This window comes from Aquimarina sp. AU119 (assembly GCF_900312735.1).
GTDB classification, from domain to species: Bacteria; Bacteroidota; Bacteroidia; order Flavobacteriales; family Flavobacteriaceae; genus Aquimarina; species Aquimarina algiphila.
In genome coordinates this window covers 115,343-173,013 of sequence record NZ_OMPF01000015.1, presented here as the reverse complement: position 1 = coordinate 173,013, position 57,671 = coordinate 115,343, and the positions used below count along the sequence as shown (strand labels likewise).

40 protein-coding genes (2 of these 40 running past the window's edge) are annotated in these 57,671 nt (G+C 33.1%); 17 read left to right on the top strand and 23 right to left on the bottom strand.

Translation table 11 applies throughout. The features are described 5' to 3' along the window. Together DK442_RS14405 and DK442_RS14400 are read right to left on the bottom strand one after the other, a co-directional pair. Positions 1-141, bottom strand: the start of a protein-coding gene (locus DK442_RS14405; protein ID WP_109436600.1) for a DUF6855 family protein. 267 nt of this gene lie to the left of the window's left edge; 141 of the gene's 408 nt are visible here — the first part of the coding sequence; it begins with the start codon at positions 139-141; its stop codon lies beyond the left edge, outside the window. An 85-nt stretch (positions 142-226) separates the two neighbouring features. Further along, entirely contained in the window at positions 227-1,531 is a 1,305-nt protein-coding gene (locus tag DK442_RS14400; RefSeq protein ID WP_109436599.1) for a serine aminopeptidase domain-containing protein, read from the bottom strand. Between the two features lie 163 nt (positions 1,532-1,694). Here DK442_RS14400 and DK442_RS14395 point away from each other — a divergent pair, with 163 nt between their 5' ends. Then, a complete protein-coding gene (locus tag DK442_RS14395; RefSeq protein ID WP_143917196.1) occupies positions 1,695-2,408 on the top strand; it encodes a LytTR family DNA-binding domain-containing protein in 714 nt (237 codons plus the stop codon). 82 nt (positions 2,409-2,490) lie between these two features. Here DK442_RS14395 and DK442_RS14390 read toward each other — a convergent pair whose 3' ends face one another. After that, positions 2,491-2,913, bottom strand: a complete 423-nt coding sequence (locus DK442_RS14390; protein ID WP_109436597.1) for a hypothetical protein — start codon at positions 2,911-2,913, stop codon at positions 2,491-2,493. 141 nt (positions 2,914-3,054) lie between these two features. Then, complete coding sequence (locus tag DK442_RS14385) at positions 3,055-3,939, bottom strand: AraC family transcriptional regulator (protein ID WP_109436596.1); 885 nt, start codon at positions 3,937-3,939, stop codon at positions 3,055-3,057. A gap of 369 nt (positions 3,940-4,308) precedes the next feature. Here DK442_RS14385 and DK442_RS14380 point away from each other — a divergent pair, with 369 nt between their 5' ends. The 8 genes from DK442_RS14380 (at position 4,309) to DK442_RS14345 (ending at position 12,615) form a co-directional block, all read left to right on the top strand. After that, positions 4,309-4,815, top strand: coding sequence for a cytochrome c (locus tag DK442_RS14380; protein WP_109436595.1), 507 nt, complete (start codon positions 4,309-4,311; stop codon positions 4,813-4,815). A gap of 23 nt (positions 4,816-4,838) precedes the next feature. After that, complete coding sequence (locus DK442_RS14375; RefSeq protein WP_109436594.1) at positions 4,839-6,530, top strand: GMC oxidoreductase; 1,692 nt, start codon at positions 4,839-4,841, stop codon at positions 6,528-6,530. A gap of 11 nt (positions 6,531-6,541) precedes the next feature. Continuing rightward, positions 6,542-7,177: a gluconate 2-dehydrogenase subunit 3 family protein gene (locus tag DK442_RS14370; RefSeq protein WP_109436593.1), complete on the top strand. Its 636-nt coding sequence runs from the start codon at positions 6,542-6,544 to the stop codon at positions 7,175-7,177. A 24-nt stretch (positions 7,178-7,201) separates the two neighbouring features. Then, positions 7,202-8,200, top strand: coding sequence for a sugar phosphate isomerase/epimerase (locus DK442_RS14365; protein ID WP_109436592.1), 999 nt, complete (start codon positions 7,202-7,204; stop codon positions 8,198-8,200). Positions 8,201-8,203: 3 nt separating this feature from the next. Beyond that, entirely contained in the window at positions 8,204-9,433 is a 1,230-nt protein-coding gene (locus tag DK442_RS14360) for a sugar MFS transporter (RefSeq protein WP_109436591.1), read from the top strand. 148 nt (positions 9,434-9,581) lie between these two features. Continuing rightward, a complete protein-coding gene (locus DK442_RS14355) occupies positions 9,582-10,727 on the top strand; it encodes a Gfo/Idh/MocA family protein (protein WP_109436590.1) in 1,146 nt (381 codons plus the stop codon). 4 nt (positions 10,728-10,731) lie between these two features. After that, positions 10,732-11,784 (top strand): sugar phosphate isomerase/epimerase, encoded by a 1,053-nt coding sequence (locus tag DK442_RS14350; RefSeq protein ID WP_109436589.1) that lies wholly within the window; start codon positions 10,732-10,734, stop codon positions 11,782-11,784. A 21-nt stretch (positions 11,785-11,805) separates the two neighbouring features. Further along, positions 11,806-12,615 (top strand): DUF1080 domain-containing protein, encoded by an 810-nt coding sequence (locus DK442_RS14345; protein ID WP_109436588.1) that lies wholly within the window; start codon positions 11,806-11,808, stop codon positions 12,613-12,615. Positions 12,616-12,709: 94 nt separating this feature from the next. Here DK442_RS14345 and DK442_RS14340 read toward each other — a convergent pair whose 3' ends face one another. The 4 genes from DK442_RS14340 to DK442_RS14325 form a co-directional block, all read right to left on the bottom strand. Continuing rightward, positions 12,710-13,480 (bottom strand): T9SS type A sorting domain-containing protein, encoded by a 771-nt coding sequence (locus tag DK442_RS14340; RefSeq protein ID WP_109436587.1) that lies wholly within the window; start codon positions 13,478-13,480, stop codon positions 12,710-12,712. An 87-nt stretch (positions 13,481-13,567) separates the two neighbouring features. After that, a complete protein-coding gene (locus tag DK442_RS14335; protein ID WP_160114191.1) occupies positions 13,568-20,080 on the bottom strand; it encodes a T9SS type A sorting domain-containing protein in 6,513 nt (2,170 codons plus the stop codon). Positions 20,081-20,092: 12 nt separating this feature from the next. Further along, complete coding sequence (locus tag DK442_RS14330; protein WP_109436585.1) at positions 20,093-22,195, bottom strand: hypothetical protein; 2,103 nt, start codon at positions 22,193-22,195, stop codon at positions 20,093-20,095. Further along, complete coding sequence (locus DK442_RS14325; RefSeq protein ID WP_160114190.1) at positions 22,188-26,798, bottom strand: hypothetical protein; 4,611 nt, start codon at positions 26,796-26,798, stop codon at positions 22,188-22,190. Before DK442_RS14325 ends, DK442_RS14330 begins: the two co-directional genes overlap by 8 nt. 389 nt (positions 26,799-27,187) lie before the next feature. Between DK442_RS14325 and DK442_RS14320 the strand changes: the two genes are divergently transcribed. Then, a complete protein-coding gene (locus tag DK442_RS14320; RefSeq protein WP_109436583.1) occupies positions 27,188-27,796 on the top strand; it encodes an alpha-ketoglutarate-dependent dioxygenase AlkB in 609 nt (202 codons plus the stop codon). On the opposite strand, the gene DK442_RS14315 is transcribed toward DK442_RS14320, so the two are convergent. From DK442_RS14315 to DK442_RS14285, 7 genes are all read right to left on the bottom strand, one after another. After that, a complete protein-coding gene (locus DK442_RS14315; RefSeq protein WP_109436582.1) occupies positions 27,793-28,245 on the bottom strand; it encodes a hypothetical protein in 453 nt (150 codons plus the stop codon). The two genes, DK442_RS14320 and DK442_RS14315, sit on opposite strands and share 4 nt — an antisense overlap. A 16-nt stretch (positions 28,246-28,261) precedes the next feature. Beyond that, entirely contained in the window at positions 28,262-34,963 is a 6,702-nt protein-coding gene (locus DK442_RS14310; RefSeq protein WP_109436581.1) for a Rossmann-like fold-containing protein, read from the bottom strand. Between the two features lie 3 nt (positions 34,964-34,966). Next, complete coding sequence (locus DK442_RS14305) at positions 34,967-37,504, bottom strand: hypothetical protein (RefSeq protein WP_109436580.1); 2,538 nt, start codon at positions 37,502-37,504, stop codon at positions 34,967-34,969. A 273-nt stretch (positions 37,505-37,777) separates the two neighbouring features. Next, complete coding sequence (locus tag DK442_RS14300; protein WP_109436579.1) at positions 37,778-39,598, bottom strand: YfiR/HmsC family protein; 1,821 nt, start codon at positions 39,596-39,598, stop codon at positions 37,778-37,780. Further along, positions 39,595-42,252 (bottom strand): TonB-dependent receptor domain-containing protein, encoded by a 2,658-nt coding sequence (locus tag DK442_RS14295; protein ID WP_235010965.1) that lies wholly within the window; start codon positions 42,250-42,252, stop codon positions 39,595-39,597. The genes DK442_RS14300 and DK442_RS14295 overlap by 4 nt, the downstream gene beginning before the upstream one ends. Before the next feature lie 203 nt (positions 42,253-42,455). Then, the gene (locus tag DK442_RS14290; RefSeq protein ID WP_109436577.1) at positions 42,456-42,869 is read right to left on the bottom strand and encodes a two-component system response regulator; all 414 of its coding nucleotides are present in this window, start codon (positions 42,867-42,869) and stop codon (positions 42,456-42,458) included. Positions 42,870-43,171: 302 nt separating this feature from the next. Continuing rightward, a complete protein-coding gene (locus DK442_RS14285) occupies positions 43,172-43,582 on the bottom strand; it encodes a response regulator (protein WP_109436576.1) in 411 nt (136 codons plus the stop codon). A gap of 278 nt (positions 43,583-43,860) precedes the next feature. Between DK442_RS14285 and DK442_RS14280 the strand changes: the two genes are divergently transcribed. Both DK442_RS14280 and DK442_RS14275 read left to right on the top strand, forming a co-directional pair. Next, entirely contained in the window at positions 43,861-45,051 is a 1,191-nt protein-coding gene (locus DK442_RS14280) for a peptidogalycan biosysnthesis protein (RefSeq protein WP_109436575.1), read from the top strand. After that, positions 45,051-46,064 (top strand): metal-dependent hydrolase, encoded by a 1,014-nt coding sequence (locus DK442_RS14275; protein WP_109436574.1) that lies wholly within the window; start codon positions 45,051-45,053, stop codon positions 46,062-46,064. Before DK442_RS14280 ends, DK442_RS14275 begins: the two co-directional genes overlap by 1 nt. A 51-nt stretch (positions 46,065-46,115) precedes the next feature. Here DK442_RS14275 and DK442_RS14270 read toward each other — a convergent pair whose 3' ends face one another. After that, positions 46,116-46,616, bottom strand: coding sequence for a DUF1761 domain-containing protein (locus DK442_RS14270; protein ID WP_109436573.1), 501 nt, complete (start codon positions 46,614-46,616; stop codon positions 46,116-46,118). A 57-nt stretch (positions 46,617-46,673) separates the two neighbouring features. Further along, a complete protein-coding gene (locus tag DK442_RS14265; RefSeq protein WP_109436572.1) occupies positions 46,674-47,273 on the bottom strand; it encodes a LysE family translocator in 600 nt (199 codons plus the stop codon). A 74-nt stretch (positions 47,274-47,347) separates the two neighbouring features. On the opposite strand from DK442_RS14265, the gene DK442_RS14260 reads away from it, so the two are divergent. The 5 genes from DK442_RS14260 (at position 47,348) to DK442_RS14240 (ending at position 52,185) form a co-directional block, all read left to right on the top strand. Further along, on the top strand, positions 47,348-47,833 hold the full coding sequence (locus DK442_RS14260; RefSeq protein ID WP_109436571.1) for a biotin/lipoyl-containing protein: 486 nt from the start codon (positions 47,348-47,350) through the stop codon (positions 47,831-47,833). 49 nt (positions 47,834-47,882) lie between these two features. After that, complete coding sequence (gene accC / locus DK442_RS14255; protein WP_109436570.1) at positions 47,883-49,325, top strand: acetyl-CoA carboxylase biotin carboxylase subunit; 1,443 nt, start codon at positions 47,883-47,885, stop codon at positions 49,323-49,325. A gap of 4 nt (positions 49,326-49,329) precedes the next feature. Next, positions 49,330-50,871 (top strand): acyl-CoA carboxylase subunit beta, encoded by a 1,542-nt coding sequence (locus DK442_RS14250; protein ID WP_109436569.1) that lies wholly within the window; start codon positions 49,330-49,332, stop codon positions 50,869-50,871. A 168-nt stretch (positions 50,872-51,039) separates the two neighbouring features. After that, complete coding sequence (locus DK442_RS14245) at positions 51,040-51,762, top strand: alpha/beta hydrolase (RefSeq protein ID WP_109436568.1); 723 nt, start codon at positions 51,040-51,042, stop codon at positions 51,760-51,762. A 27-nt stretch (positions 51,763-51,789) separates the two neighbouring features. Further along, a complete protein-coding gene (locus tag DK442_RS14240; protein WP_109436567.1) occupies positions 51,790-52,185 on the top strand; it encodes a hypothetical protein in 396 nt (131 codons plus the stop codon). 136 nt (positions 52,186-52,321) lie between these two features. Here the strand turns inward: DK442_RS14240 and DK442_RS14235 are convergent, their stop codons facing one another. The 6 genes from DK442_RS14235 to DK442_RS14215 all read right to left on the bottom strand — a co-directional run. After that, complete coding sequence (locus DK442_RS14235; RefSeq protein WP_109436566.1) at positions 52,322-53,044, bottom strand: class I SAM-dependent methyltransferase; 723 nt, start codon at positions 53,042-53,044, stop codon at positions 52,322-52,324. Positions 53,045-53,350: 306 nt separating this feature from the next. Beyond that, positions 53,351-53,737, bottom strand: a complete 387-nt coding sequence (locus DK442_RS14230) for a LytTR family DNA-binding domain-containing protein (protein ID WP_109436565.1) — start codon at positions 53,735-53,737, stop codon at positions 53,351-53,353. Between the two features lie 150 nt (positions 53,738-53,887). Beyond that, complete coding sequence (locus tag DK442_RS28240) at positions 53,888-54,067, bottom strand: hypothetical protein (protein ID WP_160114189.1); 180 nt, start codon at positions 54,065-54,067, stop codon at positions 53,888-53,890. 206 nt (positions 54,068-54,273) lie between these two features. Further along, the gene (locus tag DK442_RS14225; protein WP_109436564.1) at positions 54,274-56,079 is read right to left on the bottom strand and encodes a fibronectin type III domain-containing protein; all 1,806 of its coding nucleotides are present in this window, start codon (positions 56,077-56,079) and stop codon (positions 54,274-54,276) included. A gap of 356 nt (positions 56,080-56,435) precedes the next feature. Continuing rightward, a complete protein-coding gene (locus DK442_RS14220; RefSeq protein WP_109436563.1) occupies positions 56,436-57,080 on the bottom strand; it encodes a response regulator transcription factor in 645 nt (214 codons plus the stop codon). After that, positions 57,070-57,671, bottom strand: partial view of an ATP-binding protein gene (locus DK442_RS14215; protein ID WP_109436562.1) — the 3' end only. Its footprint extends 2,107 nt past the window's final position; only the last 602 of its 2,709 coding nucleotides appear in the window; its start codon lies off the right edge, out of view — the gene reads right to left on this strand; it ends in the stop codon at positions 57,070-57,072. The genes DK442_RS14220 and DK442_RS14215 overlap by 11 nt, the downstream gene beginning before the upstream one ends.

The window sequence follows — 57,671 nt, the reverse complement described above, 5'->3', positions numbered from 1 at the left end:
GGCATCATAATGTAGTATAGTTTTCCCTACAGTACATACAATGATTTCTCTACCTTCTTTTTCATCAATATACATTTCGTATGATGATGATTGCGGAGGAGTTTTTAGTTTCCATGGGTTGTCTTTGGTTCTTTTTTGCATAGTGGTTAGCTTTTATTGGCTTTTAATAACTCAAGCCTATTAATTTATACTATAGATATCCTACTTTATAAAATGTTACACTTCACTATTGTATAATCCCCCATGCCCAATCTATAATTTGTTGACTAATTTTTTCTTCCCATTTTCCTGGTTTAAAGTGATAACTGGCATTATAATCAGGATGAATCGTCGACCAATGATCCAATTTGGGATACTTGTAAAGTTTATGGTCCTTATGCCCAGCTTTTTTGAGAACATCAATAATCATATCATTATCTTTTTCAGACATTATCCAATCATTTGTTCCCCAACGTACTCTAACTGGAACTTTTAATTTTTCCCATTGCGCTGCAAAATTGAAATCTTGCACTTGATGATAATATTGCATAGGTCTGCCATACATATGATATAACCCTTGTCTGTGATATTTTTTAAACAATGGATTAGCCGTCAAAATCTTCTCAAAACTCTTTTTTTCAATTAACATACCGTAATATAATGGAATGTATACTTCATTCATCAGTGTATAAATCTCTTCTTGAGATTTACCCTCTATTTCTAGTATTCTTCTCTCAATTTCAAGCATATGTTCAAACCATGATTTGAAGAATGTACCATCAGAAATTACCCCTGCAAGATCATATGTATTGGCCAGATATGGAGCTAATGCACTTCCCATACTATTACCATAAACAATAATCTTTGTTGTATCTACATAGGATTTGGATTTTAAAAATTTTACAGCAGATTCATACCCATTTAATTCTGTCAAAAAATCAATCTTTCCACAATCACCCTCACTATCTCCTACTCCAGGTTTCTCAACACGCAATAAAACCATATTCGATTTTTCTGCAAGATTCTTAATAAGTTTAACCCAATTATTACTTCTGCCAGAGTATTTTTCTACAGACGAGCAACTGAGTCCCTGTACTAGAAAGATTGCAGGAAACTTAGCATTACCTTTAGGTTTGGTTATAATTATTCGTTGTTTAATTCCGTAATCACTGGTAATAGTTTCATAAAAAGTATCTACTCCGGTATTATCCTCTTTTGGCAAAGCCGATAGTTTTACTTTTTTTCTTTGTATTGTATTTCCTCTTTTTGCTTCAATAACAACTTCTTCATCCGATCTTATTCCATATTGTATTGCGCTCCAGTCTTCATTATTCTCTACCAATCTATCGTTCACTTTTATCATGAGATCTCCAGGTTTAAAACCTGCTTTATCCAAAGGAGAATTTGGCGTGATTTCTTTTATTTCGGCTCCGGGAGTTTTTCTATTTGGGCCAGATATTTTGGCTTCAAAAGATGCTCTTCTTTTTAACTCTTGAGCATATATTCCATTAATTAGAAAAAAGATCCATACAATGCTTATAAAATATTTCATGATTTATATGTGGTATTAGCGTTTTATATTCACGGGGAATTTATATTTTTGGGACTAGTGAAATTATGAACTTATACCAAAACCACTGTATTTTATTTAAAAATGCGGTTTTAAATGATCCTATTGTAGCGTGTTTGAAAAACTAGATGAAAAAAAGAAAATAATGATCCAGGTTGTATTCTGGATCTTATACTACATATTATTTGGTTTTATTTGGGTTAAGGGCGTTGACTACAAATCCTCTTTTTATTTAGAGTTTATTTTACTTCCTATCAGAATTTTTGCGGTGTATTTTACTATTCTCTATTTAATTCCGCAATTCTTATTGCCTAAGAAGTTTTTAAAATTTGTAGTATCCTATATGGTTTTACTTTGTTTTGCTGGCATTGCACAACGGTTTTTTATTTATTTTTTCTTCGATGACCAAGAGGTATTTAATATTGCCCAAATATTGAGCGTAAAACTTATTGTAAGGTCAATAGTATTAATTAATAGTACAGTTTTCTTTGTTTCTTCTGTATATATATTGAATTTATATTTTATCGAAAAAGCAAAAAGTGAACCCCAGGTAACTAATACTATCGAACTAAAATCAAATCGACGTATCTATAGAGTGCAACCTAAGGACATTACTCATATTGAAGGATTGGGAAATTATGTCAATTATATCACTATTGATGGTAAAAAAATTACGGTCTATCAAAGTCTTAAAAAGAGTATGGAGCAACTCCCCAATCATTTTATGAGGATTCATAAATCATTTATCATCAATAGACATCATATGAAATCATACAGTACAGAAACAGTAGAAATGATTTCTGGTGAATTTATTCCTATTGGTAATTCTTTTGACCAAAACAAACTACAAACAGAATAAAGGAAATAAATCAGGCCTCATTCTTTTTGAGAATGAGGCCTAGCTGATACAACCCACTAACTAAAATAGTAACTAACTAAACTTACTGCATCAGTTTCTTTGACAGTTCTTGCAACTGTGTTGATTTTTCTTGCATATAATCATTTAACTTTTTAACATCATCTCCAGAAAGATTCCCCATTACATCCTGAGCTTTCTGTCCTAATTCTTGTCCTTGCTCACCAAGTGCTGCAAAAGCTGTCATATCTTTACTTTCTACTGCTTTTTTATATTCTGCAATATATGCTTCATAAGCGTTCACATATTCCTGAACTTTTTCGTCACTAAAATTCGGAACACCATCTGCTGATTCCGTAGCGGCACTATCTTCTTTTCTATCTCCAGAAGTTTCTGTAGTCTCAGTAGTTTCCTCAGAAGTTGAAGCATCAGATTTTGCTTCATTCTTACATGATACTGTTGCCAATATTGCTATTACTAGTGAAAGATTTAAAATTACTTTTTTCATGATTAATTTTTGATGTTAATGATTAGGATAAATTCTTATTTCAAATTGATAGTACAAATTTGAATTATCTTACTCCATTACCAAACACCTTTTTCCGTGAAAAAAGAATACCCTGTTTTCAGGGTATATAAAAATATTGAGTTATGCTATTTTAGGAAAAGAGACCTGTACGTGATTTATATACTTTTGTCGATAACTATTAGGAGTATCATCTATATTTCGTTTAAACAAACGATTAAAAAGAGACAAACTATTAAAACCACAATCAAAAGCAATAGTACCTATAGAAGCATCACTATTAACTAATAGATTACAAGCATTTTGAATTCTAACCTCTGTCACAGCCTGTTTAAATGTTTTACCGGTGCTTTTTACAAAAAATCTACAAAAAGAACTCTCTGTCATTCCTATTTTCTCTGCTACCTGACGAGTAGAAATATTAGTTTGATAATTATTCTGAATAATATCATATATTTCTTTCACTCTTCCGGTATTGACCACAGAAAGTGACAAATATTGTCTAGCATGTAAACTTTCATAGGAAACTTCAGCAAACTGTCGTAACACCTTAAACAACTTAAGGAGTTTTTCTAATGGAGGAAGATTTATCATTTGTTTTATTTCCTCTCCTATGATATGCTTTTCTTTATTATTAACACTCAATCCTGCTTGTGCTTTTGTTAATAGCTCTCCAATACCATTAAATTCTTTAAAAAATTTGCTGGCTTCCTTTATATCTTCTCCATTAAACTGGATCACATACTCCTCATAGTTATCGGACTCGAAACCAACATTAAAACAATTATGCGGAATATTGGGTCCTAACAAAACCAAATCTCCGTCAGTAAACTGACTAATTTTAGTACCTATAAACCTTCTTCCTTTACCTGAAGGCAAATATACAATCTCAAATTCGGGATGAAAATGCCAACGCCCACCATAAGGCATAAAAGGTGCCTTAAAATAAAATGCTTTAAAAGAAGAACCTTCAGGAGGTATTACTTTTTCAAATGATGCTTTATTCACACTCTTAATTATCTATCAAAAAACGTTTTGATGACAATTTAATGCAAAAAAATGCACAATGAGTTAAAAAGAATATAAAATCTTAACAATAGATTTGAAAAATAATTATTCAACTAGATTTTAATATAATATATATGCTCCATCTCCCAGAGATAAATTTGGATGAGTCGGGAATGTATAAATAGTATAATTATCAATAAACCATTTGGTGTAGAATTAAAGATTACTAATCCTTTTACAAAGCTAATAAATCGTTAATTATGATGTTAAAAAACAAATGATCTTTTATATTTAGTTTTTCTTTTTTAAAAAATACTAAATATAAATACCCTTTACTTAATATTACCACAATACTAATCTATTTTAAAAATGTTTAAACATATACCATCATTAATTTCCTGTATTTGTGCTCTTTTTTTCCTTTGTTTTATTAGTTGTTCAAAAGAAAAGAAATCAACTAAAGAAACAATTACTATAGGTACTAAAAAGGAAGAGAAAAAGACCGGACTTCAAAATACTTCAACTGTTCCTGTTATGCTTGACAATAAAGGAATTGGTCCAATATCATCCATAACTTTTGAAGATCAAATTAATACAGAACTCTCTGACCGAGGGGCTCAGCTTTTTAAAGCAAAATGTACAGCTTGTCACAAGGCTCGTAAAAAAATGATAGGCCCTCCTATGGCAGGAATATATGAAAAACGAAGCCCAGAATGGGTAATGAATATGATCATGAATCCTGATGAGATGATAAAGAAAGATCCAGTTGCCATAGCATTATTTAAAGCCTATAATAATACAATAATGATTAATCAAAATATACCCGAAGAAGAAGCCAGAGCAATGGCAGAATGGTTTAGGACTTTAGAAGAATAAAATTACCCACTAACTGTTAATTTATGGAAAAAGAACCACAATATGATGCAATCGTAGTAGGAACAGGAATTAGTGGCGGTTGGGCCGCCAAAGAACTCTGTGAAAAAGGGCTAAAGACCTTAGTTCTGGAACGTGGTCGTATGGTAAAACATATCGAAGATTATACTACGATGAATAATGATCCCTGGGATTCAGAATTTAAAGGCAGACCATCTAGAGAAGATGTAAAACAACAAGAGAAACAACATCGCACGGGGTATGTAACCGATAAAGAACACAGCCACTTTTTTGTAAACGATCTTAAACATCCTTATAATGAAACTAAGCGTTTTGATTGGATACGAGGATATCAAGTTGGTGGTCGATCTCTTATGTGGGGACGACAAAGTTATCGATGGAGCGACATAGATTTTGAAGCTAATAAAAAAGAAGATATTGCCGTGGATTGGCCTGTGCGATATAAAGACATCGCGCCATGGTATGATAAGGTAGAAGAATTTATTGGAGTCAGTGGTGAGAAACTAGGATTAGAACAATTACCTGATGGCCAATTTCTACCTCCAATGGAACTAAACTGCGTAGAAGATCATTTAAAATCAAATATCTCCCAAAATTACAAAGACCGATTATTAACTATTGGTAGAACAGCACACATCACCGGGACAAAGACTTTTGAAGGTCGGATGAATTGTCAATTCCGAAATCGATGTATGCGAGGTTGCCCATTTGGCGCTTATTTTAGTAGTAATTCCTCTACTCTTCCTGCGGCAGAACGAACAGGAAACATGACTTTGCGTCCAAACTCTATTGTACATCAAGTATTATATGATGATGCAACAGGAAAAGCCACTGGAGTAAAAGTAATTGATACAGAAACTAAAGAAACTATAGAGTTTACAGCAAAAATTATATTCCTATGTGCTTCTGCAATAGCATCTGCAAGTATTCTAATGCAATCAAAATCAGAACGTTTCCCTAACGGAATGGGGAATGATTCTGGAGAATTAGGCCATAATATTATGGATCACCATTTTAAAGCTGGAGCTTTTGGTGTTACTGATAATTATCAGGATAAATACTATAAAGGAAGAAGACCAAACGGAATTTATATCCCCAGGTTTAGAAATATTGGAGGTGAAACGGATCAAAAAACATTCAAACGTGGCTATGGATATCAAGGAGGAGGTAGTAGAAATGATTGGAGAGAATCAATAGCAGAATTAGGTTATGGAGCAGAACTTAAAGAGAGCGTATTAAAACCCGGGAAATGGCAAATAGGATTACAGGGATTTGGTGAATGTTTGCCATATCATGATAATAAAATGACTTTGGATTATGACAAACTGGATGAATGGGGATTACCTACAGTCACTTTTGATGCAGAATTCAAAGAAAATGAACTTGAAATGAGAAAAGATATGGTTAAACAGGCCATGGACATGCTCAAAAAAGCTGGGTTTGAAGATGTAAGACCTTGGGATGATATCGGAGGAATAGGATTAGGAATACATGAAATGGGAACCGCAAGAATGGGTAATGATCCAAAGACATCTGTCCTTAATAAACATAATCAAATTCATGCTGTGCCAAACGTGTATGTAACCGATGGATCCTTTATGACCTCAGCTAGTTGTGTAAACCCATCACTTACATATATGGCGTTTACAGCAAGGGCAGCAGAACATGCTGCAAAACAAATTCAGGAAAACGCTTAATTCTATAGATTATGAACAGAAGAGAAGCCTTAAAAAACATTGGGTTATCAGCAGGTTATATTGCTGCTACTCCTACACTGCTTAGTATATTACAAAGTTGTACCAGTGAAATAAAATTAACATGGATACCTAAATTGCTTTCTGAAGATGAAGCAAAAGTACTTGATCAAATTGTCGATCTTATTATTCCAGAAACTGATATTCCGGGAGCCAAATCATTAAATGTCCCCATGTTCATTGACAGTTATATGAATGCAGTAGCAAAAGAAAAAGATGCTCAAATATTTAAGAAAACTGCTGATTATGTAATGAAAGCGTTAGGAGTAAATGAAGATAAACCAGTAAAAAAGATTAAGATCGAAGAATATGATGCTCTTCTAACAAAATATCTTAGATCTTCTAAAGAACAACAAGAAGCATATCAAAAGGAAATGTCGCAAGTAAAAAATCCTGATGATTTAAATAACGCTTCTAAAGAAGCAATCATCTTTAATTACTTATCTGCTGTGAGATGGTTATCGATTTGGGGGTTTAAAACTACAGAAGAAATTGGCGAGAATGTACTTGCTTATGCTCCTGTACCAGGAGAACAAATTGGGTGCGACTCACTAGAAAAATTAACCAAAGGCAAAGCCTGGTCTCTTTAATCATGAGGCTTTAAACCACAATTCATGCAACACACCATCTTAAAAGGGCTTATCGTATTTATGATCCTAAGCTCATGCAAACAAAATACTTCAGAAAATACAGAAACTCAAAAAGAAGAAGAATCCACCACTATGGAAGTTTCATCACAAGAATCCAAACCCTTTTTCAAATTATCACTAGCACAATGGTCATTACATAAAGCTATCAAATCAGGAGAAATGGATCCTAAGGATTTTGCTCAAAAAGCAAGTGAATTAGGTTTTGAGGGGATAGAATATGTTAGTCAGTTATATAAAGAAGATCTTAAAAGTGACCCAAATCCAGAAAAAGCGATGCAACAACTTTTGGAAACTTTAAAATCAAAAAGTGAGGAATTTAATATTCAAAATCTAATCATTATGGTTGATGGTGAGGGAGACCTAGCAGTTCTTGATGAAAAAGAACAAAATGAAACCGTAGAAAATCACAAGAAATGGGTAGATGCAGCACAATTTTTGGGTTGTCATTCTATTCGCGTGAATCTATTTGGCACTAATGATCCAGAAAAATGGGTAAAGGTATCTGTTCATGGTCTAGTTAAACTTTCAGAATATGCTGCATCCAAAAATGTTAATGTTATTGTAGAAAATCATGGATACCTATCTTCTAACGCGGCTATGTTAGCAGAAGTAATGCAAAAAGTTAATAAACCCAATTGTGGTACATTACCTGATTTTGGTAATTTTTGTTTAGAGCGTAAAGACGGTGAACGTTGGAGTACGAGTTGTATTAAAGAATATCCTAAATATCAGGGTGTAGAAGAAATGATGCCTCATGCTAAAGCAGTAAGTGCAAAATCTTATGATTTTGATAGTGAAGGTAATGAAACTACAATCGATTATAGAAAAATGCTGGAGATTATAAAAAAAGCTGAATATACTGGTTTTATAGGAGTTGAATATGAAGGAGAACGTCTTGGTGAAATTGAAGGTATTACTGCGACTCGTGATTTATTAATCAATGCGTCCAAAAACCTTAACTAAGATATGAGTACAATTAATAAAACGCAGCTTTTTACGGCGAGTTGCATTGCTCTTGTAGTTACGGCAATGACTTTCGCAATTCGCGCAGGTATTTTGGCACAATTAGGAACAGAATTTCGTTTATCTGATACACAATTGGGATTTGTAAATAGTATGGCTTTTTGGGGGTTTCCTATTGCAACTATTTTTGGAGGTTTGGTGTACAATAGTTTAGGTCCAAGAAAATTAATGATAATTGCTTTTATCTCACACCTTGCAGGATTACTACTTACAATTTTTGCAAGTGGATTTTGGGGGCTATTGATTTCTACACTATTTATAGGTTTTGCAAATGGATCTGTTGAAGCTGCATGTAATCCCTTAATTGCAGACATGTATACCAAAAACAGAACTACAATGCTCAATAAATTTCATGTTTGGTTTCCAGGAGGTATTGTTATTGGTGCTTTAGCCTCAAAATTTATGACCGATATCAATTTAGGATGGCAATTACAAATTGCATTAATGCTAATTCCTACTTTACTATATGGAGTTATGTTTTTCAAATTGACTTTTCCTAAAAATGAAAATATTGTATCCGATACTTCAGTGAATATTAAAAACTTATTTACCCCTTTATTCGTTTTCATTGCTATATGTATGACACTTACAGCAACTACAGAATTGGGAACCCAGCAATGGGTAGAACGTATTTTGGGGAGTTCTGGTGCCAGTCCTATGCTTATTTTAGCGATGGTAACTGGATTAATGGCCGTAGGACGTTATTTTGCTGGTCCTGTAATTCATAAACTTAATCCCACGGGAGTTCTTTGGTTTTCATCTATAATAGCCACTATTGCTATTTACCTAATGTCAAATGCTACAGGATCAATGGTATATATTTCTGCTATTTTATTCGCCATTGGAGTTATGTATTTCTGGCCAACTATGATAGGATTTGTAAGTGAATATATTCCTAAATCTGGAGCTTTAGGCATGTCAATAGTAGGTGGAGCAGGAATGTTTGCCACCGGAATATGGCAACCAGTTATAGGTTCCTGGTTAGATACTGAAAGGGCAAAAGCACTTTCTTCTGGAATGTCGCCAGAATCAGCTGAACTTGTGGCAGGACAAGCGACTTTAGGCAATATAGTATTCTTTCCATTATTGTTAATACTATTATTTGCTATACTTTTTTTCACTCGTAAAAAATTAGAATCAAGAAGAGTACCTCAATTAGATCATGAAAAATAAACCAATTAAGCTATAAAATGAGACATTTAGTTCGTTTCTTTTAATACCATATTTTGTATTTTTCGTATTCAAAATCATGTAATATTAGAGTGAATATCTTATTACATAAAAAATCGGAAAATTATTTATTACACCAACAATAACGTAAATGAATAAAAAATTAAAAATGGGAATGGTCGGCGGAGGAATCGGTTCCTTTATCGGTGATGTACATAGAAAAGCTGCAGGTATCGACGGAATGATATCATTAGTTTGTGGAGCTTTTTCTAGTAGTGAAGAAAAAAGTATAACTTCTGCAGAAGCTATCGGAATATCAAAAAATAGAGCTTATGGTAGTTTTGAGCAAATGATCAAAGAAGAAGCTAAACTACCAGAAGATGAACGCATGGATTTTGTAGCGATCGTTACTCCCAATCACATGCATTTTCCTCCTGCAAAAATGGCTCTTGAGCACGGTTTTCATGTAATTTGTGATAAACCTATGACCTTAACCCTGGAGGAAGCTGTTGAACTTGAAAAAATCATAGCTGCATCTGGAAAAGTTTTTGCGTTAACTCATAACTATACAGGGTATCCTATGGTTAAACAAGCTAAAGCTATGATTGCTAAAGGTGATTTGGGAACTATTCGTAAAATCAATGTACAATATTTGCAAGGATGGCTCTCTACTGCCCTAGAAAAAACAGATCATAAACAAGCAGCCTGGCGTGTCGACCCTAAGCGATCTGGTATTGGTGGAGCTCTTGGAGATATTGGAACTCATGCAGAAAATCTGGTTGAATACATCACCGGAACACAAATTACAGAACTTGCCGCGGATCTTTCTGCTTTTGGAGAAGGTAGAACCCTTGATGATGATGGCAATGTCCTTTTACGATTTGCAAACGGAGCAAAAGGAATAATGACATTCTCTCAGATTGCTACTGGGGAAGAAAATAATCTCGGAGTAAAAATTTATGGTACCAAAGGTAGTATCGAATGGTATCAGGAAAACCCAAATGAATTGGTAGTACGTTGGTTGGATCAGCCTAAACAAGTATTCACTCCAGGAGGTAACGGTGGATATCCCGAATCTTCTGATTATGTACGTATTCCTGCAGGACACCCTGAAGGATACCTTGAAGGATTTGCTACCATCTATAGAAGTTTTGCCAAAGAACTCTTATTAACCCAAAAAAAACAACCTTCTGCACGACCTGATTTCCCTACTGCCAAAGATGGTGTAAGAGGAATGAAGTTTATTTATGCTGCTGTTGAGAGTAGTCAAAATAATGCACATTGGATAAAAATATAATCACATGAAAACAATCAAAGGCCCTGCAGTATTTCTAGCGCAATTTATGGACGATAAAGCTCCATTTAATTCTTTAGACGGATTATGTAAATGGGCATCAGATTTAGGCTATAAGGGGATCCAGATTCCTACATGGGAAACACGACTTATCGATCTAGACAAAGCCGCTGAAAGTCAAACTTATTGTGATGAGTTAAAAGGACAAATTGCCAATTACGGATTAGAAATAACCGAACTTTCTACCCATTTACAGGGACAATTGGTAGCTGTACATCCTGCTTATGATTTAATGTTTGATAATTTTGCACCTGATGATTGTAAAAACAATCCTAAGAAAAGAACTGAATGGGCAGTACAACAAGTAAAAAATGCAGCTACCGCCAGTCGAAGGCTGGGTATAAATGCTCACGCTACATTTTCGGGAGCTTTGCTTTGGCATACTATGCATCCATGGCCACAGAGACCTCCCGGTTTGGTCGAAATGGGGTTCGAAGAATTAGCTAAACGATGGCTACCTATATTAAATCATTTTGACCAAGAGGGTGTTGATGTTTGCTATGAGATTCATCCAGGTGAAGATCTTCATGATGGAATTACTTTTGAACGTTTTCTGGAAGCTACAGGAAATCACAAACGTGTAAATATCCTTTATGATCCAAGTCATTTCGTTTTACAGCAATTAGATTATATTGAATACATAGATCACTATCATGAATTTATTAAATCATTTCACGTAAAAGATTCTGAGTTTAACCCTACCGGAAAAAAAGGAGCTTTTGGAGGATATAGTGACTGGGTTGACCGTGCTGGACGATATCGTTCTTTAGGAGATGGACAAATAGATTTTAAAACCATATTCTCCAAGCTTACACAATATGGATGTGATGTTTGGGCAGTAATGGAATGGGAATGTTGTATTAAATCTCCTGAACAGGGAGCTCGAGAGGGAGCTATATTTATTCAAGATCATATTATAGAAGCTACTCAGAAAGCATTTGATGATTTTGCTGGAGCAGGTATTGATAAAGATCAACTAAAAAAGATATTAGGATTATAACCAACAAAAACCCACACCACAATGAAAAAATTAATCTACCTCCTTTTGGTACTTGTAATAACATTATCATGTAACAAAAAAGCAGATATCATTATTGTTGAAGATAAAGTAGAAAATGATAGCAAAAAAGAAGAAATCGTAGAAACACCAAAAAAGGAAATTACGGATCCTAAAGAAACCGAAGTTTGGGAACCTGAACCAAAAGTTATTTCTTTTAATGATAACAATATTCCGTCTGATGCTACTGTATTATTTGATGGTTCTAATCTTGAAGCCTGGATGTCTGCCAAAGATTCTACTGCAGCCGCATGGACCCTTAATACTGATAAAACAATGACCGTAAAACCAGGAACCGGAGATATCCAAACTAAGAAAAATTATGGTAGTATTCAGTTACACTTAGAATGGAGTGCTCCAGATGTTATTCAAGGTGAAGGTCAGGGACGCGGCAATAGTGGAGTATTTTTTCAAAACAAATACGAAGTGCAAATCTTAGATAGTTATCAGAACAGAACCTATGCTAATGGTCAGGCAACTGCTGTTTACAAACAGCATATCCCATTGGTAAATGCAACAAAAGCTCCTGATCAATGGCAAACTTATGATATTATTTTTCATGCTCCAGAATTTAATACAGAGGGTAAAAAAACAAAATCAGGTACATTTACTGTAATTCATAATGGTGTGTTGGTACAAGATCATGTAGAGATTCTTGGATCTACAGAATATATTGGTCCTCCAAAAAATGAAGCTCATAATAAAGGACCTATTAAATTACAGGATCATAGTAATTTGGTGCAGTATCGTAATATTTGGGTTAGAGAACTTTAGCTTTTTAAAGATCTATGATGTGAGTTTCAATACATAATAACCTCACAGATTTTTAAAACCCGTGAGGTTTGGAAGCTACGAATTTTAAATTATACTATTCTATAATGAGTTTTTTCAATTGTTTTTTTCCACCTGATTCAACTTGAACCAAATAAAAACCAGATTTTAGAGGATAAGAATTGAATTCGAAAACATATTCTGTATTTCCTGATTTCACCTCTTCAAATACTTTTCTCCTATCTACCAAATCGAAGATTTGAACTACTACAGGAGTTAGTTCTTTTGAAGAAATATTAATACTAAACTTACCATCCCGAGATGGGTTCGGATACATTGATGTTTCAAATAATTTTGATTCTTTATCACGTTGATTACTCAATATATTTTCATTTTTTTCAGTTAAAAGAATACTTTGATTTGATCTAATGGCATTTGTAGTTTGAACAACAGTTATTGTTGCAGAACCATTATTTATTCTACTTTCATAAATTTCATTTTTTGTAAAAACCTGGTGAAACGATGGAGAACTTACATTTACTAACTTTTCACTTGATCTAGAACTTCTACAACTCCCGAAACTACTTCTCCTTCTGGAAACAGATCTAAACTTTACTCCCACTAAACGTTTATTTTCACTATATACCTGAGAAAAAGAATATGTTCTATTTCTAAACTGACCTCCTGGCTGATTAAACAAAAAGTCTTCTGACCCATCATCGAATATGGCTTTTATCCATTTTAAACCATTATTATTAGAACCGCAAGAAGATGGTCCTGAGCCAATATATCCACTTACTATCAATTGATAATCTTGTGCAAATGTGTTACATGCGATGAATAACATCAATAATAAAAATTTTCTCATGCTTTAGGTTTTAAGAGATTTATAAAAAAATTATTTGATTTGTTCTTTGTACCGAATATTATTATTTTAAAAATGATTCTATTCTTACTATTCAATAATTAGTTTTCTAACTTGACTTGCTGAAGATGTTTCTAATAAAATGAAATATATCCCTGAGGGTAATACAGACATATCATATTCAAAAGTATATTCTTCATTTCCATCACCGGCTCTAGAATCTATAAGCGTATTATTAACTATATTAAAAATCTTTAAGTTGATTGGTTGTGATTTTGATAAATTCACATCTACTGTAAATCTTCCGGTAGTTGTAGGGTTTGGATATACTAGATAATCAATCGAGCTTTGGATATCGACACTATCCTCATCACCTTCTCCTCCTTCTCCATCGATTTCCTTTTCTACAACAATCACAGTTTTTGTCGTTGTAGATGTACACAATCCTCTATACGTCTGTAACATAATCTCATATTCTCCAGGTGTCTCAAAAATCAACTCTGCATAATTATCATCTTCATAGGTAACTTCTGCTTCCTCTGGGAATATCCAATCTAAAGTATCAGGTATAGGATCACTATTGTCCACTATAACAAATTTTTCTCCAACAAATACTTGAGTTGAAGCAATGAAATTTGCAGAGATAACTTCGGTAGTAGTATCTATAAAAATACTATCAGATGCTTCACACCCTTTAGCGTCAGTAACCAGAACATCATAAATACCTGCTTCACTAACCTCGATTGTTGGTTGATTACTGGTAAAACCATTTGTTGACGTCCATTGATAATTGGCGTTTGGATCATTTATAGTTGCATTTAATACTATGGTTTGCTCAAAACATAAAGTAATGTCTTCCCCTAGATTTACAATTAATTCATCTGGGTTGCTAAGGATAATCTCTCTTCTCATCTCACAGCCTTTGACATCGGTTACAATAACATCATATGTCCCCGCACATACTGCTGTTAAATCTTCTGTTGTACTGCCATTACTCCACAGATATGTATAAGGAGCAGCTCCTCCTTGTACACTGATATTAATTACTCCATCACATCCACTATAACACGTTGGGACTGTTAATGTTTCAGTAATTATTAATGGTTCTGGTACGTTAACAGTAACTTCTTCTGTTATACTACATCCTCTTAGATCTGTAATTTCTACACTGTATGTCCCTGCAACAATATTTTCTAAACGGTTTGTTGTATTTCCAGTACTCCATAAATAACTAAATGGACCTGTTCCTCCATTTATTTGAGGAATTATTGTCCAATCATTACCATCACCACAATTCACATAATCTGTATCAAAATTCACACTTAAAACATCTGGTTGTGTTAATCGAAATGTAGCACTGGTTACATCTGTTCCTGCCGCATCTGAAACTATTACATAATACTCCCCTGCAAGAATTCCTTCTAGTAAAAATCGATCCAGACCAATTGGAGTATTATCTTCTGCGTTGAACCACTGGTAATTATATTGTTTTGCTGCATTAAAAGGTACTCCTCCTTCTACAATAGCGCTCAAACTACCAGAGGAATCTCCGAAACAAGAAATTACATTTACGTGTTCTATATTAACTTGTAAAACCGGAGGTTCAAATAGATCTACATTATCAATAAATAAGACACACCCATTAGCATCTCTAACGGTTAAAGAATACCCTTCTACTCCAATATTACTAAGAACATTGGTTGTTGAAGATTGTAGTTCATTACTAAAATTTCTCCATTCATAAATATAAGAAGGTACTCCTCCTCCAATAGTAACCGTTATACTTCCATCTCTTGCCCCACTAGAAGAAGGGGGTATTCTCACTATAGCTCCATTCACAAATAATCTTGGTGGTTGAGTTACTTCAATTTCTCTTTGGAGTTGGCAATTATTTGCATCTGTGATTGTTACGGTATAATTCCCCGCTCTTAATGAAGATAAATCTTCTGTTACTTGTCCATTACTCCATCGATATGAGTAAGGTGCTACTCCGCCAGAAACGCTAATATCTATACTACCATTAGCATCTCCTCTACAAACTACATTATCTACATTCTCTATGATAGATAGTATTTCTGGTTCTATTACTTCATAGACATAATCATCTGTATTACCGTTTTCATCTGTTACTACAACAGTATATATACCTGCTCTGACTCTGGTTGTAACAGGAGTTGTGAAAATCACTTCAGTTGGCTCTCCTTGCTCAAACCATTCATAAGTATATGCCCCAATACCACCCTGCGTTGTTGTACTCAAAGGAATTACGGTCTCTTCTCCAAAACATTGCACTCCTTCATCTTCAGAAATTGGTATAATTTCAACGATAAGCTGATTAGGTTCTGTTATCTCTCGAGTAACCGTTGTTGTACAATCATTCTCATCTGTAACTTCTAAAGTATATATCCCAATGGATAGATTATCGATATCCTGGGTAGAAGCTGTATATGTCACATCTTCTGAATCTGTCCAGGAATATCTGTATGGCGCTGTTCCTCCTCTTACCTCGAGAGATATACTTCCGTTTCCTGTTTTGAACCCTGTTAAGTTAACCGGAATAACATCATATATTTCTAATGCTGCATCTGGTTGTCCTATTACAACAGGTTCACTAAGAGACGTTGTACACAAATTATCATCGATAACAACAACCTCATAAGTTCCTGCTGTTATATTTCTCAGATCTTCTGTTGAAGATTGAAAATCAGCATCTTCTACTTTTGTCCACCTAAATGTATAAGGAAGATATTCTCCTGTATCTTCATCAACAGGACCACCTGTAACCGTTATATCAATGGTTCCTGTGTCTTCTCCATAACAAAGTATCTGTGTTGGGGGACTTGAAAGGGTAACCACTAAATCTTCTGGTTGAGTAATTTCAATTGTTGTTTCATCACTTACTCCTGTTATATCGGTACTCACGACTCTATATATTCCTGCTGGAAGATTATCTATACTATTGAGGGACAAATCTGTATTTATTGGAGTCGCTGTAGTACCTTCTATGCGATACCATTGGTATTCGAAATCAGAAGGAACAGATACAATAGGAAAACCACCAGTAACAATTGCTCGAAGTTCTCCCAGACTATCTCCATGGCACAAAATGGGATTATCAATTTCTATACGTACTACCATTGGATCAGGTTCTATAACCCTAAATGTCCTGTTTTCTGTACAATCATTATCATCTGTTACTACAACGGTATAAGCTCCAATTGATAGGTTATCAATATCTTTTGTCGTTCTGTTAAAAGTAGCATCGTTTTCTTTTGTCCATACATAACGATAATCGCCAGTACCTCCTGTAACTTCAATAACCAAACTCCCATCAGAACCTCCAATAGTTGTTGCCGGGGATATAGTAACCGGGGTGATCACAATTTCTTCTGGTTGTGTAAGTGTTATCGATTGCGGAGTTGTTATTTCACAATTATTCGCATCTCTTAACCAGACTTCATAATCTCCTGATATCAAACTTTCTATTGTAAAATCAGTAAGATCATCTTCTGAAATATAAGTTAATCGATTATCTATAGAAAAGGAATAAGGTCTGGTTCCTCCCTGTGGATTTAGAACAATTCTTCCATTACTTCCATTATAACAAGAAATATTATCTCCTCTTGTAATTGACAAACTTAAAACATCAGGCTCTGTAAACGTAACACTCGCATTGTTAAATGTAAACCCATCCTCTACACGTACGCTATAATTTCCTTGTTGAACATTATTAAATACCCTCGATGTTTCTCCATCAATTATTGCTCCGTCTCTGAACCATTGATAAGTATACATATTTGATCCTCCGCTCACGACTGCAGATAAGGTTCCTCTTCCTTCAAAACATTGAATAGGGTTTGTTTCTTCAATAGATACTAAAAGTCTATCAGGTTGTGTAATCTCTATTTCTGTTGAACTCACTTCACAATCACTTGCATCTCCCACTATTGCTACATAATTACCCGCAATCAAAGATGAAATAGATACACCAGTATCTGCAATAGGAGTTCCATTTCTTTCCCAACGTACAGTATATCCTGGGTTTCCTCCAACAATACTAATCTCTATTTCTCCCTCATTATCTCCAAAAATATTATTTTGAACTACATTATCAGGAGTAATTCTAATCTCTGAAGGCTGACTTATAAAGCGTCTATCAGAGATCTCAGATATACAATCATTAGCAACCCTATCTCTTACTCTAAATAGGTACCCTGTTGTTGTATTTGCGTCTAAAGCAAATACATTACTATCCTGCCAGGTTGTTGTTGGACCTGTCCAAAGTGCATATTGGTATGTACCCGTTCCTCCTCCTGTAGCTGTGATAGCTACTCTAGACTGCTCTCCATAACATGTTATTGGTTCTATATCTATATTGGTAATTGATATTGGTAGTGGTACATTATCAAATTGAATATTAGTTTGCTCTGCTCTCCCTGATCTATTATCTGTAACCAAAACTTCATAAGTACCTTGGCCTGCTTCAAAAGGATTTCTTGAAACATAACTCGCATCGCCTTGTGCTCTCCATTGAATTCTGTACGGAGGGTATCCTCCTTCGATATTAACAGCTGTAAGTATTCCATCCCTTGCATCAGAACAACTTGGGTCTTCTTTTTGAACTCTAAATGTTACCGGTTGTGGATCTATTATCGTTGGTAAACTAATTACAGGATTTATAGTACATGTGGCTGCGCCAGTATATCTAATTTGATGATTTCCTGCCGGGAGATCTTCAATATCATATCCACCAGGAAAAGCTCTTCCTGTTATTGTATTAGTCGCTGAACCATTAATCAATACTTCATAATTATAATATGCAGGACCACTTCCTGTAATTGGGACTCCTCCTACAACACTTTGTATTCGAATCAACCCATCTCTTGCTCTCGGAGCACTTGGGTGGGTAATACCATTGACAGCAATAGTGTGTGTTATAGGATCCATTTCCTGTATTAGTACCGAAATACTTTCATCTCGATCAGATATATTCTCTTTATCAAGGCATCCTCTGGAATCTCTTACTTTAACATTATATGTCTGAGGAGATAAATTTTGAACCACATAAGGAGTTCTTGGTAAAGTGTTCCATGTTGCTCCATTATTCAAGCTGTACTGATACGTTCCTGAACCTCCTGATGCAGTAATTCTAATTTGACCATCATTTTCATCAAAACAAGTTTCATCCTGAGCTGGTGTTGCTGTAAACCGTACTCGCTCTGGAGCTCTAACCTCAAAAAAGTAGTGAAACAATTCACAAAAAGGAATCGGCGTACCTTCTTCTGTCCTATGACCAGAAATTTCGATAGCATATTGCCCTTGTGTAAGATTGCCACTCCATCTATATGTATTATTAGAGGTATTAAACCTGGGGTGTGCATTTGTAATCCCTGGATTATTTCCTGCATCAATTTGATATCTGGAATTTACAAGTGCTAAATATTCATTTCGTGTTAACGCTTCTTGTGCTGGTGTTTTAGGGTTTGGAAGAGGTACCTGTCCTTCCGCTAATTTCTTTAGATTAATACTTAATACTTCATTACCATATATCGTTCGATCAAGAGGTATTGTAAACCCTGCATCATTCGAATATGAACAAGTAGGTTGCACAATACTTGGAGCAGTAGATACCGAAGGAGGGCCAGGAAGATATTGTATTGTTAGTGGTATTTCTGTAGTTGCATCAAATATATTGCAACTAGGTCGAAGGCGTATTAATATATTTTTATTTACCGCAGCTATACGATCTGCTACATTTTCAGGTGTTCCTCCAGGATACAGGTCCTCTAATGACAAGGCTATATTTGATTGCCCTGTCTTATTGGTTATAGACCTCCATATCTCAACCTGTATTGTTCTTGGGCCCGTATAATTCCGTAACTCTGCTCGAGCTCGATCCCAAGCGATTTCTTCTCGAATACATCTATCTGGATCACCTGTTCGCCTTACACAAGCTATATAATTCCCTTCTCCTCTTGCTTCTGCTATAACCAAAGCTCTATAATCAGGATGATCACGAGTTTCTGTATTTACAGGGTCTAAAAACTGCCACTCATAAACTTCATTATTTGGAGTAAACCCAGATGTAGCATTTATATCTATAGTCCCACCTTCGCACCCAGAATAGACACTGGTAACTGGTGAACCATCATCAAAAGTTAAATCTATATTTGGAACTACAGAAATAGTTCCTCCTCTACCACTTATATCATCTCGATATATCTCTGTATTTAGAAAATATTGCCTAAAACAAGGTGTTCTTACAGTCACTCTTTTATATGCATGTCGAGAACTTCTACAATCTCCCGTTACACTTCTTCTTCTTCTAGATATAGTATGATATTCTACTGCTGTAATTCTTCTAGAAATATCAAATGTTCTACTGTATGAATACTCTTGATTTATATATTGGCTTGGATTATTAATTAATACTTCGGAAGATCCGTTACTAAAAAATAATGTTATTGATTTTAGCCCATTATTGTTACTTCCACAACTAGATGACCCCTGGCCTATATATCCACTTACTGTAATTGTATACGTTTGCGAATATGCATCTATTGAGGCAAACAACGTTATTAAAACAAGTAATACTCTTTTCATACCCATATCTCTTTAATACGTTACTTCAATTTGTTTAAAAGGAGACTTCGTCCCTGAATCAAATACGGCTTGTAATATGTATGTATATTTGGTGTTGACCCTTAAGTTTATATCAAAGAACCTCTTTTCCTGCTCTTTAAAAACTTTGTACAATGTTGGTTTTGTTTCTTCTTCTGATCTATACAAAAGATATTCTACCACATTATTTACTCCATATTTCCAGCTTAGTGTAATTTTTTTCTCTTCCCGATTCACCAAAGCCAAAAACTTATCGATTTCTGGTTTTGTTTTATTATCAGGTAAACTTATAGACAAAGGCGTTACGGGTTCTGACTCTAGACCAGATTCATCCATAGTAACCAATGTGTATAAATATGTTATTGTAGGTTTTGCAGTTGTATCGTTATACTTATTCTCTGGGATATTTGTTTCTGCTACGAGTACCCAAGGCGTATCGCTTCCCTTTTCTTTACGATACACCAATGTTTTTGCTGCATCTATACTACTACTTGTGATCCATTGTAATGCAATCACTCCGTTATCTGCTTTAAAAGATTTAAAAACTGGTTTTGTAGGCGGAATAATATCGGGTTTCCTAAGCATTAGTATTTCAGAAAAACCAGAAGGATTATATCGCTTATCAAACGCCTGAACCTTATAATAGACTTTTGCATTAAGCGTTTTGATATTTACTGTGTCTATAATTTTATTTTGTGGCGTCGGACGGAAAGTAATTTGTGTAAATTCCTCATTTTCTAAATTTGCTCTAAATACACGATATCCTAAAAAATCTGATTCGGTATTCGCCTGCCAGTTTAACGTTACAACACCTGTAGAATCTATTATTCCAGTTAAACCATATGGATTGTTAGGCGGTGTATCATCAACAGGTTGTACCATTTGTGGAAAAGAAACTCTCCTTGTACCATCGGCACCAACAGCCGTTATCGTAAAATAATTAATTACATTAAGATTCTTAAACTCTATGCTTCTGGTTTCTTTTGAGATATTAGATACAACAACTTTATAACCTTCTTTAATTAGATCAGATCTATTTAGCTCAAAAGAAACAATAGACTCCAAGCCTTCTTCTGGAAATTCCCAGGTTATTCTTGCGGTACTATTATCAGCCAATAACTTAGCTTCTTGTATCGCTGGGTTATGTTGTAATTTTTTTGTTCCTTTTCCAGAAACCACTGTTGAAGAAGGACCTATTTGTCCAAAAGGAGAAATGCCTTTTAATCGATACTGATATTCTTTATTGTTTTGAGGTAACGTATCGATATGAAACATTCTATCAGAAGATTCTTTCTCTCGTTCGCTTAGATTCGCTATCGGAACATCTTCCAAAGCATTAAACGTTTTTCCGTTATCCTCAGATCGTTCGATAATATAGTTTGTATATTTTCTTTTTAATAATGTAAAATTCCAACTTAACATTACGTTTTTATCTCCAAAAATTCCAACAAAATCCTGAGGTTCTGGTAAAGGGCGGTAATCATTCAGCCCAAGATATACTCCTCCAAACTTGACTTTCATTTTTTCTGAAGGGATTGCTGTATATACTCTATACAAATACCGTTCATTTGGTTTTACCTCTGTATCCACATAGGCTAATCCAGCATATTTTGCTACTTCATAATCCTGATCGGCCGCAAATAAAGTAAAAGAAAAACGTTGCTCTAATGCTTTTGCCTGGTTGATAATACTCATGATATCATTACCTCCATCTTCTAATTCTACGTCAAAGCTTTCTCCATAAATTGCTTGAGCTGCAATTGCTGCATTGTCGTTTTTATTTACAAAATCCTCCCATTCCATCATAGGTTTTGGTACTAATGGAGTTACTGTAAGTTTTTTTACAATTGGTTCTTTCAATATCTCTTCCCCTATGGCTATCGTTTTACGCTCAATTACATATCCATATTGGTTTGCTCGTTTCCATGCTAAAGGGGTATTTGCAGCCCAACGTAACATAATCGCATCTTTTGTAACTGTTCCTATAACCTTAACAGCCGGTTCCTGATCTCCAATAGGTTCTTGCGCAATTCCTAAAATCGGAAAACAAAACAATATCACCCCTATGATGTAACTGTATTTTAATTGCTTATTCATATAATGGATTATTATATTTTACAATATCATTTCCTCCATTTTTTACCTGCCCAGGTAATACATATTGAAGTTTTGTCCTATATTTTCCTTTTCTCATTATAGGAAAAGGGTCAATGATTAATGCCTTATATTTTGGCATCGTCTCCCATGGTAAATCAGAACTTATCAGTTGATATCTCAAATCTTCATAGTCCTGATAATAATAATGTGTAAGATTATAGCGGTATGGGTTATATACATTAATATCACTGGTACGGTCATTTTCTAAATATGTTAAGTACCAAGACATTGGTTCTACCCCTTCTAATGGAGGAACACTTATTTTGTCTGTATCTCTGGACACTGTTATAGTACCTTCTATAGGATAATTTTGATATAATAATGGGTAAATTTGATTTTGATAATATGAATTATCCAAAATTGCCCTTGCTACTACGAGCGGTTTGTTGCCAGAAAATCTATTTCCTACCAATTCAACCAAGTCAAAAGGTTCTAATGAATTAATTCCATTCAATAATGTTAATCCATAGGGATAAGTTACGTGCCTGTACAAATCTTTATTGGTTTTCATCGCACTCATCTTTTTATCAAATGTTGTGTATTCACTTGTTGCAAAATCAAAAGTTAGCAATTCACGTTCCTCCCCTTTTATAATTACCTCTTCTGCTTTTCTGGATTTGATTTCTACTTCATTTCCTGATTCTCCATCTAGTGCCTGAGTCGTATACGATTCTTTTACATTATTGGAATTATCATTTTCTTGAGGTACTAATTTAATCTTGACATTATACGCTGTAGTTGTAGACATCTCCTTTGGCAAATCAAATATCACTTGTCTATTAGCAGCATTATAAATGAAGTTTTTGTTCATCCCTGCTCCTGTATCCGATTTCATTACCATCGTTTTATTCCAATTTGGAACCACATCGAATAAATAGGATTGTCCTCGTTTTAAATTAATATATCCTTTATCATATTCTTTGGTAAAGAAATTCTTTTGATGAATGGTCGGATACATATAAGCAATATTGCTTAGAGGTATTGTTTCGGGAGCTTCTCCAGTAGTAAAATTAACCTCTTTGGATTCGATAGATACCTTACCATCATCCATGATAGTCTCCCATTTTCCGTTTATTTTTTCTTCAAAATGTAATTGTACATAAGCCTTTAGGCTAGTATTAGGAGGTAAAATCTCATGCGAATAGAAAACAGCAATATCATTATTATTATTCCATTCTATCTCTCCAACGATAGGTTGTCCTTCTTTAGTGACTTCGAACTTATCCATCAAAATTCGGTATTTACGATCTCCTGTATCATCAGGTAATTCAAATACTCTATTAATTTGTAAGTTGAAAGGAACTTGAGGAGCCGCAAATACATCAACTTCTGTTGCTCCTTCTTTTGGTGCCATTTCTCCTATGACTACAATCCCATCAAGAGCACTGCCTCCGACTATTTCACATTTATCTCCCAACTCCACTTTAAACCTAAAACGTCCTTTTATCAGTCCTCCCAATAAGTTATATTTTCCACCAAGATACCCTCTAAGCCAAACTGGATTTGGTAGTCTTGCTTGCATCAATACAGCACCACCGCCGGCGAATATTGTTATTTTTTTCCTCTTTCCAAATAGTTTAAATTTTAGCCCAACCTCTCCCTGTAAATATGCATATGCTTGTCCGTTGGCATACCACCCATTGAGTCCTATTTGTTCTGAAGAGCCTTTACAATGTGCATCTCCATAATCTTTTAACATAATATCAAAACCAACCCCGGCATCAAAACGTGCATAAAATATGAGGAATTTTAAATCTCCGGTAGACATACTCCAATTGGCCCCAAATGCTAATCCTTTGCCAGCTTCTAACATATTAAGGTCACGAGTATAATCGAGTTTTGAGACATCTACTCCTAATATATTAGCGACAATATCAGGAGGAGGAGGACTTCCTGGTAGCCCATCTCCCATCATAAAATAACTTTCGGTTCTCATTTTCACGATACCCAAATTCATTGCAACTCCTACCGGATCGCTTGGTGTTCCTATTAAAATATGCCATTTATCTGGGCCGACATAAAAATCCATCCACCCAGCTCTGCCATTAGGTCCTACTCCTTTCAGGATTCCGAAATTGATATAAAGTTCTGATGTCGCATGAAAAATATCATTTACAAAATCAAACTTTATAAAGACATTTGCTGCCATTGCTCCTTCTGGTTGATATGCTGGGAGTATAGGATTATTCCCCTTAGAAATTACTGCTAGCTTATCTGCGAGTTTTTCATAAAAATCTCCAGGTATACTGGTGATCATTTCGCCTTCTCCTTTAAAGTAGATTTCCTGTAATCCTCCTGAGTTTAGGAATGATATTCCGAATTCTAATGAGCCATGAAATAACTCTTCTGATCCGGTGGTTATAAGTCCGACAGAAGCTTTTAAACCAAAACCATTTTCTTTATATGGTTCATATATTACTCCAGAAGTTGATGCTCCTATTTGATTAAAAGCTGCATCTTTTTCATGCGTTACTCCTGCCATTTTCATATGGTTATAAAACCCTCCTCCGAATGAATTTATAGAAAAAGCTGTAAAAATAGGAATCCCCGTAGGTAGCGTTACTTGCGCATCGGCAAACCAATATCTAAAATCTTCTTTACGACCAAATAGTGCTTTTGCTTCTACTTCTAATTTCATTCCTACGCTGAATTTGGCTCCAACCGCACCGGCAAAGCCAGTACCATATGTTGGATCATCTTCAAAAATAAATATGGCTCCTTTGAGTTCCATTCCGGCGACTTCCATCTTAACAAAAACTCGCTCTAAGCGAATGCCATCATATTTCCATTTATCTCTTCCGTCACGATCTTCTAATTGTGCTTTGATCGCTAATTTTGCTCCACCGCCATTACCACCATCACTCTCTGAAGTCAAGTTGATATTAAAATCAAATACCAATTCTGCACGATCCCCAGATGGAGTTCGTAGTCCTATTTCATTAACAGTAATCGGAAAATTAGCTACGCTCATCTTTCCTCTATATCCAAAATAATCAACAGAAAACTTTGGTGATTCTGTTTGCAAAAGCATATTCTCAAACACAATTCCTTTAAAATCTACCGTTTTATCTCCTGATGATGATTTATTAAGCCCTGATTGGATGCTTACGGATCCATTAAGATTTGCTTTAGGTCTAAATTTGCCTTCTTTCACCTTCATTTCTACATATGAGTCTTTGGTCAAAATCACTTTAGCACTCCATACATCAAAATCAATATCATTTGTATTGGTTACTCTAAAACTATATTCATCTGGCTGGATAATAGCAGCATATTTTAATCGGTCTTCTTTTGATACGGGAAGAAGTAATTCTCCTTCAAATTCTCCTGCTTTTAACCTATTGGTTTCTATATCCAGTAAAAAACGATCTAAAGAGAATTGCCATTTTGAGGCTGAACCTTCATCTATGGTTAGAATATTTTCTCCTTCAAACTTTCCTGTAACTCCTTTACCATCAATGATTAAGTTTGATGCTCCAAAAGAAATGCGTTTATCACTATTATTTTTACGGAATGCTTTGGGTAAAACGACTTCCAGCGTATTGATATACACTCCACGCCATAATGTTGGGTTTTCATTATAATATTTAGCCAGGTAATCTTGTGGCATAGCAGCATCATTACGCAAATCACTAAAATCAAATATGGCCGTATTCAATTTAAATGTGGTTCCTTCAAGACCTTGAATTCCGAACTCTGGAAGTGAAATATTAACTACGATATCATTCCAATCACTAACTACCGTTTTAAAATTTCCTTCTACATACCCCAGTCTTTCTTTACCATTTTCATCAACTGGATATAGCAAACCATTAGAGAATTTTAAATCAGCATCTACTCCTAACTCTTTGAATCCTGAACAATCGATTAATGCATATGTACCAGGTTGTTCGAAACTACCATTAAGTGTTACCACCGCTTTACCATCATTAATATTAAAGGTAAACTGCGATATTAAGTTAAGTTTTGCGTCCCCAATAATACCTCCTTCATGCGAGAGTTTTATATTAGACCCTCCTAATATCAATACTCCTCTAGCTGTTTCTATCTTGAGAAAAGCAGTAAGTTCTGTATACGCTGGTTTAAAAACAGCTTTGGCAATCCCAACCGTATATTTTACGTTACTGATTTCCATCGGGCGTATAGCCACCGGCAATTGCCCTAGGCTACTATCAGAAAGTAAATCGACATAATTTTGAGTTTGATCAATTGTAGTAAAGACATTATTCGCCATATCCAGCCATTTCTTATTCTGTAAAGAATCGACCGTATTAAATTGAAACCCTTCTTTAACTTTTAACCGGGTAGATTTTTTTACTACTACTGGAGTATCAAATTGCTCTAACGATTTAAATTTTCGAAAAGTTTTAACTGATTTTGAAGGAGAAATTATTTTATTAGCAGTAACGCTATTGTTGTTGTGTATACTATCTTTTATTGATTCAGTTTCTTTGTTCACTGAACCATAAATGTTCTTTGCTAACAAACCTGTTGTAAACAAACAAAAGCATAAGAATAATAGAGATTGTATTGGTTTATTCATGGTTTAAGAGTACTATTAGAGGCAATACAACATAAAGCAAAAGTTATTTTATGTATTCTTGCTATCACTTACTAAACTATGGTACAAGTTTATTTATAATACAGATGAAAAAAATCACGGTTTTCAGTGAATTTGACTTTATTGTTTACTTTTTCTAATTAGAATATTTAAAAAAGAAAGTAATGGCTACTTCTTATATGATGTTCATATAAACCGATATAAAAAACATTTTTTGTTTGGAAGTATTAAGTGTACAAATAAAAATTACAGAATTTGAATGAATAAAAACAATAATATTCTCATCTATTACCATTAATTAGAGCTAACATATTTCATTAAAAATTGTATCATTATTAATCTAAAATATCCGAAACCCAATTCTCAAGCATATGAATTTATTTCAATCTTCTATTAATTCAACTAATAAAACAACGATAAGTAACATTAAAGGCCTTAACCTATTAAATGATTTCATAGACATTGAGACCGAAAAAGAATTAATTCAATATATAGACAATAGTAAATGGTCAAATGAATTAAAAAGAAGAGTACAACATTATGGCTATAAGTATGATTATAAATCTAGAAGTATAGAACCATCTATAAAAGCAGAGCCCATTCCAAAACAAATAATGAATATTTACACAAAATTAGTTGACTCTTTCGAAGGTATTATTAAACCAAATCAAGTCATCGTAAATGAATATTTACCTGGTCAAGGGATAGCTAAACACATTGATTGCAAGAAAAGTTTTGAAAGTGTAATTTTTTCTTTAAGTCTGATAAGCAGTTGTATAATGAAATTTGAAAAAAAACCAAATTCCCATGAATTAATGCTTAATCCTAGATCGTTATTAATATTACAAGAAGATGCAAGATATAATTGGGCTCATAGTATTCCTTCTAGAAAAAGTGATAAATTCAATTTTAAAAAATATCACCGAGAACGAAGAGTATCTATCACTTTTAGAAAAGCAATTATTAATCATAAGTCTTAGAAACTTTTAGAAGTTACTAACTCAAGAAAAGATGAAAAATCATTACAAAAATACTTATATCCGCTTTCTTTATCATTTATATATACATTTTTATAGATCCCTTTTTTACGTTTAAAAGATGTATCAATAGCATAACCAACACTTAAGTTTTTATTAATATTTGAATAATCTGCGATAACTAAAAAGTCATCAGGTGTTATCATTTCTCCTTCCCCTTCAATTATATGTAAGGTTATATTGTCATCAAATCCATATATACTAAAACTATCATAATCCCCAAAAAAACTATATCCTCCATATTCCTTCTGAAAACAATAATAAGATTGATCGTCCTTTAAAAACGAGTATCTTTTAAAGAAAGACTGAATTTCAGTTTCTTTACTTTGTATATCCCCAAACTGGGCATTAGGAAACAATTTCAACTTATTAATTAACTCTATTTCAATCATACTTTACACAAAATAATTATTGCTTTTCAAAAATGTATGTTATTACATTTTCTAAATTCGAAGACTGATCTGCATCCGTCATTCTATGCTGATACCCTTCAAACAAATTTTGATCAAATTCCTTATTCCCTACCAATTTAAAGCTTGTACCATCTGCAAGTATAGCTAATTTAAATCTTGTTGCCCAATATTTTTTTTGTGTTATGAATACTAGACCTCCTTTTTCCACAACTTTTTCTGCACTCTTAATAAAATCTTTCATTAACTTACTATTGACAACAGTTTGTTGCGGTCTCGGCACTGATTTAAAAGGAAAATTAAATATAATATTTCCATATTTCTGAGAAGGTACTGGTAAATTAGTTGCATCAATATTGTGTAACACCTCCACACCAGAAGATTTTATATATGATATATTACTAGAAGCATTTGCATATTTGGATGTTACTTCGTCCAAAGATTCTATAGTTGTAGCAATTACATCTTCTTTTTTTGAAGGGTTTGATGTAATTATACTTTTTGTAAATGAAAAATTTCCTTCTCCCAGTAATAAAGTTTTCGATGAATGTCCTTCAAATATATCTGCTGTACTGAAAGGTTTAGAAAGATCAATTTCCCTATTTACAACTCCTGTTGCATTGGTTCCTGATTTTTTAATCCATACTAAATGAACACTATAATACCCATCTATCTCTATATTTTTTGGTTCCCAATCCTTACCTAACACCTTTGCTTGAGGAGTAGCTAAAGCCGCATCAACTCCGTTATTCTTATTCGTATCATATACATTCATGAATGCTTTATAAGTATCTGATTCACTTAAGTACAGCCCTCCAATTGTTTCTATATCTTCTTTTAATAACTTTTCATAAATCGCTTTAGAAACACCTTTAGACTTAATTTTATCAGGAATATCAAAATTATTACTTAAATGTTTTTCGACAATACTAGATTTTCCAACTTCAATAATATCTTCTCCTTCTTTTTGTAAATAATGGGTAAATTCCTTCGCTCCATCGATCCCTTTTTCTTCTTTAAGAGTATATACATACCCTTCTTTTTCGAATTGGTATTGTCCTGATTTTGGTTTTGTTTTCCTTACCCATTCTACAGAAACTTTATAGTCTCCAATGTTTATATTCTCAGGAGTCCAATCTTTACCTAATACTTTTCCGCTTGGAGTAGACAAAACAGCCTCTACTTTATTTTGTTTTTTAGGATCAAAAGCTTTAATAAATGCGGCATAATTATCTGAATCATCAAAAAACTTCGATTCAATTCTTTGTATATCTCTTTTAAACACTTCATCATACATCCTTTTAGAAGCTCCTTTTCCTCTTAGTTTTTCGGGCACTTCAAAATTGTTAACTAAGGTCTTTGTTGATTCTACAAATCTTGAATCTCCAATCTTTTCTAGTTCACCTTCATCTCCTTTTTGCAAATAATGAAAAAACAATTTTTTATTTCCATTTTCTCTTTCTTCTATTTTTACTATATATTTATAGCCTTCTTCTTCGAATTTGTATCTTACTGGATTAGAAACTGATATAGACTTTTTTAAGTAAAATTGACTAGGGTTATTTGCGTCCGCTACGACATCTATAGTTGCCGTTTTATTGGCTCCATTTTCTAAATACCCTATTTGCCTAAATTGTCCTATCTTATTAACCTGTGTTACACTATTAGGCAACCATCTGGCATTATCCGTTAAAGTCAGTTTATTATCTACAATATCTATTTTTGATAGCGCCGGATAATTATTATCTACATTATTTATGATCAGATATCCATTTTTAACACCAAAATCAAAACCATCAGAAGCTTTTTCTAAAGAGGATAATGTTCTGATTCTAAATGTTAACAGATCTTCATACACTTTAGTTATATTAGCAATCCTATCGGCTTTACCCAATTTTATTGCTTCTATCAACTTATCTATTCCTGCAATAAAATCTAGTTTTTGAGCAGTGGTTCCATTATTAATTAATTCGTCTGCAAACTTTCTGGCTTTGCTCATATCCAAGGTAAACGATGAGATTTGTAGTTCTCCTTTTACCGTTTTTGATTCAAATTTCAAGAAATTACTCCCTCCAAGAGATCTAACTAATCCGTATACATTCCATAAAAAATATACTCCATCCCAAATGACCAGTGATTTTTGACCAAACTGTTCTATAAATTCATCTTGATTGATCGTAATAACAATATCTGTTACAGCAGCACTTACCTCTATCACCAAGAATGCTGTAGATCCTCCCGCGGTATAAGGTGCTAAAGCTATTGCTAATACATCCAATCCTACCCTTAAAGCTCTTTCATTTAATTCTGAATCTCGAGACTTATCTAACCATAAAAGGAATATTGAGGGAACCATATAATATTCTCCAGCAACCAATGAACTATTATATTTGGCATATATGTCATCATTTAAATGTATAAGGACTGGAGCAAATGGATCAAATTCTTTCTTAAAAATAGCTCCTTTCTTAACCGTATCTCCAATTGCAACTAGATCTTTAATATTGATTATCACAGAGCCATTGTTATTCTTTAAATTAGCTTCAAATGATGAAAATCGATCGACCCCACTATTTACCCAATCTGTACCATACAGTTCAAATAATTCTGTTTCATATTCCTTATAAGGAATCTCTCCATAATTTTCTTCGCTAACAACAAACTTATATTCTTCTTTAATACGATTGATTTCTGACAGGCTATTATATTTTTCTGGATTAAGTTTGATTACCCAATCAGAAATGATGGCTATGAAACGATATATATCTGAACTATTATAATCTAGCGAAGTAAGGATATAATTTAAATATTCATAATTATTAATAAATTCTAATAATACTTTTTTATCCTTATCATCAGAAGTTGTCGTAAATATTTTTAGCAAAACATGTTCAGATGAACTTGTAAGGTCATAATATCCTTTAAAAAGAAATCCATCCTCTGCAAATGTCTTTATAATTTGTTTTTTATCTTCTATATCTATTTTATCCCAGAAACAGTCCCAATTATCACTTAATGGATCATTATTTACATCTGAATCCATAAAAAGGTCAATAATCTCTTCTGCTGTAACTTCTTTCGGAAGTTCAAATTCTTTAACAGCTTTTGAAATTATAGGATAGTAATTAATATCATATTGTTTCCAATGATTTATTAAAGCTTTTAAATTATCCTTGTTAGATTTTTTTAGTCCTTCTTCATGATATGAAGAAAATGCTTGTACAGGGATTAATTCTGGTTTTGAAGAATACTTATGTCCATACACATAAGTATACTTTGTTATAAATTTTAATAATTGACCAGGAACCCCTGTTTTAAAACAATTTTTTAAAATAGCATTTTTTTGTAGTTGTGTTGCATGTATAAAAACATATGCATCATTATCATAAAATGCATTCCCATCATACCCTTCCTTATCAATATGATCATAAATAAATTGAATAACATCTTCGTCAAACTTAGGATCAAAATTGGCATAGATCTCATTGTATTTACTAATTGTGGAGAGTTCATCAACTAAAAAATCATATTCGTTTAAAACACCTTTTGCTGTATAAGCATCGATTTTTTGGACTGGAGAAACCTCAATCTGACCTATTTTATAAATAATATTTCTCCCATTGATCGCCGGAAAGCCAACAATAACCTTATCAATACTATCATTTGTATAATTATCAATAAACTTTTCATTGGAACCATTTTGAAACCCGACAAACTCGTTTTTACCACATACCGATATAGCATTGTATCTTCCTTTATCTTCTATTTCAAAACCAATTAGGGTCCCAAAAGGAAATAATTGAAACTTTTCGTCACAAGAAGTATCATCTCCCACACTAAAAGTAATAGATTTCAAATTGGAGGGTAAAGTAATAGGTTTTCCTGAGGGAGCTAAAAAAGTATATGTCCCATTTTCATTTTTAAAGTCTTCTAATCCTTCTATATTATTTATAGTTCCGCTTTCCCCATCTTCATCACCTTGAAACCAATACAACTTGAATCCGGGAGCATGAATCTTTTTCCAATCCATGTGATTAAAGACAGTACCTCCTTTATAATCCATTAAAAACTCAGTAGATTTTTCTGGAGTTTTATATTCTACAAATGGATGTTCTAAACCAAAAACCCCATGTCCTAACTCGTGTGCAATGGTGGTAGATTGATTCTTAGATTTTTGGAAAACAAATCCAAACTGCCCTTTAAGTGGCATAAAACCTTCTAATTCTTCTTTGGTATCGCTGTTAATTGCTTTCAGGTCTGTTACAAACAGATAATAGGTTTGTTCGTTATAGTTTGTTTGTGTTTTGAAATATTCATGTATTGCTTTTTCTTCTTTAGAATAATAATTCAACACTCCACTTTCTCCTGCATTAACTATTTGATCACTTTTGTCAATATCCCATACGCTTTCTGGAATTTGTAATCGATCTCCTGTAGTAATTTTAAAGTTAACTCCGGCTTTATTATAAATGGCATTAATATTCTCCCGTACTCTGGTATTGACATTTGCATTATTAACCGGTACAATCACTAAATTAATGGCATACATTTCTGGTTTTCCTAAGTGTACCAAATTGAATGCTCCTGCTATTTTATATTTTTCCGTTGAATCTTTTGGTTTTACAGTTGCGAGTATTTCCTCTATAAGATAATCTGACTTTTTCTTCAATGATAATGTTGCTATATCACCAGACCATTCTGCAGAAACCTCGATTCCTTCTTTGGTCTTAAAAACAATATCTTCTTTAGTAATGTTACTATCAGAAAATGTAGCCTTAGCTCTTATTTTATCTTCTCCTTTGATATCAGATATCACTTTATAAGGCATATGGTAGACCTCTCCATTTACCATGGTTAGCGATTTGTATTTTGATCCCAATTGTTCCTTAACATTATTGGGCATTTCATCAAAAGCATAAAATCCAGATTTTTCAAAATCTATACGAACTCCTGTAGCAGATATTTCAGAAACATCTCCATTGGTTAATCCGGCAGTACTCTCTTCTGTTACGGGTCCTCCATCGGCAACTTGCTCTTGACTTATAGTTCCATCCTCACCAATTGTCCATGCAGTTCCACTTTCATCTCTAATCACTACATCCTGTCCTCCGGGAACAATAGCTTGCTCCCCATTGGTTCCTGTTATTACCCAGGCATTGTTTTCATCTGGTTTTATGTCAGCAATAACAAAATCCACCTCTGCACTAGAGAGTTCTCCCTGATCTCCGGTTATCATCTCGACAATATCAAGATCAACATCTACCGTCATGCCTTCTCCTTCTCCAAAAGCAGGATCATATAAAGTGACAATCTCTCCTTCGGCCAATTGATTATCAGTATTGACCAAAACGTTGTCAAACTTTACTCCAAATCGAGCGAATTTAAAATAAGGTACTTTTACATATCCTCTTCCTGTTATTCTTCCACTATTGTTACTATCTAATTCAGTAATTGTCATTACAAAATCACCAGCCGTGATACGATCCCCTATCTGAAGATTAGGGTGTGGTTCTCTATTCGTTATAGCAATTGCATCAGGAACAATACCGCAGTTATAATTTGCAGTTTCATCTTGTGCAGTGGCTGTTGTTATTTCCTGAATTTCAGAAAATAGCCCATATTGATATTTACATTTCCCTTTTACTTTATATTCATATGTTGTACCGGGTTTTAAATCCCAAACAGTTGCCCAACCACTATTGGTTCGCATAGTAAACCATTCTGCATTGGGTTTATTAGCTTCTCGGTATGCTATGGTATATTCTGTATACACAGAAGGATCTTCATCCCAAAAGACATTAATTTTAGAAATTCCTTTGGGTTCTGCATAGACATTAATGGGTACAGTACACGGTGATGTTCTGGAAAACCAGAAAATTTCACTATTTCCTTCATTTCTAAAAAGACCAACTTCTTCTGCTCCCTGCAATGCTTTTGCTCTTACTCTCCATGCATATCGTTTTTCTGGTAATAATAAAGGTTGAGTCGGACCATACACAAATGAGGTAGACCTTGTTGTTGTTTCAAAAACAGGAGGTAATGATAAGAAAGCTGTTTGGGGATCAACAAAATCATCCCATATTTCTACAATACTCAACTCATACTCAACATTACTTACATTAATATGCCTTGGTGTCCATTGAAAAACAATATTATCAACTTCTTTTGGCTCAATATTAACTCCATCAAACGGAAGATTTAATATTGGAGGTTCATTCTTAAAAATATAGGTACTAGCGCAGGTTTTTGAGGATAGACGGTTCCCGGTTGTGAAATCAAAAACTTCGAAACAGAACTGATAACTACCTTCTGGAATAGTTCTACTATAAATGTTTGGATTGATTCCTTGTAAATTTTGAAACTCAAAATAAGGAGCCAGCTCTGCATTTGTCAATACCAAAGGAATACCACCATCAATAAGTAAGGTAGGAGCACCAACTACAACATCTCTACTTTCAAAAGCGATCCCATTACCCTCAAAAGATACTTTTAATCGAATTTGTTCTCTGGATATCGTAATATCGCTAAGCAAGAATTGTACTCTTAACGGGCTGTTTATTGTAGTACCGTCGGCATAATTATAAAAATTCACGGGTGCCGGAGGGTTAACTTGCGGAATTACTGTTATAGGAAATCGTTGCGCTAAGGCTTGACCAAAACTATAAAGCAGTATAAATAGTGTAAGTACTAATTTTCTCATAGGTTAGTTCTTTTCTACGTATTTCAAATCAAATTTATCTGGATCCGTATACTTAAGGGATTTTTTAAGATAAAAATCAATAATCTGTGTAATGATATACAATTCGATTTTTTGATCATCTTCTTTTTTATCCTTCATACGGAATATATTTTCTTTCTCTTGTTCCATCAGCTCTCTCAGGAACTTATCTGGATTTTCAACTTTCTTTAGAGAATTATAACTTTTAATAATCGGTAACGTCCAGCGGTGTCCTATCAATCTTGCTAAGGCAGTGTTAGAATTTTGTTGCAATTCCTTATACCGTTCTTGCAATGCTTTGGCACTATTTTGACGTTCTTCTTCTGTTCTTTTATGTAAACTATGGTTATCTACAGCTATTTTGGCTTTTACGAAAGCTTTTTCAAAAGCATAATCGAGACGTTGCATATCTCTTCTTAACTCTATCAATGTCTCGAATATCAATTGATTATACCCTGCAAGAAAATCTTCGTAACTATATAATTCTTTCAGGAAAACAAAAGCTTTCACCCTGTACTCATTTTTATTTTTCTCATCAGCAACGATCTGGCGTAACATACTAAGTTCTCCTTTTTTGTATCCAGGAATATGGTCAAAATGTGAATGGTTTTGAAGGTCTTCTAGTTGTACATTAATTTCTGCTCTTGTTCCGCGATACAGAGAATCTCTATATTTAAACTGGATAATTTCATCCGCCTTTGATTTCCTTACCCTCTTTTTCTTCTCCTTCTTTTTCTTTTCCCTTTCCGAAAGTTTAAATCTGGGGTTGAACTTATCGAGAATATAGTTATATCCAAAAGTTACCGTAAAATCATTACTAGAAGTTGTTGAGTTTCTAAATTGCGATAGTACGTTAAGGTTAAAATTGTGTTTTTTAAGATAAGTATATGAACTACCTAATCTTATATTCGTTACATCTCCCTGTTTTTCACCATTATTATTACTCTGATTATAACTTACTGACCCGGTTGTACGTAGTTTTTTATCAAAAAACTGTTTATTAGCAGATACTATAGGTCCGTATGTCACGCCTGTATCTGTACCAATAGTACTATAACTTATATTAACGGCTGTAGAAATATTTAGATTGATAATAGGATAACCAAATGTATAAGAGGCACTACCATTATAAAAATTAGAATCTCCATTTTCTACGGTTCGCCCTCCTTGTTTATTCACCGCATTCTGAAAAGATAATGCTATGTTAAGATTACGTTTTCTTGTTTCTGTATCTGTTAAAATATAATTTGTATTAAGATTTGCATTCTGCGAAATTTGTTGAAAATCCAGAGTATCCAAATTATCAATTTGTGAAACTTCATTAATAAAATCAAACTGATCCTTGATATTAGTATAGGATTGAAAATTAGAATATCCTCCTGAAAGGCTTAATTTTTCTGAAGCATTATATGTAAGATTAACAGCACTAACAACACGTTGTAGTTGAGTACTCTTTGTATTATCAAGATCATCTCTTTGCAAACCTGCGTTAAAAGCAATATTTACTTTATTTTCAAATAGATTCTGAGTAGCATTTAACGTAATATTTTCGAGATCATTATTAAAAAAATAAGCTCCCAAAGTTCTATAATCCGGATCAATATATTCATAACCAACACCAACAGTTCCTTGTCCCACAGGATAAGAAAAACTGGCATTAAAGGCTTTATAATGCTGTGTCGTAGCATTCGTTTTAACTAACGCCGATAAAACTGATGAATCTTCTGCTTCTCCTTCTGCATTTGTATCTTCGGTTATCGTAGAAGAAGCCACTTCTATATTAACCTCTCCTTTATCAAAAAGTTTTACTCTCCCCTCTATACTTGCCACTGCATTTTCTTTAGGCTGTAATTCTAATTCTATGGGGACAGGGGTATTAATAGAATTTTTATCATCAGAGGCTTTAAAGAAAATCGCTCCTATAGAAAATTTTTCAAAATCATAGCTTGTCTTAATACCGTATCCTATTCTTCGATACGCTGGTTGAGATTGTGGGTCATCAGGATTAAACTCTGATTCTTTAAGCAATCGACCATACATGGCACTTACTTTAAAACGACTTCCCGGAGTAAGATCTACTCCTAATCCTGTAAATTGATGTCCGCTTAATGTATATGGAGAAAATGTCATACTAACATCTCCAATATGAGTAGTTACCCATTTATAAGATGGATGAATACTTAATCGATTATAAGAAAAAGGATTGCTACTTCGAAATTCCTGATTAGAATATGAAAATGAGAAAGGGATATTATATACTCCACTAATATTCAAATTAATATTACCCGTTAAAAAATAGGTAAACGGTTCTCTATTAGATTGTCCATCATAAAAAATTGCGTTGGCTGCCACTCCTCCTGTTAATTTAAATAGTTTTGCTTTTCCTATTTGACCTAAATCCTGACAAAATGTTGTAACCGAGAAGCAGAAAAAAAAAGTGAAACAAAGTATTCTTGGAATCAAATAATGATATTTTCCTAATAAAAGAGGTGCTAAACGATACTTTTTTGATGAGGTCTCCAAAAACTCAAAATACTTTAATTAAAACTTCTAGATTTACTTACATTTTGAATAATACATAAACATCTAATGCATACTAATCGCTAGTTGTTTTACATATCTGAAGAAGGTACTTTTTGATCTTACCTCAACAATATACTAGGTACATAAAGATGGTTAATAACATTATTTCTGGAACCAAAATTAATTTAAAAGGTTTAGGAAATACTCACTGTTTTCAGTGATATTCTTGAAAAAAAAGATTCAAAAATTGTATTGTTAAAGTGTATAATATGCCTATAACGGAATTGTGAAGTAAAAGGTACTACCTTGGTTTTCAAAAGATTCTAACCATATTTTTCCTCCATGGGCTTCTACTATTTTCTTACAATGAGCTAAGCCAATACCAGTTCCTTCATACGTATCTCTGGAGTGTAACCGTTGAAAAATAGCAAATATACGTTCTTGGTGTTCTTTAGGAATTCCAATACCATTGTCTTTTACAGAGAATTGCCAAAAACCTTTAGTATCTTTCTTATCATCATTTTTTTTGATACAATTTATTGTGATCTCTGGTACTGTATCTGAAGCTCTAAATTTGATTCCGTTACTAATCAAATTTTGAAATAATAATCTAAGTTCAATTTCTGACCCATTCACTATTGGTAAATCAGCTATATGAAGTATTGCTCCTGTATTTTCTATTCTATTTTTTAAATCACTTTTCAATTCCTTCAATACTTCATTACAGCTCACTTTTGTATAAGCTTTACTTCTTCCCAATCTAGAATATTCTAATAATGCATCTATTAACTTCTTCATTCGAATACTGGCATCCTTAATAAAGGATAAACTTTCTTTTCCCACATCATCAAAACTTGCTTCATAATCTTCTGCAATAAGCCCTATAAAGCTAGATATCGTGTTTAATGGTTCTTGAAGGTCATGACTTGCTATATATGCAAATTGTTCTAATTCTTTATTTTTTGCCTCTAACTCAAGTGACTGTTGAGAAATCGCTTCATTTTTTATTCCCAGTTCTTTGTTTAATTTTTTCTTTTGAAGAAAACCTCGATAAATTAGCAAACTTCCTAACAAGGCTAAAAAAATGATACTCACCAATAGAATATTAATCTTTTTTTGAGCATTGATTTCTGATGTTTGTTTTTCTAAAATGGTACTTTGTTCTTCAATTTTTGAATTCTGGCGTTCTAAAAATTCATTTTGCTTTTCAATTTCCAGAGCGCTAGTCTTTATTTTCTCTTCCTGGTTTTTTATGAACACTATTTGCTCTTGAATATTTTTTTCAAGCTCTCTTTCGATAGAAATTTTTTCTTTATACTTTATTTTCTGTATCTCACTTTCGGTATACAGGTTTTCTATTTTTTCATTTCGACGAATAATCTCACCTTCTTTTGTATCAATTTCTTTTTCTTGATGATCTATTTTTTCTAGCTGGTCTGTTATTTTCTCCTTAAGAATCGCTTCTTGTTCATCTTTATCTTCTTGTACTTTTGTTAATGTTTCTTCTGTTTTTTGATACAATTGTTTCCATTTTTCAGAAGAGGAAATAGCATATTCTTTTAATGTAGGTACAATTACAAAATTTTCTTTTTTTATCCTACTTTCATTGATCTCATATTCAAATGCATCTGCAACATTAACCATGTTAATCATAGAAGCATTATAATTATAGTCTTCACTAACTAGTAATATATTTTTTTCCGAAATTTTATTCAGAATATATTTAATATCATAGTTATACTTATGATTAACATATAATAACTGGACATCTTGTACATTTTTAACTACTGTAAAACGTACAATCTCTACTGGCTTACCATGAATTTTACGTTTTTGTGCCATTGCATGGAGGTCTAAAATTGTTCGATCCGGTCCAAGAACACCGATTTTAAAACTTTTTAACTCATCAATATTTGGCCAGCCTATTTGCTGCGCAAAATTAAATACAAAAATAGGTCTATGTAGTCGTTTAACCTCTTCATTATCTGTTTCCTGAGCAGTTGTATTTAAAAAGAAAAAAGCAGTAAATAAACATAAGAATACAGGGGTTAGATATTTACGAATGGTCAATATATAAAACCTTTCCCCCATCATAATCTAAGTAGTAATCTTAAATAATAATTAGCTCCATTAACACCAAACTGCTGCACTCTTCTACTGTATGTGAAACTACCATCTTCAGTATTTGCTGCATGTTTATGTTTATCTGGGTATACATTAAAAATATTATTTCCGCCTAACGTAAATTTCATATAATCATTAAACTGATATGAAATCGCCATATCTGTAACTAATTTGGGAGAAAATGTTTGATCTCTTGTTTCTACATTTCCTGTAAAATCATTTACAACCCAATTTATAGGATTTCCGTCATTTGGATGTATAAATTTAACTTCGCCAAATAAGGTATTTACCATCTGAAACCTTAGTTTATCAAAATCATAAGATAACAAAGAATTGATTTTATAATTAGGTTGTCCATATTCTACTCTCGCAATTTCTTCTCTATTAAACAGCACTTCTTCCTGTCCGGTAAGTGCTGGTGAAACCTTTATAGCTCCTTTTACTTTAGTTCCTGTTATATTGGCTCCCAAAGAAGCATTAAACTCTCCACTACCAAGTGGGGTTTTATAAAACAAAGATATATCTGCTCCAGACGTTCTAGAGTCTATGGCATTGGTAAAGAATTGAGCTGCCCCTACATTAAATGGCTCTAATATTGTTTCATACCCCTCTGCAAATCTTCCAGAAAGTACAATTCTATCTTCTATATTGATCAAATAATAATCAAAACTAAAAGATAGATTATTGCTGAATTTTCCACTTATTCCTGCACTAAAATGGTTGGACAATTCGGGTTTTAATTTTCCGATATCAAAAGCCTCTGTGGCTACAGCACTTTCATTATTAAAAGTCCCTACTTGAACACTTTCTCCATTAATAAACTGGGTACTAATATTTTGAAAAAAGACCTGATGTAATGAAGGTGCTCTAAAGCCAGTAGAGAAACCTGCTCTAACGCTAATTTCATCTTTAATTCTATATCGACCCGATAATTTCCAAATAGCCTGCCCTCCAAAATCATTATACGCCTCGTATCGTCCAGCGCCTCGTATCAATAATTTTTCTGAAACATTCGCCTCTATATCCAAATATCCGGAACTATTTGTTCTAAAACGGTTTAATTCATTTTCTGGTTGAAAACCAGGAAAAACCTGAGCTCCAACAATTCTTGGTAACTCCATTCCTAAATCATCTATATAAGTACTTCCTCCATCTATATAAGAAGCTTCCTCTCCCGCAATAATCTGATAATTTTCTACTCTTAATTCTGCTCCAAAAGCAATATTTACTCCACTAAGCCAATCAAATGTTCTTGAAATATCCAGATTTGTAGTATTCTGTTTATACAAAAATCCTCCGGCATAAAAGGTTCTCGGCGAAGTCACTCCCAACGAAGCGTTATTAGAATTATTTACAGTATAATCTAATCTATTAATTCCAATAGAATGACTAAAATCTACATCCCAATCATTCTTTATTCCTTTTATACCTCCGGTAATTGCATCATCCTGGATATCGGTCATAATCTCAGGTGAAAAACCATTTGGAAATAATTCGAGGACCACTCTATCCTGATCTTTGGGGAAGCGATAAAAGCCTTTTGATGTGCCTTCTCTATAATTTCTTCCTCCATGCATATAAAATGTTGCATAATCAGACATTTTTATTTCCCCGTTAAATGATAATGCCAAGTTCTGTGTCTCTGCACTTCCTATTTCCATTACCCGTCTACCAGAATATCCTGTTTGTCCAAAAAAATTATTTTCTAAAATCAACCTCTGATCTTCTGTCACATCGTTAGTATAAACTGCACCTGTATACTCTCCGGACCGGTTTATTGATTCTCTATCTCTATATTCTGCAGTAACATTAATATACCCTTCTTCTCCTATTTTTAATCCAAAATTTGCAGAAGAATATATATTTACTCCATCTCCTTCAGTATTTAACCCTACTCTATTATCTATCTGAATAATCTCTATCTGTTTCTTAAGAATAATATTAATCACACCTGCTATAGCATCAGAACCATATTGTGAAGTAGCTCCGTCTCTAAGTATTTCTATTCTTTCTATAGAGGCAATAGGTATTGCATTAAAATCAGTACCTACAGACCCTCTCCCTACTGTACCATTAACGTTTAACAAAGAACTACTATGTCTACGCTTACCATTTACTAAAACCAGAACTTGATCAGGCCCCAATCCCCTAAGAGTTGCCGGATCTATATGATCTGTTCCATCTGCAATAGTTTGATTAGTAGAGTGAAAAGATGGAATTAAGTAATGTAAAATATGACTTAATTCTACCTGCGATGAATTTGTAAGGTGTTGTGGTGATACAATATCAACGGCTGCTGTATTTTTTAAAAGAGATTTGGGTTTGGCTCTGGAACCTAAAGAAATAGGCTGATCAATAGAAAACCCTGTTTTTAAAATAAAATCAAGTTTTGCTGTATCTCCAACTTTGACGTTAACTGTTTTAGAAACAGAAGTATACATAACAAATTTTGAAGTAACTATATACTCTCCTTCATCTACATCAAAACTATAAAAGCCATTAACATCTGTTGTTGTGCTTTTATCAGTGCCTTCAATAGCTACTCTTGCTCCTGGTAAATTACCAAACTGATCCGAAACATTCCCCGATATAATCGCTCTAGACTGAGAAGATACTCCCGAAATAACACCAATGAATAGGAAAAGAGTAAGGTATACTCTGTACCCTACTAATGAGATAGGGGATCTTTTTTTTATCTTCGTTTTAATATGTTTACTTATTTAAAATTAAATAAATGATTTATGGTGATATCCAAAACTATTATAAGTTAAATCAAATTACAAATATTTTTGGACAATACCTTTATATAAAATGTCAAATCATTTTGTTAGGAACATAAGGCTGGACGTACATCAGAAAAATATGTATTTACAATCTTACAAACTATTTCCTTAGATAACATTTTTTCCTGAAACTCCTTTATTTCTGGGATATTTTCTGCTTTTGTTCTTTCTTCTTCATTTAGTGTTGTACCAAGCATAAGAACAATAATAGATTTTTTTAAATTACTTTCTAGTTTTTCAAACTCTGTAAGAAACTCCCAACCATTCATCACTGGCATATTTACATCCAGAAAAAGTACTTCTGGAACAATTCCTGATTGTATATACTCTAATGCTTCTCTCCCATTTTTTGCAACCAACACTTCTTCAACACATTCTGTCTTCTGGATTATTGTTTTATTAAAAAAATTGGTTGCATCACTATCATCTACTAAAAGAAAATATTTTATTTTTTCCATATTAAATGGTTATTACTTCACCTGGTTTAATCGTTATTATTCTTTTTAATGTAAGAAACATAAATTCACTACTTTTTAGTTTATACTTTAATACCTTGGTACAAAACAATCTAAAAAAATTTAAGTCATTCTTAAAAATATAAAAAACAAAATCTATTTAACGATTAAGTACATAAATAAACGACAAAAAGATACTTGTTATTATTTTTCGGTCAAAAATAAAGTAAATTCCTAACCTACAAACTTTATCTATCGTTAAAAATGATAGGTAATAATATTATAAACAGTATTCTAAAGTGTTCTTACTTATTAAAATGATTTTCTAATACATTATCCAATAAATCTAAGGATAGTGGTTTGTTGATAAAATCATCAACAGAGTGATTTTTGGCAGAAGCTCTTACATCATCGGGGTTAGAAGATGTAGACAATAAAATCACTTTAATACCTTCTCTAATTTGTTCATCTAGTTTAGAAAATTCAATTAAAAACTCCCACCCATTCATCGCAGGCATATTGATATCCAAAAATATAAGATTGGGTTTTATAGCCGTATTTTGTGCTACATTATTAAGATATTCAAGAGCTGCCATCCCACTCTGCACAGTATTTACTTTATGAAAAGCACTGTGTTTGGCAACAACTCTTTCGTTAAAGAAATTTGTGGCTCTGTCATCATCTATTAACAGAACGCAATCAACCAATGTATTCATTTAAATTCCCAATTACACTCAAAGGAAATAAACTTTCTTGATATTACCATAAGAAAATCTAATTTTATGAAAGACTTTTCGTTCAAAAACACAAATTTAACGGTAAACCGTACTTTATACAGTTGTTTTTATAATAGTAAAACTATGAATAGCTTAAAACGCAATAATCATCTTCTTTTAAATTGGTTTTGTAGTTCTTTTAACGAAGACTCTAAAAAATAAATGTAAATTTGGATTATATCGAATTCTAATGCATTCGAGAATATTGTAAGGAATATATGCTTGATAAAATAAAAAATAAATGTAAAACATCATCTTTAAAATATGTTTATTACAATCATATCGATGATATACCTCATGTTAACTGGGATATTATAAATCCAGAAAACAACATCTTTCTTTCTTTAGATTATCTTAAAACATTAGAGAGCACTCTTTCCAGTTCTATTCGCTTTAGATATATTCTATTTTATGATAACGACATTCCCGTTGGTTTTGCCGCAGCACAGCTTATAAAATTTAATTCGGCACAGTTAAAATTACAAGAATTCCCCTGCTGTATTAGTGACACTATTAAAAATACATTGTTTAAAAATTTAGATGTTAGAGTATTGGTGTGTGGTAATTTATTTTCTTGCGGCGAACATGGTTTTGTATATAATACCGATTACATCTCCTCAAAAACAGCATTTGAAAGTTTGTCTGATGCATTACGTGAAATCCGAAAATCAGAAAACTCAGACAAGCCCTCTTTTATTTTATTAAAAGAATTTTGGCCAGAGTCTTTTGATCATAGTGATTATATCAAAGAACATGATTTTAGAGAATTTAAAATCGATGTCAATATGGTACTACATATGCATTCTAACTGGAATACTTTTGACGATTATATGGCCAGTATGAGGACAAAATTTAGAACCAGGGTTAAAAAGGTTTTAAAAAAATCTGAAAACATAATCGTTAAAAATTTTGATGCTGAAGACATAGAAATGTTTAAAAACGAAATTGACAACCTTTATTTATCTGTAATTGAAAAAGCTGATTTTAAAATTGGTAAACTTAATGCTTATACCTTTAAAAATTTAAAAGAATCATTAGATCAAACTTTTGTATTTAAAGGATATTTTATTGAAGAAAAACTAATTGGATTTACAACCTCTTTTGTTACTAATGATGTCGTAGATGCTAATCATATAGGTATAGATTATCAGTATAATAGCACTCATTCTATATATCAAAAAATGTTATATGACTATGTTGACTTAGCCATACACAAAAAGGCTCGTGAGCTTCGATTGGGAAGAACAGCAGAAATTATTAAAAGTTGTGTCGGTGCAAAACCAATTGAGATGAAACTATATGTCAGGCATGGAAACTCTATTTCGAACACCTTATTAAAACCATTAGTAGAACTAATTTCTCCAAGTGAGTACGAAATTAGAAATCCTTTTAAACTCCAATTAGATTAATGGATTCATTAACTCAAATTGTTTTGGGAGCGGCTGTTGGTGAAGCTGCTCTGGGAAGGAAAGTAGGTAATAAAGCAATGCTATGGGGTGCGATTGCAGGAACTATTCCTGATCTCGATGTACTATCAAAAATTTTTGTAGATAATGTCACTGCTAATGAATTACATCGTGGCTTTTCACATTCTATACTCTTTAGCATACTAGCAGCTCCAGTATTGGGTTGGATGATTTCTAAAATCTATCAAAATAAAGAAGCTGATTGGAAAGATTGGTCAAAGCTTATGTTTTTGGGGCTTTTTACACATCCTATTTTAGACGCATTTACTACATGGGGAACCCAGTTATTCTGGCCATTCGAATATAAAGTTTCTTTTAAAAACATATTTGTAGTAGACCCTCTCTATACTATACCTTTTTTAATTTTTGTGATTCTTGCTATGTTTTATAAACGTACTCATCCAAAAAGGAAAAAATTCAATCAACTTGGGTTGTATATTAGTAGTATATATATGATCATCACATTAGGTTTAAAATGGTATACATATGGTATATTTCAAACCAATCTTGAAAATCAACATATTTCTTATAAAGAAATTCAAACCAAACCCACTCCATTAAATAGCATTTTATGGACTGCTAACATAGAAACAGAAGATTCTTTTTTAATAGCTTATTATTCTTTATTAGAAAAAGAAGATATCATTGTTTTTTCAGAATTCCCAAAGAATCATCATCTCTTAGGTAAAATGAAAAACGATCCTCTAATCCCTAGATTAATCAAATTATCAGAAGGTTGGTATACTATCGAAAAAAACGATAACAAACTATTTTTTAATGATCTCAGGTTTGGACAATTAGGCGTAGGCACAGAAGCTAGTCGTTTTGTTTTTAGTTATGAATTATTTTATGATGACAACGGTATTCTTACAGCCAAAGAAAGAGAACGAAATATGGAAGACACTACTCCTCTACTTAAAAAACTATTCAGTCGAGTATTAGGCAATAAATCATAAAAAAAGGGACTTCATTAACTAAAAGCCCTCTGATCTATTTAGTATATATATTTATGCAAACTGGCAAATCACACCTCCCATTAAGGCAAGACAAACTATCCAGTACCCAATATTAACTGCCATATACTTAAACCCTTTTCTTTCGAACAGGGCATTTGTTCCCATCACTGGTAATACTACCATTAATCCAATCATACTACCATGTAAAGCTCCATGACCAAAAGTTCTAAAATTATTACCATACTTCGCCATATAATCTTGTGCATATTGATACGTTTCTGTACCTGTTTCTGTTAACCCAGGCTCATTCATAATACTAGAAAAAAAACCAAATTGATGAATCACAAGGGTATTAAGTATAAAAGCTAAGAAGAGACTAAAAACATAAGATAGAATAAATATCAAAGCCATATTCCCTCCTTTTAAATCTTCCTGAGTAAATCCGCAAGCATTCATCCATGCTGTACCAAAAACTTTTGGGTTATACCATATAAATCCTAATATCATAGGGATTAACGCTGCAAGTGCAATAATTAAAAAATTAAATTCCATATCAGTTAGTATTTAAAGTTGTTTCTCAAAAAAAACCAAAATCAATCTAATACGGTTTTACCACACCACATATAACAACCTGATAGAAAAGCAAATAAGAAGAAATCCTGTCACTTTAAAAAATACAGATAACCTTTTGGATGAGATAAATTTCTTTACTTTTTTTGATAAGAATACTTTAAGTAAATCTGTAGTCAATATACCTGTTAGAACAGCTACAATAAAAATAAATAATGATCCGTTTTCTGAATATTTATGTTGACCATAGTTATAAACACCTATCCAAACTGCAAAAACAAATGGATTAAAGAAATTAACACTAAATCCTTTTAAAAAAAAAGAATGCAACTTTTTGGATTGTACTATAATATCAGCAGTTGTTTTAACTTTTTTCATCAAATAATTAATTCCCAAACCAAAAACAATTACACTACCTATAACTCCTATCCAAAATTGATTTTGTTCTATAGTAACAAAAGCTGACAACCCATAATAACATAACATCACGCAAACAACATCGCTACAAATAATACCTAAAGCGACAGCCGTTCCTGCCTTAGAACCAAATTGAAAACTACTGTTCAACAGCAAAAAAAATACCGGACCTACAAAAATGATCATTCCTAATCCAATAATAAATCCTTCTAAAAAAGACATTAAGATATTTTTGACGTTTAAATTCTCGTAAATATAATATCTATATTTATCTTGCGAATCAAATAGTCATACTTATGAGCAATATATACAAGGCTGGTGTAAATAAGATCTTTGAGTTTGATCTTACCGACCAAGATATTTCAACAATAAATACTATAAAAAACTCAAGTTCTTCTTATCATTTACTACAAAATAACAAATCATACCATACAGAAGTTGTATCATCTGATTTTAATACAAAGTCATACACCGTAAAAGTTAACAATACTACCTATCAGGTCAATATTGCTAATGAATTGGATATGCAAATCGCAGCAATGGGCTTCTCTATTGGCTCCGCAAAACAAGTCAATAGTATTAAAGCACCAATGCCTGGTTTATTATTAGACATTCAGGTTTCTGTTGGACAGGAGGTAAAAGAAGATGATCCTCTTCTTATTTTGGAAGCCATGAAAATGGAAAATGTTATTCTATCTCCCAGAGATGGTGTCATCAAATCTATTTCATCAGATAAAGGTGATGCCGTAGATAAAGGACAATTATTAATCGAATTTGAATAAGCCTTCAACAGGCATTAAAAAGAACAGCACGTTCTAATCATTTTTCAGTATGAAAAAAATATTAGTAGCAAACCGAGGTGAAATAGCAATAAGAGTAATGACAACCGCTCGTAAAATGGGAATCAAAACCGTTGCTGTATATTCTACGATCGATAGAAATGCGCCTCATGTAAAGTTTGCAGATGAAGCAGTATGTATAGGAGAAGCACCTTCTAACCAATCTTATCTTTTGGGATCAAAAATCATAGAAGTTGCAAAACAATTGAATGTTGATGCCATACATCCCGGATATGGATTCTTGAGTGAAAATGCAGATTTTGCAGAAGAAGTTGAAAAAAACAATATCATCTTTATTGGTCCAAAATCTAAAGCCATAAAAGTAATGGGTAGTAAGTTAGCAGCAAAAGATGCTGTTAAAGCTTATGATATCCCAATGGTCCCTGGTATAGATGAAGCTATTACCGATGTTGTCAAAGCAAAGAATATTGCAAACGAAATAGGGTTTCCGATCTTAATCAAAGCTTCTGCAGGAGGTGGCGGAAAAGGGATGCGTGTCGTAGAAGAAGAAAAAGATTTAGAATCACAAATGAACCGTGCTATTAGTGAAGCAACCTCTGCTTTTGGAGATGGTTCTGTATTTATTGAGAAATATGTAGCCTCACCACGACATATAGAAATTCAAGTGATCGCTGATAGTCATGGTAATGTTCTTCATCTTTTCGAAAGAGAATGTAGTGTACAACGCCGACATCAAAAAGTAGTGGAGGAAGCTCCTTCTGCTGTACTTTCTCCAGAACTACGTTCTAAAATGGGAGAAGCCGCTGTAAAAGTAGCTAAAGCCTGTGACTATCTTGGTGCAGGAACTGTTGAATTCCTTTTGGATGAAAACCATAACTTCTATTTTCTTGAGATGAATACAAGACTACAAGTAGAACATCCGGTTACAGAACTCATTACAGGAACAGATCTTGTAGAATTACAAATAAAAATAGCACGAGGAGAACAACTAGAATTACAACAAGAAGATTTAAGTATCACCGGACATGCCTTGGAATTAAGAGTATATGCCGAAGACCCTTTAAATGATTTCTTACCTAGTGTTGGACATTTAGATAAATATATATTACCTGTCGGAGAAGGAATTCGTGTAGATAATGGTTTCGAAGAAGGAATGGATATCCCTATTTATTATGATCCGATGTTATCAAAACTCATCACTTACGGAAAAACCCGGGAAGAAGCTATTCAATTAATGATCAAAGCGATTGATAATTATGTCGTAGAAGGCGTACAAACCACATTACCTTTTGGAAAATTTGTATGTGAACACGAAGCCTTCCGCTCGGGTAACTTTGACACACATTTTGTGAAAAAATATTATACTCCCGATTTGTTACAATCAGCAACTGAAGAAGAAGCTAAAATTGCTGCTTTAATTGCAATGAAACAATATATCGAAGATCAAAAAACACTACGCATACCAACGCACTAAGAATATGGACTCAAAAATAAAAACGTTACAAGAGAAAATTGCTCAGGCAAAATTAGGTGGTGGTGAGCAACGTATTGAAAAACAACATCAAAAGAAAAAATTAACCGCTCGCGAACGGGTCGAATATCTTCTTGATGAAGGTTCTTTCGAAGAAATTGGTATTTTGGTAACACACCGTACTACAGATTTTGGTATGGAAAAAGAAATTTATTATGGAGATGGTGTTGTTACTGGATACGGGACGGTAAACGGACGCTTAATCTATATTTTTGCACAGGATTTTACTGTTTTTGGAGGTGCATTATCAGAAACACATGCCGAGAAAATTTGTAAAGTAATGGATATGGCCGTAAAAACGGGAGCCCCTATTATCGGACTTAATGATTCTGGTGGGGCTCGAATTCAAGAAGGAGTACGATCTCTGGGAGGTTATGCCGATATCTTTTTCAAAAATGTACAGGCATCTGGAGTGATTCCACAAATTTCTGCTATTATGGGACCTTGTGCCGGAGGAGCCGTATACTCTCCAGCTATGACCGATTTTACAATGATGGTTGAAGATACAAGTTATATGTTTGTCACTGGTCCAAACGTAGTAAAGACCGTTACTAATGAAGAAGTTACCTCAGAAGAATTAGGAGGAGCCAGTACACATTCTACAAAATCAGGAGTTGCTCATATTACTTCTGCTAATGACATAGAATGCCTCGAAGATGTTAAGAAACTGTTGAGTTATCTCCCACAAAGTAATAAAGAACAACCTAAAAAACTAGCCTATACGCTAACCGATGAAGTAAGAGACAATCTCTCTACTATTGTGCCTGATAATCCTAATAAACCTTATGATATGCATGAGGTTATTGAAGGGATTATTGATGCCGATTCTTTTTATGAAATCCATAAAGACTATGCTGAAAATATCATTGTAGGGTTTGCCAGAATTGGAGGAAGAAGTCTTGGTGTTGTAGCGAATCAACCTTTATTTTTGGCTGGAGTTTTGGATGTGAACAGCTCTAAAAAAGCAGCACGTTTTACCAGGTTTTGCGATTGCTTTAATATTCCGTTATTGGTTTTGGTCGATGTTCCAGGATTCTTACCGGGAACCGATCAAGAATGGAACGGTATCATTGTGCATGGAGCAAAGTTATTATATGCATTAAGTGAAGCCACTGTACCTAAAGTAACTGTAATCACACGCAAAGCTTATGGCGGAGCATATGATGTAATGAACTCAAAGCATATAGGTGCTGATCTTAACTTTGCCTGGCCATCGGCAGAAATTGCCGTGATGGGTGCAAAAGGTGCTAGTGAAATTATCTTTAGAAGAGAGATTGGTGCTGCAGATGATCCAGCAGCCAAACTTGCCGAAAAAGAAGCTGAATATGCCGATAAATTTGCAAATCCTTATCGCGCCGCACAACGTGGTTTTATCGATGAAGTAATTCTTCCAAAAGACACTCGTCGAAAACTAATCAAAGGATTTAGCATGCTCGAAAATAAAGTAGTTGTTCGTCCCGATCGCAAACACGGCAATATCCCTTTGTAATTTGTGATTATATATAACAGTATTAAAAGTAGAGTCGAAAAATTCAGATATTAACTGTGTTATCGACTCTATTTTTTAAATCCAAAATTATAACAAAAGAATAGTATGTATCAAATACATTATTTAGTATTTTAGATTCTTATTTTTAACTGAAAAGTCATTTTATTCATGAAACATATATGTACTCTTTTTTTGATGTTTTTTGTATGCTATACATATAGCCAACAAACTATAACCTATAAAGCTACCGATGGAATCAACATTACTGCTGATTTCTATAAAGCAAACGGTAGTGATCAATTTATTATTCTTTTTCACCAGGCAGGTTGGAGTCGTGGAGAATATAAAGAAATTGCTCCAAAACTTAATGCACTAGGCTATAACTGTCTAGCAGTAGATCAACGATCTGGTGGGGCTGTTAACGGAGTACAAAATGAAACTAATGCTATGGCCAAAAAGAAAGGTAAAAAAACAGAGTTTGTTGATGCCTTTCAAGATTTAGAAGCTTCAATAGCTTATGTTAAAGAAACATATCATCCTAAAAAACTTGTGATTTGGGGTAGCTCATACTCTTCTTCATTAGTGCTTAAATATGTAGGTGAATATCCAGATGGAATTAATGGTGTACTTTCATTTTCTCCAGGAGAATATTTTGAAGATAAAAAATTTATTACTAAAAGTGCCAGCCATATAAAAATACCTGTATTTATTACCTCTGCTCAAAATGAAAAAAAGAGTTGGTCAACTATTTATGATGCAATACCATCTACCAAAAAACATTTTTTTCTTCCAAAAACAAAAGGAAATCATGGATCTAGAGCACTTTGGGCGAAGTTTTCTGATCATGATGAGTATTGGCAGGCTGTAAAATCATTTTTAGAGACTATATAATTATTCTACAATCCAATTCTCAAGGGTATGAATGATTTTATAACCGCTTTAAAGAATGACAAAAGGAAACGTAAAAGACTTGTGTTTATGCTTCTGTTTGTTGTATTTCTTTTTGGTATACCTATATATACAAATGCTTTTATATATTTTGATAATAAGGCAATGTATGAAAATCCAGAGTCTGGACAATATTATGTATTTAAACACTTCAACTATACAAAATATGGTGTGCCTAAAAACAAGATCAGCTTATACCCGCCTGCTTTGGAAATATTAAAGGTTAATAAAGTATCCAAAGATGCTATTACTTTCTTGATCCCAGAATATATTTTTCCTTTTACAGGAAAATTAATTCAAGCCATATCAGAGAAGTCAAAAGACTCGAACAAGAGAATGGGATGTTTTCTTCTTCTAGCACGATAGTAGTACCAACAAAAGATGTCAAAAAATACTGGGATAATCATTCTTTTTTTTATGATAACGAAAACGAAAAAAATAAAAACATTGTAAAATTAGTTGGTATATACTAGCTAGAGGTGTTTTATCACACTTATCTACATTATTCGGCGCTAACTTCTTTTCTACCGCTAATTCCCGTAGCACAGCCTCCAAAATAACTATGAAATGTAACATCTAAACCTTCTGATTTAAATATTTCGGCAACTGATAATGAGTTTTCGTACACTTCGGTGTACTTCCAAAGCATTTTATATTCTCTCGGATTACCTATAAGTAATCTACCGCAAATAGGTACAATATATTTTAAATGTAATTTGTATAACCCCCTCAAGAATAAACTTTTTGGTTGAGAAACCTCTATAAATGAAAACTCTCCTCCTGCCTTTAAAATCCGTTTTGTTTCCTCTGCAAGTTTTACGATTTGTTCGTCGCTAAATGTTTTAAGCCCGAAAGCAGAAAGTACCACATCAAAATGATCTGACGGGAGGTTATTCTGCAAGGCGTTCTGGTTTGTTACATTGACACTATCATTAAATTGAGAGGAATTTTTCTTATGTGCCTGGCGTAACATACCTTCAGAAAAATCTAACGCCGTAAAGTTTCCATTAGGAAAATGTCTTTTTACGGGATGCCATGTTTCTCCCATACCTGTCATTAAATCAATAACTTCGAGTTCCTGATCAGAAGGTTTGATAGGATCAAGAAATTGCTTTCTCCATCGTAGTGAAAACCCAAAAGAAGTAATATAATTTACTCTTTCATATGAACCACTCATTTTATTGAATAGCGTTTTTATATATTCTGGATCATATTGGTTATTCATTATATTTAGCAATCTTTTAATGTAAACATTATCTTATTTCATTTTTGAAAGAGGTTTCAAAATTATGTAATAATGTTAAAGCAAATGTAAATAGCTTAAATGAATATTTTCTCCCTTTTTTCAGTGAAATTATTTTTCTTAATAGTGAATTGAATTCTATTCCACTTGTTTTTTCTGCTTAATAGTCACTAAGGCTTTGTGTATAAAAAGTTGTTATGGTATGAAAAGGAAACAGAGGGAAATCCATAGAGTTTTCCAGGTATGCATAGAAGGAGGAATTAGCTATACACATCTTGATTTTTATTTTCAATAATTATTCTGGAAGAATTCCTTATACATTGTACGACTTAATGATACTATTTCACCACTTATTAGTTTTAAACTATATTTTCCCTCACCATGTTTAATAACTTTACTGATTTTAAATTTTTCAACAATATATGAACGATGAACTTTAACAAAACTATCTGGAAGTTTTTTTGTTAGCTTTTCTAAATTTTTGTCGTGTAAAAAACAACGTTTATTGATAGTATATATTTCATTATTCAATGTACTTCCCGAAAAGGTAATATCAACAGGAGCTACGTTATCTGCCAAAATAGTTTCAATACCATTTTCATTTAATAAAACTTCTAGTTCTTTTGCCTGTTCTAAAGTTGAAAATTTTCTAAATATTGAATACTCTTCATCCATAATAAAAGATATTACCAATTATATATGAGTTCGAAGGTAATTACATTCTTTAAAATTACTAAGCTTTAATTATTCGATATTGTACTCTGAGTGGATCTAGCTACTGATCATTTTACGTATTACAACCCTAACTTTGCTATTCAGGTTTTCTTAAGCAGGTATTATAAGGAACAATCCCTTGATATAACTCATCCCGGCAGTATTTTGGTGCTCCCCGGCATAGTAATGACCTCTCCCTGCAGCTATATGACTCTCCCCGGCAATAGATTGATAGCTCCCGGCACCATAGTAATACTTCCCGGTATAGTAATGACCTCTCCCGGCAACCATATGACTCTCCCCTGTAATAGATTAATAGTTCCCGGCAGCTAGGAAACTAGCTTTGGGTACCGGGATTCACTTTTTATATGCTGGGAAAAGAATATTAGCTGCAGAGATGTGTAATATATTGTAAGGAAAACCTCTAGTCTTCATAGGTATAACTATTATCTAAACCCTAGTTCGATACATCAATTTAAATCAAAAGTTATAACTGCTTATAATGTACTAAATGAAATATCTACAGGATCACTCGAACCTCCATCTGAAACCGCCTCTACCGTCACATTATAAAAAGTATTAGGGGTAAGGTTTTCGAAGGTATATGATGTTTCGAAATAAGTATACATGTTTGTCACTGGATTACCATCTAGATACACATTGTAATATATAGTTCCCCCATTAGGAGTATAGGATGGCAACCAATTTATAGTGGCGGTTGTGCCTGTTATATTTTCTACTGATAGGTTTTCTACGGGGTAAGGTGGTGGTGGATCTATTCTGAAATTTAACTTTTCAATGGCTATACTTCCATCTGAAAAAACCGCTTCTACTTCAATATCATAATTCCCATAAGATTCAAAAGTAAATTGTCCGAACTCATCTACGGGGACAATGTTATTAAGCATGTTTGTTGTACCAGGTAAGTTTGCTTCTTTTAACTCAAGGCCTTCATAAACATTATATATAAAACCCTGACCATCTGGAGCAATTGGAGGAACCCATTCAATCACACCTCCTCCTACATGAGATAGTGGAAAAGATATGTTAGGGTTGTCTACGGGACTTGCTGCCGTTGTAAACTCTTTTTGTATAAATTGATTTACTTGATAAACATTCCCTGCTGTTGCTTGAATTGTAATTACGTATCTCGTAGAGGGTCTTAAATCATTCGCCTTGAAAAATGTTTCTGTACTACTGTCCGATGCTATTACTCCTAAAAGTTTGTACGATACTTCTGAATTATCTGATGCAACAGATGAGGTCCAGTTAATTCTTGCACTATTAGAAGTAATATCATAAATACTCATTGTGAAATCAGAAAGTGTGATAGTCTCAGGGGTTATAAAAGAGAAATGACCAGTCTTAGTAGTAGTAGTAGTAGTAGTATTTTTTGCGACTACTTTACCAGAATACGAAGTATTGGGTTTTAAATCACGTAATTGAATATTTAAAAGTTGACGAGCATCAGTGTTGTTTTCTAAAACTTTCTCATCTCCTAAATAAACATCATATAGAATTTCTGCATCATTGTCAAAGTTTGGTCTTTTCCATAGTGCACGTGCAAAATCATCTCGTACAAACTCAATATCGACCGTAAAATCTGAAGGCTCAGTACTCAAATTATTGCTTTCTTTTGTCTTAAAAGAAAAACCAATATTTTTGGTTTTCTCATTAGAACTTATGGCGATAATTTCACCTGTATATTCGGTATTGCTATTTAATAAGGGTAATAAAAATCTTGTTGAAGTACTGTTTTCTGACACTTTATCACCTTCTAAATATACATCATACCTGATCTCTGAATTATCAGTTATTGTAGCCGCTTCCCATTGCAGTGTAGCACTTACTAATGTTATATTGGTTACTTCAATCAAAAAATCACTTGGCTCTGGAGCATTAGCATTTTTATATTTTTTAGTTTTAGCAGAAAAAGGTATTTTATCTAATCTTACTTTACTTGTTTTACTTTTTGATTTTTCGCTGCTACTATTTGCTATAATTTCTCCTGTATAATCAGTATCACTTTCTAATCCTGTTAAGGTAAAATCTGTATCTTCATTATCCTCTTTAATTTTTACTCCTTCCAGATAGATATCATATGTAACCTTGGCATTATTATCAGCTTTAACTGCTTCCCAATTCAAAGCTATAATAGTATGAGATATATTCTCTGGAGCAATAGGTAAATTATTTAATTCTTGTTCAAGTTCTAATGGTTCATTTATAGTTTCATCATCTTTAGAACAACTTATTACTAATGCTAGAAAAAAAAATGATAGAAAAAGATGTATTTGTTTCATAGTGAATAGGTTTAAAGGTTTAATTTGATATTAGGGATATTCATTTGGTTATCACTATTTCAATAAGAATTAGTTTTTTTTAGTAATACTCAAAATTATCAAGTTAACATGACGTTGACTTCCCTACTTTTGGCGAAAATCACTACCCTATTTATCGGGTAATGAAACCTAATTTAACCTATTAATGAGTTGAAACCGGGTGCTCAATAGCTAGTATATGTTCCTATGTATTAATATATAATTGAAGATATAAGAATTGCAGAAATACTGATAATTCTGTTTAACATAGAATACGTTAAACCTAAATCTAAAGGAATACAACTTGTAAAAAACAGAGGTAGACTAACATAAGTATATCAAGTTAATCCAGATTCTATAGCATATCTTGTAAGCCCTGCGATGTTACGCACTCCCAATTTACCTAGTAATGTTTTGCGATAGCTTTCTATAGTATATTTGCTTAGCATAAGTATATCAGCAATCTCCTGAGAAGTATGTTCTTTGGCAATAAGTTTTAGGACTTCTTTTTCGCGCGGAGTAAGCATCACTTGTTTTTCTTTTATTTTATTACTGTTGAACAAGAAATCTTGATATATATTTTTGATGGTATCAGAAAAAAAACTCGAACCATTTAGAATTGTGTCTATAGCAGTTAATAGTTCTTCTTTCTTAGCATTTTTTGGTATATACCCATCTACATGATCATTTATAAGTGTTCCTATCTTGGAGACATCTGCATGCATACTAACGATTAAGGTTTTTACCTCGGGATGCTTTTCTTTTATAAGTTTATTTAGGGTAATACCATCCATAGAAGGCATACTCAAGTCACTAATCACCAGATCAACCGATTTAGGAGGATTGATATCTAGGTATTTAATAATATTTTCTCCATTTTTTGCAGTAAATAAGATTGTATACTTTTCATGTTCATTGAAAATACTAAGTAAACCATCTAAGAACATACTATGATCATCTGCAATAATCAAGTTATATTTCATCGTGTGTATTATTTAATGTTGGTATAACTATAGGAATATCAATATTTACTATAGTTCCTCTTTTTGGTGTAGAATCGATATGCATCTCTCCTGCCAATTTCTTTAGTCTATTTTTTATATTGGTTAATCCAATACCAAATCTGTTTTTTGAAACTACAAACCCCACCCCATCATCTTCAAACAACAACTTAATTGCATCTTCGAAGTGGTTAAGTTGAATCGTAATTTTATCTGCATTGGCATGTTTAATCGTATTAGTAAGTAATTCCTGTATAATTTTAAAAATTTCTACCTGTAGATTTTCATTTATCATATTTAATTCTTCAACAGGATATAAGTCACAAATTATATGATGATTCCTGGTACTATTGAGATTCTCTACATATTCCTCAATAAGATTAGTAAATGGGTTCTGAACAAACTTTTTTGGAATTAAGTTATGAGACATATCTCTTGCCAGTTCATAAGTCTCATCTATTTGATTTACAATTTTATCATAATTAAAAGTGCCTTCGTTAAAATTTGCAAGTTGTAACTTTATACTAGATAAATTCCCTCCAATACTATCATGAAGTTCTTGTGCAATACGTT

What these genes read in the sequence shown, in the direction of transcription:
- DK442_RS14315 (WP_109436582.1), bottom strand. Translation starts at nt 28,245, where the DNA reads ATGATTGAAATAGAGTTAATTAATAAGTTGAAATTGTTTCCTAATGCC.
- DK442_RS14350 (WP_109436589.1), top strand. Translation starts at nt 10,732, where the DNA reads ATGAAAACAATCAAAGGCCCTGCAGTATTTCTAGCGCAATTTATGGAC.
- DK442_RS14335 (WP_160114191.1), bottom strand. Translation starts at nt 20,080, where the DNA reads ATGAAAAGAGTATTACTTGTTTTAATAACGTTGTTTGCCTCAATAGAT.
- DK442_RS14370 (WP_109436593.1), top strand. Translation starts at nt 6,542, where the DNA reads ATGAACAGAAGAGAAGCCTTAAAAAACATTGGGTTATCAGCAGGTTAT.
- DK442_RS14275 (WP_109436574.1), top strand. Translation starts at nt 45,051, where the DNA reads ATGGATTCATTAACTCAAATTGTTTTGGGAGCGGCTGTTGGTGAAGCT.
- DK442_RS14400 (WP_109436599.1), bottom strand. Translation starts at nt 1,531, where the DNA reads ATGAAATATTTTATAAGCATTGTATGGATCTTTTTTCTAATTAATGGA.
- DK442_RS14230 (WP_109436565.1), bottom strand. Translation starts at nt 53,737, where the DNA reads ATGGATGAAGAGTATTCAATATTTAGAAAATTTTCAACTTTAGAACAG.
- DK442_RS14380 (WP_109436595.1), top strand. Translation starts at nt 4,309, where the DNA reads ATGTTTAAACATATACCATCATTAATTTCCTGTATTTGTGCTCTTTTT.
- DK442_RS14225 (WP_109436564.1), bottom strand. Translation starts at nt 56,079, where the DNA reads ATGAAACAAATACATCTTTTTCTATCATTTTTTTTTCTAGCATTAGTA.
- DK442_RS14375 (WP_109436594.1), top strand. Translation starts at nt 4,839, where the DNA reads ATGGAAAAAGAACCACAATATGATGCAATCGTAGTAGGAACAGGAATT.
- DK442_RS14325 (WP_160114190.1), bottom strand. Translation starts at nt 26,798, where the DNA reads ATGAATAAACCAATACAATCTCTATTATTCTTATGCTTTTGTTTGTTT.
- DK442_RS14245 (WP_109436568.1), top strand. Translation starts at nt 51,040, where the DNA reads ATGAAACATATATGTACTCTTTTTTTGATGTTTTTTGTATGCTATACA.
- DK442_RS14260 (WP_109436571.1), top strand. Translation starts at nt 47,348, where the DNA reads ATGAGCAATATATACAAGGCTGGTGTAAATAAGATCTTTGAGTTTGAT.
- accC (WP_109436570.1), top strand. Translation starts at nt 47,883, where the DNA reads ATGAAAAAAATATTAGTAGCAAACCGAGGTGAAATAGCAATAAGAGTA.
- DK442_RS14310 (WP_109436581.1), bottom strand. Translation starts at nt 34,963, where the DNA reads ATGAGAAAATTAGTACTTACACTATTTATACTGCTTTATAGTTTTGGT.
- DK442_RS14395 (WP_143917196.1), top strand. Translation starts at nt 1,695, where the DNA reads ATGATCCAGGTTGTATTCTGGATCTTATACTACATATTATTTGGTTTT.
- DK442_RS28240 (WP_160114189.1), bottom strand. Translation starts at nt 54,067, where the DNA reads ATGGTTGCCGGGAGAGGTCATTACTATACCGGGAAGTATTACTATGGT.
- DK442_RS14345 (WP_109436588.1), top strand. Translation starts at nt 11,806, where the DNA reads ATGAAAAAATTAATCTACCTCCTTTTGGTACTTGTAATAACATTATCA.
- DK442_RS14290 (WP_109436577.1), bottom strand. Translation starts at nt 42,869, where the DNA reads ATGGAAAAAATAAAATATTTTCTTTTAGTAGATGATAGTGATGCAACC.
- DK442_RS14280 (WP_109436575.1), top strand. Translation starts at nt 43,861, where the DNA reads ATGCTTGATAAAATAAAAAATAAATGTAAAACATCATCTTTAAAATAT.
- DK442_RS14235 (WP_109436566.1), bottom strand. Translation starts at nt 53,044, where the DNA reads ATGAATAACCAATATGATCCAGAATATATAAAAACGCTATTCAATAAA.
- DK442_RS14355 (WP_109436590.1), top strand. Translation starts at nt 9,582, where the DNA reads ATGAATAAAAAATTAAAAATGGGAATGGTCGGCGGAGGAATCGGTTCC.
- DK442_RS14265 (WP_109436572.1), bottom strand. Translation starts at nt 47,273, where the DNA reads ATGTCTTTTTTAGAAGGATTTATTATTGGATTAGGAATGATCATTTTT.
- DK442_RS14360 (WP_109436591.1), top strand. Translation starts at nt 8,204, where the DNA reads ATGAGTACAATTAATAAAACGCAGCTTTTTACGGCGAGTTGCATTGCT.
- DK442_RS14270 (WP_109436573.1), bottom strand. Translation starts at nt 46,616, where the DNA reads ATGGAATTTAATTTTTTAATTATTGCACTTGCAGCGTTAATCCCTATG.
- DK442_RS14365 (WP_109436592.1), top strand. Translation starts at nt 7,202, where the DNA reads ATGCAACACACCATCTTAAAAGGGCTTATCGTATTTATGATCCTAAGC.
- DK442_RS14250 (WP_109436569.1), top strand. Translation starts at nt 49,330, where the DNA reads ATGGACTCAAAAATAAAAACGTTACAAGAGAAAATTGCTCAGGCAAAA.
- DK442_RS14285 (WP_109436576.1), bottom strand. Translation starts at nt 43,582, where the DNA reads ATGAATACATTGGTTGATTGCGTTCTGTTAATAGATGATGACAGAGCC.
- DK442_RS14390 (WP_109436597.1), bottom strand. Translation starts at nt 2,913, where the DNA reads ATGAAAAAAGTAATTTTAAATCTTTCACTAGTAATAGCAATATTGGCA.
- DK442_RS14330 (WP_109436585.1), bottom strand. Translation starts at nt 22,195, where the DNA reads ATGAATAAGCAATTAAAATACAGTTACATCATAGGGGTGATATTGTTT.
- DK442_RS14220 (WP_109436563.1), bottom strand. Translation starts at nt 57,080, where the DNA reads ATGAAATATAACTTGATTATTGCAGATGATCATAGTATGTTCTTAGAT.
- DK442_RS14240 (WP_109436567.1), top strand. Translation starts at nt 51,790, where the DNA reads ATGAATGATTTTATAACCGCTTTAAAGAATGACAAAAGGAAACGTAAA.
- DK442_RS14320 (WP_109436583.1), top strand. Translation starts at nt 27,188, where the DNA reads ATGAATTTATTTCAATCTTCTATTAATTCAACTAATAAAACAACGATA.
- DK442_RS14300 (WP_109436579.1), bottom strand. Translation starts at nt 39,598, where the DNA reads ATGATGGGGGAAAGGTTTTATATATTGACCATTCGTAAATATCTAACC.
- DK442_RS14340 (WP_109436587.1), bottom strand. Translation starts at nt 13,480, where the DNA reads ATGAGAAAATTTTTATTATTGATGTTATTCATCGCATGTAACACATTT.